The organism is Janthinobacterium sp. BHSEK, assembly GCF_056174685.1.
Map to the genome: position 1 here is coordinate 1 of NZ_JBWBYV010000044.1, position 55,661 is coordinate 55,661.

At 62.1% G+C, this 55,661-nt stretch carries 50 protein-coding genes, 1 tRNA gene and 1 pseudogene; 17 read left to right on the forward strand and 35 right to left on the reverse strand.

Annotated elements, in window-relative coordinates:
- Window positions 1-95: 95 nt before the first annotated feature.
- A complete protein-coding gene (locus tag AC0V2Y_RS15735; protein ID WP_475414704.1) occupies window positions 96-3,407 on the reverse strand; it encodes a S41 family peptidase in 3,312 nt (1,103 codons plus the stop codon).
- Window positions 3,408-3,610: 203 nt separating this feature from the next.
- Here AC0V2Y_RS15735 and AC0V2Y_RS15740 point away from each other — a divergent pair, with 203 nt between their 5' ends.
- From AC0V2Y_RS15740 to AC0V2Y_RS15750, 3 genes are all read left to right on the forward strand, one after another.
- Complete coding sequence (locus AC0V2Y_RS15740) at window positions 3,611-4,660, forward strand: quinone-dependent dihydroorotate dehydrogenase (RefSeq protein ID WP_475414705.1); 1,050 nt, start codon at window positions 3,611-3,613, stop codon at window positions 4,658-4,660.
- Entirely contained in the window at window positions 4,660-5,706 is a 1,047-nt protein-coding gene (locus tag AC0V2Y_RS15745) for an aldo/keto reductase (protein WP_475414817.1), read from the forward strand. The genes AC0V2Y_RS15740 and AC0V2Y_RS15745 overlap by 1 nt, the downstream gene beginning before the upstream one ends.
- Window positions 5,707-6,000: 294 nt before the next feature.
- Window positions 6,001-8,421, forward strand: a complete 2,421-nt coding sequence (locus AC0V2Y_RS15750; RefSeq protein WP_475414706.1) for a TonB-dependent receptor plug domain-containing protein — start codon at window positions 6,001-6,003, stop codon at window positions 8,419-8,421.
- A 91-nt stretch (window positions 8,422-8,512) separates the two neighbouring features.
- Here the strand turns inward: AC0V2Y_RS15750 and AC0V2Y_RS15755 are convergent.
- Window positions 8,513-8,608 (reverse strand): annotated as a pseudogene (locus AC0V2Y_RS15755) (FxDxF family PEP-CTERM protein); the annotation flags it as partial.
- A gap of 812 nt (window positions 8,609-9,420) precedes the next feature.
- On the opposite strand from AC0V2Y_RS15755, the gene AC0V2Y_RS15760 reads away from it, so the two are divergent.
- Both AC0V2Y_RS15760 and AC0V2Y_RS15765 read left to right on the forward strand, forming a co-directional pair.
- Window positions 9,421-9,543 (forward strand): hypothetical protein, encoded by a 123-nt coding sequence (locus AC0V2Y_RS15760; RefSeq protein ID WP_475414707.1) that lies wholly within the window; start codon window positions 9,421-9,423, stop codon window positions 9,541-9,543.
- Window positions 9,540-9,893 (forward strand): MmcQ/YjbR family DNA-binding protein, encoded by a 354-nt coding sequence (locus tag AC0V2Y_RS15765; protein WP_475414708.1) that lies wholly within the window; start codon window positions 9,540-9,542, stop codon window positions 9,891-9,893. Before AC0V2Y_RS15760 ends, AC0V2Y_RS15765 begins: the two co-directional genes overlap by 4 nt.
- On the opposite strand, the gene AC0V2Y_RS15770 is transcribed toward AC0V2Y_RS15765, so the two are convergent.
- The 8 genes from AC0V2Y_RS15770 to AC0V2Y_RS15805 all read right to left on the reverse strand — a co-directional run bounded on the left by AC0V2Y_RS15770 (window position 9,890) and on the right by AC0V2Y_RS15805 (window position 16,776).
- On the reverse strand, window positions 9,890-10,822 hold the full coding sequence (locus AC0V2Y_RS15770; protein ID WP_475414709.1) for a CysB family HTH-type transcriptional regulator: 933 nt from the start codon (window positions 10,820-10,822) through the stop codon (window positions 9,890-9,892). The two genes, AC0V2Y_RS15765 and AC0V2Y_RS15770, sit on opposite strands and share 4 nt — an antisense overlap.
- Window positions 10,823-10,837: 15 nt before the next feature.
- Window positions 10,838-11,908, reverse strand: coding sequence for a sulfate/molybdate ABC transporter ATP-binding protein (locus AC0V2Y_RS15775; RefSeq protein ID WP_034747519.1), 1,071 nt, complete (start codon window positions 11,906-11,908; stop codon window positions 10,838-10,840).
- A 1-nt stretch (window position 11,909) separates the two neighbouring features.
- Window positions 11,910-12,836 carry a sulfate ABC transporter permease subunit CysW gene (gene cysW / locus AC0V2Y_RS15780; protein WP_475414710.1) on the reverse strand — a complete coding sequence of 309 codons (927 nt, stop codon included), beginning with the start codon at window positions 12,834-12,836 and terminating at the stop codon, window positions 11,910-11,912.
- Window positions 12,833-13,642, reverse strand: coding sequence for a sulfate ABC transporter permease subunit CysT (gene cysT, locus AC0V2Y_RS15785; RefSeq protein ID WP_475414711.1), 810 nt, complete (start codon window positions 13,640-13,642; stop codon window positions 12,833-12,835). The genes cysW and cysT overlap by 4 nt, the downstream gene beginning before the upstream one ends.
- A gap of 323 nt (window positions 13,643-13,965) precedes the next feature.
- Window positions 13,966-14,604, reverse strand: coding sequence for a peroxiredoxin (locus AC0V2Y_RS15790; RefSeq protein WP_475414712.1), 639 nt, complete (start codon window positions 14,602-14,604; stop codon window positions 13,966-13,968).
- 42 nt (window positions 14,605-14,646) lie between these two features.
- Entirely contained in the window at window positions 14,647-15,213 is a 567-nt protein-coding gene (locus AC0V2Y_RS15795; RefSeq protein ID WP_475414713.1) for an RBBP9/YdeN family alpha/beta hydrolase, read from the reverse strand.
- A gap of 44 nt (window positions 15,214-15,257) precedes the next feature.
- Window positions 15,258-16,262 (reverse strand): sulfate ABC transporter substrate-binding protein, encoded by a 1,005-nt coding sequence (locus tag AC0V2Y_RS15800; RefSeq protein ID WP_475414714.1) that lies wholly within the window; start codon window positions 16,260-16,262, stop codon window positions 15,258-15,260.
- A 130-nt stretch (window positions 16,263-16,392) separates the two neighbouring features.
- Complete coding sequence (locus AC0V2Y_RS15805) at window positions 16,393-16,776, reverse strand: diacylglycerol kinase (protein ID WP_070224509.1); 384 nt, start codon at window positions 16,774-16,776, stop codon at window positions 16,393-16,395.
- 153 nt (window positions 16,777-16,929) lie between these two features.
- On the opposite strand from AC0V2Y_RS15805, the gene AC0V2Y_RS15810 reads away from it, so the two are divergent.
- Entirely contained in the window at window positions 16,930-17,709 is a 780-nt protein-coding gene (locus tag AC0V2Y_RS15810) for an IclR family transcriptional regulator (protein ID WP_034785179.1), read from the forward strand.
- A gap of 89 nt (window positions 17,710-17,798) precedes the next feature.
- Here the strand turns inward: AC0V2Y_RS15810 and pbpG are convergent, their stop codons facing one another.
- The 3 genes from pbpG to AC0V2Y_RS15825 form a co-directional block, all read right to left on the reverse strand.
- The gene (gene pbpG / locus AC0V2Y_RS15815) at window positions 17,799-18,872 is read right to left on the reverse strand and encodes a D-alanyl-D-alanine endopeptidase (protein ID WP_475414715.1); all 1,074 of its coding nucleotides are present in this window, start codon (window positions 18,870-18,872) and stop codon (window positions 17,799-17,801) included.
- A gap of 177 nt (window positions 18,873-19,049) precedes the next feature.
- Entirely contained in the window at window positions 19,050-19,769 is a 720-nt protein-coding gene (locus tag AC0V2Y_RS15820) for a nitroreductase (RefSeq protein ID WP_475414716.1), read from the reverse strand.
- A gap of 14 nt (window positions 19,770-19,783) precedes the next feature.
- Complete coding sequence (locus AC0V2Y_RS15825) at window positions 19,784-20,701, reverse strand: DMT family transporter (RefSeq protein WP_475414717.1); 918 nt, start codon at window positions 20,699-20,701, stop codon at window positions 19,784-19,786.
- 351 nt (window positions 20,702-21,052) lie between these two features.
- Between AC0V2Y_RS15825 and AC0V2Y_RS15830 the strand changes: the two genes are divergently transcribed.
- On the forward strand, window positions 21,053-21,619 hold the full coding sequence (locus AC0V2Y_RS15830; RefSeq protein ID WP_034747490.1) for a phasin family protein: 567 nt from the start codon (window positions 21,053-21,055) through the stop codon (window positions 21,617-21,619).
- Between the two features lie 130 nt (window positions 21,620-21,749).
- Here the strand turns inward: AC0V2Y_RS15830 and AC0V2Y_RS15835 are convergent, their stop codons facing one another.
- From AC0V2Y_RS15835 to AC0V2Y_RS15865, 7 genes are all read right to left on the reverse strand, one after another.
- Window positions 21,750-22,469 (reverse strand): ABC transporter ATP-binding protein, encoded by a 720-nt coding sequence (locus AC0V2Y_RS15835; protein ID WP_475414718.1) that lies wholly within the window; start codon window positions 22,467-22,469, stop codon window positions 21,750-21,752.
- Complete coding sequence (locus AC0V2Y_RS15840; protein WP_475414719.1) at window positions 22,466-23,239, reverse strand: ABC transporter ATP-binding protein; 774 nt, start codon at window positions 23,237-23,239, stop codon at window positions 22,466-22,468. Before AC0V2Y_RS15840 ends, AC0V2Y_RS15835 begins: the two co-directional genes overlap by 4 nt.
- A gap of 15 nt (window positions 23,240-23,254) precedes the next feature.
- On the reverse strand, window positions 23,255-24,472 hold the full coding sequence (locus tag AC0V2Y_RS15845; RefSeq protein WP_475414720.1) for an ABC transporter permease subunit: 1,218 nt from the start codon (window positions 24,470-24,472) through the stop codon (window positions 23,255-23,257).
- A 22-nt stretch (window positions 24,473-24,494) separates the two neighbouring features.
- Window positions 24,495-25,424, reverse strand: a complete 930-nt coding sequence (locus AC0V2Y_RS15850; RefSeq protein WP_215406552.1) for a branched-chain amino acid ABC transporter permease — start codon at window positions 25,422-25,424, stop codon at window positions 24,495-24,497.
- Window positions 25,425-25,718: 294 nt separating this feature from the next.
- Window positions 25,719-26,666 (reverse strand): 4-hydroxy-3-methylbut-2-enyl diphosphate reductase, encoded by a 948-nt coding sequence (gene ispH, locus AC0V2Y_RS15855; RefSeq protein ID WP_475414721.1) that lies wholly within the window; start codon window positions 26,664-26,666, stop codon window positions 25,719-25,721.
- Window positions 26,667-26,675: 9 nt separating this feature from the next.
- Window positions 26,676-27,131, reverse strand: a complete 456-nt coding sequence (locus AC0V2Y_RS15860; protein ID WP_070224501.1) for an FKBP-type peptidyl-prolyl cis-trans isomerase — start codon at window positions 27,129-27,131, stop codon at window positions 26,676-26,678.
- A gap of 134 nt (window positions 27,132-27,265) precedes the next feature.
- On the reverse strand, window positions 27,266-29,131 hold the full coding sequence (locus AC0V2Y_RS15865) for a LamG-like jellyroll fold domain-containing protein (protein WP_475414722.1): 1,866 nt from the start codon (window positions 29,129-29,131) through the stop codon (window positions 27,266-27,268).
- Between the two features lie 245 nt (window positions 29,132-29,376).
- On the opposite strand from AC0V2Y_RS15865, the gene radC reads away from it, so the two are divergent.
- The 3 genes from radC to rpmG all read left to right on the forward strand — a co-directional run bounded on the left by radC (window position 29,377) and on the right by rpmG (window position 30,725).
- The gene (gene radC, locus AC0V2Y_RS15870; protein WP_475414723.1) at window positions 29,377-30,051 is read left to right on the forward strand and encodes a RadC family protein; all 675 of its coding nucleotides are present in this window, start codon (window positions 29,377-29,379) and stop codon (window positions 30,049-30,051) included.
- Between the two features lie 247 nt (window positions 30,052-30,298).
- A complete protein-coding gene (gene rpmB, locus AC0V2Y_RS15875) occupies window positions 30,299-30,535 on the forward strand; it encodes a 50S ribosomal protein L28 (RefSeq protein ID WP_010400928.1) in 237 nt (78 codons plus the stop codon).
- Between the two features lie 22 nt (window positions 30,536-30,557).
- Window positions 30,558-30,725, forward strand: a complete 168-nt coding sequence (rpmG, locus tag AC0V2Y_RS15880) for a 50S ribosomal protein L33 (protein ID WP_010400929.1) — start codon at window positions 30,558-30,560, stop codon at window positions 30,723-30,725.
- Window positions 30,726-30,865: 140 nt separating this feature from the next.
- On the opposite strand, the gene AC0V2Y_RS15885 is transcribed toward rpmG, so the two are convergent.
- The 5 genes from AC0V2Y_RS15885 to AC0V2Y_RS15905 form a co-directional block, all read right to left on the reverse strand.
- Window positions 30,866-32,074: a DesA family fatty acid desaturase gene (locus AC0V2Y_RS15885; protein WP_475418350.1), complete on the reverse strand. Its 1,209-nt coding sequence runs from the start codon at window positions 32,072-32,074 to the stop codon at window positions 30,866-30,868.
- 133 nt (window positions 32,075-32,207) lie between these two features.
- On the reverse strand, window positions 32,208-33,566 hold the full coding sequence (locus tag AC0V2Y_RS15890; RefSeq protein WP_475414725.1) for a mechanosensitive ion channel family protein: 1,359 nt from the start codon (window positions 33,564-33,566) through the stop codon (window positions 32,208-32,210).
- A gap of 122 nt (window positions 33,567-33,688) precedes the next feature.
- Window positions 33,689-35,008, reverse strand: coding sequence for an RsmB/NOP family class I SAM-dependent RNA methyltransferase (locus AC0V2Y_RS15895; RefSeq protein ID WP_475414726.1), 1,320 nt, complete (start codon window positions 35,006-35,008; stop codon window positions 33,689-33,691).
- Between the two features lie 21 nt (window positions 35,009-35,029).
- Window positions 35,030-35,638: a phosphoribosylglycinamide formyltransferase gene (purN, locus tag AC0V2Y_RS15900; RefSeq protein WP_475414727.1), complete on the reverse strand. Its 609-nt coding sequence runs from the start codon at window positions 35,636-35,638 to the stop codon at window positions 35,030-35,032.
- A 156-nt stretch (window positions 35,639-35,794) separates the two neighbouring features.
- Window positions 35,795-36,193 (reverse strand): barstar family protein, encoded by a 399-nt coding sequence (locus tag AC0V2Y_RS15905; RefSeq protein WP_034747450.1) that lies wholly within the window; start codon window positions 36,191-36,193, stop codon window positions 35,795-35,797.
- A 401-nt stretch (window positions 36,194-36,594) separates the two neighbouring features.
- Here AC0V2Y_RS15905 and AC0V2Y_RS15910 point away from each other — a divergent pair, with 401 nt between their 5' ends.
- The 5 genes from AC0V2Y_RS15910 (at window position 36,595) to AC0V2Y_RS15930 (ending at window position 40,582) form a co-directional block, all read left to right on the forward strand.
- A complete protein-coding gene (locus AC0V2Y_RS15910; protein ID WP_034785134.1) occupies window positions 36,595-37,107 on the forward strand; it encodes a glycine zipper 2TM domain-containing protein in 513 nt (170 codons plus the stop codon).
- A gap of 235 nt (window positions 37,108-37,342) precedes the next feature.
- Window positions 37,343-38,131, forward strand: coding sequence for a class I SAM-dependent methyltransferase (locus tag AC0V2Y_RS15915; RefSeq protein WP_475414728.1), 789 nt, complete (start codon window positions 37,343-37,345; stop codon window positions 38,129-38,131).
- Window positions 38,132-38,178: 47 nt separating this feature from the next.
- Window positions 38,179-39,936, forward strand: a complete 1,758-nt coding sequence (locus AC0V2Y_RS15920; protein WP_475414729.1) for a GspE/PulE family protein — start codon at window positions 38,179-38,181, stop codon at window positions 39,934-39,936.
- Window positions 39,937-40,004: 68 nt separating this feature from the next.
- A tRNA-Lys gene (locus AC0V2Y_RS15925) sits at window positions 40,005-40,080 on the forward strand.
- A gap of 103 nt (window positions 40,081-40,183) precedes the next feature.
- Window positions 40,184-40,582: a hypothetical protein gene (locus tag AC0V2Y_RS15930; protein WP_475414730.1), complete on the forward strand. Its 399-nt coding sequence runs from the start codon at window positions 40,184-40,186 to the stop codon at window positions 40,580-40,582.
- A gap of 1 nt (window position 40,583) precedes the next feature.
- Here AC0V2Y_RS15930 and AC0V2Y_RS15935 read toward each other — a convergent pair whose 3' ends face one another.
- Both AC0V2Y_RS15935 and AC0V2Y_RS15940 read right to left on the reverse strand, forming a co-directional pair.
- Entirely contained in the window at window positions 40,584-41,087 is a 504-nt protein-coding gene (locus AC0V2Y_RS15935; protein WP_475414731.1) for a hypothetical protein, read from the reverse strand.
- 3 nt (window positions 41,088-41,090) lie between these two features.
- Window positions 41,091-42,137 (reverse strand): lysozyme inhibitor LprI family protein, encoded by a 1,047-nt coding sequence (locus AC0V2Y_RS15940; protein ID WP_475414732.1) that lies wholly within the window; start codon window positions 42,135-42,137, stop codon window positions 41,091-41,093.
- A 174-nt stretch (window positions 42,138-42,311) separates the two neighbouring features.
- On the opposite strand from AC0V2Y_RS15940, the gene AC0V2Y_RS15945 reads away from it, so the two are divergent.
- A complete protein-coding gene (locus tag AC0V2Y_RS15945; RefSeq protein ID WP_475414733.1) occupies window positions 42,312-44,459 on the forward strand; it encodes a prolyl oligopeptidase family serine peptidase in 2,148 nt (715 codons plus the stop codon).
- Window positions 44,460-44,517: 58 nt separating this feature from the next.
- On the opposite strand, the gene AC0V2Y_RS15950 is transcribed toward AC0V2Y_RS15945, so the two are convergent.
- The 5 genes from AC0V2Y_RS15950 to AC0V2Y_RS15970 all read right to left on the reverse strand — a co-directional run bounded on the left by AC0V2Y_RS15950 (window position 44,518) and on the right by AC0V2Y_RS15970 (window position 50,072).
- Entirely contained in the window at window positions 44,518-45,810 is a 1,293-nt protein-coding gene (locus AC0V2Y_RS15950; protein WP_475414734.1) for an MFS transporter, read from the reverse strand.
- Window positions 45,811-45,965: 155 nt separating this feature from the next.
- A complete protein-coding gene (locus AC0V2Y_RS15955; RefSeq protein WP_475414735.1) occupies window positions 45,966-46,697 on the reverse strand; it encodes a BON domain-containing protein in 732 nt (243 codons plus the stop codon).
- Between the two features lie 98 nt (window positions 46,698-46,795).
- Window positions 46,796-47,497 carry a hypothetical protein gene (locus tag AC0V2Y_RS15960; RefSeq protein ID WP_475414736.1) on the reverse strand — a complete coding sequence of 234 codons (702 nt, stop codon included), beginning with the start codon at window positions 47,495-47,497 and terminating at the stop codon, window positions 46,796-46,798.
- Between the two features lie 153 nt (window positions 47,498-47,650).
- Window positions 47,651-49,372, reverse strand: coding sequence for a dipeptidyl-peptidase 3 family protein (locus AC0V2Y_RS15965; protein WP_475414737.1), 1,722 nt, complete (start codon window positions 49,370-49,372; stop codon window positions 47,651-47,653).
- Window positions 49,373-49,472: 100 nt separating this feature from the next.
- Entirely contained in the window at window positions 49,473-50,072 is a 600-nt protein-coding gene (locus tag AC0V2Y_RS15970) for a short chain dehydrogenase (RefSeq protein WP_475414738.1), read from the reverse strand.
- A gap of 112 nt (window positions 50,073-50,184) precedes the next feature.
- On the opposite strand from AC0V2Y_RS15970, the gene AC0V2Y_RS15975 reads away from it, so the two are divergent.
- Window positions 50,185-51,102 (forward strand): LysR family transcriptional regulator, encoded by a 918-nt coding sequence (locus tag AC0V2Y_RS15975; RefSeq protein ID WP_475414739.1) that lies wholly within the window; start codon window positions 50,185-50,187, stop codon window positions 51,100-51,102.
- 166 nt (window positions 51,103-51,268) lie between these two features.
- On the opposite strand, the gene AC0V2Y_RS15980 is transcribed toward AC0V2Y_RS15975, so the two are convergent.
- The 3 genes from AC0V2Y_RS15980 to AC0V2Y_RS15990 are packed head-to-tail and all read right to left on the reverse strand — an operon-like array spanning window position 51,269 to window position 55,542.
- On the reverse strand, window positions 51,269-52,693 hold the full coding sequence (locus AC0V2Y_RS15980; protein WP_475414740.1) for an efflux transporter outer membrane subunit: 1,425 nt from the start codon (window positions 52,691-52,693) through the stop codon (window positions 51,269-51,271).
- A 50-nt stretch (window positions 52,694-52,743) separates the two neighbouring features.
- Window positions 52,744-54,342: a DHA2 family efflux MFS transporter permease subunit gene (locus tag AC0V2Y_RS15985; protein WP_121670304.1), complete on the reverse strand. Its 1,599-nt coding sequence runs from the start codon at window positions 54,340-54,342 to the stop codon at window positions 52,744-52,746.
- Between the two features lie 6 nt (window positions 54,343-54,348).
- Window positions 54,349-55,542 (reverse strand): HlyD family secretion protein, encoded by a 1,194-nt coding sequence (locus tag AC0V2Y_RS15990; RefSeq protein ID WP_475414741.1) that lies wholly within the window; start codon window positions 55,540-55,542, stop codon window positions 54,349-54,351.
- Between the last annotated feature and the right edge of the window lie 119 nt (window positions 55,543-55,661).

Here is a 55,661-nt window from a genome sequence, read left to right on the forward strand (position 1 = left end):
GCGGCGGTACACCGCGTAATCCGACACTGCAAAGCCAACAATGGTGTCGGATTACGCTGCGCCTCGGCGGCGCCGCTAATCCGACCTACGCCTTGTTACCTGCTCTTGTCCGGAAACACCGGACGTGCCGGCCGCACGGGCGGATTCTTCGCCAGTTCGGCCTGGATCACCTCGATCGCCTTTTCCAGCTGGGGATCGCGGCCGGCGATGACGTCGGCCGGCGTTTGCTCGACTTCGATATCGGGCGGCACGCCTTCGTTTTCCACGCCCCAGCCGTTTTCGCGCGTCCAGAACGCCAGGTTCGGCGCCGTGATCGTGCCGCCATCCATCAGCACGGGGAAGCCGAGGATGCCCACCAGGCCGCCCCACGTCGCCTTGCCGATCAGCGGGCCCATGTTGTTCTTGCGGAACATCCACGGCAGCAGGTCGCCGCCCGAGCCGGCCGTCTCGTCGATCAGCATGGCGCGCGGCCCCTGGATCGAAGCGGACGGGGTCTTCATGTCGGCGCCGTAGCGCATGGTCCACCAGGCGATTTCCTTCTTCTGCAGGATCTCGATGTAGTAATCGGCCACGCTGCCGCCGCCATTGAAACGCTCGTCGACGATGATGGCCTGCTTGTCCGCCTGCGGGAAGAAATAGCGCTTGAAGTAGGTGTGGCCCAGGCCCGCCGTATTCGGCACGTACACGTACGCCACCTTGCCATTGGTGGCCGCATTGACCTTGCGCATATTACCTTCGATCCAGTCGCGGTTGCGCAAGGCATCCTCGGTCGGCACGGGCACCACGGTGATCGTGCGCGCGCCCTTGCCGTCGGCCGATGGTCCCACGGTCAGGTCGATGGCCTTGCCGGCCGTGTTCTCGAAGGCGCTGTAGATATTCGTCGGCGGCGCCAGCGGGCGGCTGTCGACGGCCAGCAGGTATTCGCCCGCCTTCACGTTCAGGCCCGGCTCCGTCAGCGGCGCGCGCAGGGCCGGATTCCAGTTCAAGCCGCCATACACCTTCTTGAAGCGGTAATGGCCGTCGCTGACCTCGTAATCGGCGCCCAAGAGTCCCCCCGGCACCTTCTTCGCCTCGATGAAATCGTCGCCGCCACCGCCGCGGTGGTGGCCAACGGCCAGTTCGCTGCACATCCACTGGATCAGGCGGTTCAGGTCCGCGCGGCTGGACAACTCGGGCAGGAAGACGGCGTACTTGTCGCGCATGGCCTTCCAGTCCACGCCATGCATGCCAGGGTCATAGAAATAATCGCGATTGATGCGCCACACTTCATTGAAAATCTGCGCCCACTCGGCGCGCGGATCGGCTTTCACTTCGATGGCGTCGACCTTGATCTTGCCTTCGCCCGGCGCCAGCAGCTTGCCCGTGGCGCTCCCCATGGCCCAGTTGTCCTTCTGGCGGTACAGCAGCTTCTTGCCATCGGCCGATACTTCGAAATCATCGGCTTCCGCCACCACGGTTTCCGCCTTGCGCTCCTTCAGATCGAAGCGCTGCACGGCCTTCTTGCCGTCGCTTTCGCGCAGCAGGAAGATCTGCCCGGCGGCGCCGGCGGTCAGGCTGGAAAACTGCGCGGCCGGCAGCGGCAGGTCGACGATGCGCGTGGCGATGCCGTCGAAATCGATGTGGATCGGCGCCACGGGGACCACTGCCACTTTCGGGTCGTCGCGGCCCGTCTTCGGATCGATCTTCGGCTCGCTCTTCGGCTCCGCTTCCGCCTTCGCCGTGTCTTTCCTGCTCTCCGCGCTGGCGGCCTTTTCCTCGTCGCTTTCCTTGATCAGCGGCGACGGCAGGTCGCGCCGCAGCACGGCCATCCACACGGTGCGCGTCACCAGGTTGTCTTCGTTCTGCTGCGAGAACCAGTTGTTGCTGGGGCCCGCATTCGTCGACGCAAAGAAGTACAGGTATTTGCCGCTCTTGTCAAACACGGGCTGGGCCACGTCGGACAGGCCATCGGTCACGGGCATGGACTTGTTCTGCTCGACGGAATAGATGTAGGCGCTGCGCGTGTAGGTGGGCGAATTGAGCGTGTAGGCCAGCCAGCGCGAATCGGGCGCCCACGCGGCGCGCATGCTCTTGTCGACGCCATACATCGGCTCCGTGGCGATTTTTTGCACCTTGCCGTTGCCGATGTCGATCACGTACATGCTCCAGCCATTGTCGGCAAACGCGATCTTCCTGCTGTCGGGCGACCAGACGGCGTTGTCATAGAAGCCGCTGCCATTCAGCTTGAACTTGCGCACGGCGCCCTTGCCGTCCTGCGCGCGCACATGCAGCTCGTATTCGCCCGACTCGTCCGAGAAATACGCGACCGAGCGGCCATCGGGCGACCAGATCGGCGTGCGCTCGTGGGCGCCGGCCGTCTGCGTCAGGTTGCGCACGTCGCCCTTGTCGGCGGGGATGGTGACGATCTCGCCCCGGTATTCGAAGGCGATGCGCGCGCCAGACGGCGAAATCGAGGCGTCGCGGATGTATTTCGCATTCTTCACCCAGCGGGCGCGCGTCTGTCCCAGGTCGCTGGCCACGCCGATGGTCAGCTTGCGCGCCTGGCCGCTGGCGATGTCAAACGAGTGCAGATAGCCGGCCTGCTCGTAGACGATGGTGCCGTTCGCGGCCGACGCGTTCAGCACGGGGAAATCCTTGTGCCGCGTCAACTGGCGCACGGCTTTCGTCTTGACGTCGTAGGCAAACAGGTTGAATTCGCCGTTGCGGTCGGAGCGGAAGTACACGGTGTCCTTGATCCACATGGGGTCGACGTCGTTCGAGCGCGTGGTCGGCTGGGGGATTTTTTCGATCGACTTGTCGCTGGACGAAAACAGCCACAGCCAGGAATTGGTGCCGCCCCGGTAGCGCTTCCACTGCTTGAAGGCGGGCATCAGGGGGTTGTAGGCGATGCGCTTGCCATCGGGCGAATACGTGGCGCGCGACGCGTTGGGGATTTCCAGCTGCGTTTCCACGCCGCCCGCCACGGGCACCGTAAACAGCTTCTGGAAGCGGTTGTTGAAGGCGGCGCGGGGCGAAGTGAACATCACGGCCTGGCCATCGGGCGTGAACGCTTGCGCCAGATCAACACCAGGATGGAAAGTCAGACGGCGCGGCACGCCGCCCGCCGCCGCGATCACATACACGTCGACATTGCCGTCGATGTTCGCGCTGTACGCGATCAGGCTGCCGTCAGGCGAAAAGACGGGATTCGATTTGTCGCCCAGGTCGGACGTCAGGCGCCGCGCGCCGCCGCCATCGAGGTTCGACAGCCACAGGTCGCCCGCATAGATGAAGGCGATGTGGCGGCTGGAAACGGCCGGTTCACTCAGCATGCGAGTGTCCTGCGTATTGGGCAAGGCCAGGGCCGGGTGGCTCAGCAGCAGTGCGCTGACGGCCGCGATGGCGGTCAGGATGCGTGTCTTATTCAATCGATGTCTCGCTTATGAAGTGAAGGGAACAGGGAAGAAACAGGAAAGTCCGAGGCCGGATGCGAATGAGCAAGGACTTAATATTGCATCAGACCAACAAGAACTATACACCCGGCAGCCGCGCGGAACACGGTAAAATACGGCACTTATTTCGCGCGCCGCCAGCCCTTCCCGGCAGTCCGCATACCTACTCAAAGCGCCCCATGTCTGAAAAATTCCTGTATTCCCTTGCCCGCCCGCTGCTGTTTTCGATGGATGCCGAAGCGGCCCACCATTTCACCCTGCCCGCCCTGAAACGCGCCAGCGCGCTGGGCCTGACGAAGCTGGCCGGCAAGCCGGCTGCTGATCCGCGCACGGTGATGGGCATCACCTTCCCGAACCCGGTCGGCCTGGCCGCCGGCCTGGACAAGGATGGCGCCTACATCGACGCGCTGGCCGACCTGGGTTTCGGCTCGATCGAAGTGGGCACCGTCACGCCGCGCGCGCAGGCGGGCAATCCGCAACCGCGCATGTTCCGCCTGCCGCAGGCGCAGGGCATCATCAACCGCATGGGTTTCAACAATGGCGGCGTGGACGCGTTTGTTGCCAACGTGCAGGCGTCGAAGTTTTACCAGGAACGCGCCGGCGTGCTGGGCCTGAACATCGGCAAGAACGCCGACACGCCGATCGAGCGGGCGGCCGACGACTATCTGCTGTGCCTGGAAAAAGTCTACCCCTACGCCAGCTATGTGACGGTAAACATCTCGTCGCCGAACACGAAGAATTTGCGCCAGCTGCAGGGCGCGTCGGAACTCGACGCCCTGCTGTCGCAACTGAAGGACGCGCAGGCGCGCCTGGCGGACAAGCACAAGCGCTACGTGCCGCTGGCCCTGAAGATCGCCCCGGACATGGATGGCGAGCAGGTGAAAAGCATCGCCGAGTCGCTCACGCGCCACAAGATCGACGGCGTCATCGCCACCAACACGACTCTGTCGCGCAGCGCCGTCGAACGCATGCCGCACGGCGCGGAAGCGGGCGGCCTGTCGGGCGCGCCTGTGTTCGAGCTGTCGAACAATGTCATCCGTTTGCTGAAGGCGGAACTGGGCGACGCGCTGCCCATCATCGGCGTGGGCGGCATCATGCAGGGCAAGGATGCTTTGGCCAAGTTCGAGGCGGGCGCGCAACTGGTGCAGCTGTACAGCGGCCTGATTTACGCCGGTCCCGCGTTGATCAAGGATTGCGCGCGCGCGCTGCGCGGCAAACAGCCGGCATGATAGACAAGGTCAGACTCGGTTCCAGCAGCCTGGAAGTGAGCCGGATCTGCCTGGGCACGATGACCTTCGGCGAGCAGAATAGCGAAGCCGAAGCGCACAGCCAGCTCGATTACGCGCTCGAGCGGGGCATCAACTTCGTCGACACGGCGGAGATGTATCCGGTGATGGCCAGCGCGCAAACGCAGGGCAGCACGGAACGCTACATCGGCAGCTGGCTGAAGAAAAGCGGCAAGCGCAGTCAGATCGTCCTGGCCAGCAAGGTGGCCGGGCCGAACTCGCGCATGCACTGGATACGCAAGGGCAAGACGGACCACGACGCGGTCAACATCCGCGCCGCCGTCGAGGACAGCCTGCGCCGGCTGCAGACGGAGCACATCGACCTGTATCAATTGCACTGGCCCAGCCGCAATCTGCCCATCTTCGGCGCCAGCGTGTACAACCCGCGCAAGGAACACGCGTCGGTCGCCATCGAAGAGACGCTGGCCGTGCTGGGCAAGCTGGTCGAGGAAGGCAAGATCGGCCACATCGGCGTGTCGAATGAATCGTCGTGGGGCGTGTGCGAATACATCAAGCAGGCCGAGCTGAAAGGCTTGCCGCGCATCGTGTCGATCCAGAACCTGTACAACCTGACGGCGCGCCATTTCGAGACGAGCCTGCTCGACGAAACCTGCCACCGCGAAAACGTCGGCTTGCTGGCCTACAGCCCGCTGGCGTTCGGCCAGCTGACGGCGAAATACCTCGACGATCCGCAAGCCAAGGGCCGCCTGACGATCTTCCCGCCCGGCTGGAGTCCCCGCTACGTGCGCCCCGCCACCATCGCGGCAGCCGGCCAGTATGCGGCGCTGGCCCGCGCGCACGGCCTGACGCCGGCGCAGCTGGCACTCGCCTGGTGCTACTCGCGCTGGTTCGTCGCCTCGACCATCATCGGCGCCACCAGCGTGGCGCAGTTGCAGCAAAATATCGATGCGCATGACATCGAATTGTCGCCGGAACTGGTGGCGGCCGTCGACGCCATCCACGCCATCCTGCCCAATCCGGGACAGTAAGGCCCGCCGTCTGGCGGCGCATGCCGTCGCCAGGTTTCCCGCCCTCATCGCAGATAGTCGTATTTATACAACAGCCGGCAATTTACTGCTGTGCAGCATTGCGGCCTTGCCTTGCCCGGTCGTATGCTGGAAACGAGGCCATATGCGCTACGCGCACCATGTTGACGTCTTTCAGATATTTATTGCATATCGATAGACAGAACGATTCGTAAGCACGCCGCGTGCCCACTGTTAATCTGATTGCGTCACCGGACCGCCATGGTCCGCGCAACCACAACCGAAGAGATATCGTCGATGAGTTCAAGCAACGCCCGCTCCCAGCTTCCCGCCCTCCCCGTAAAAACCGTCATCGCCGCCAGCCTGGTCGCCTGCTTCAGCCTGCCGATGCAGGCGCAAGCGCAGCAAGAGCTGCCGGCCGAAGGCGAATTGCAATCGGTGGTGGTCACCGGCACCTTCGCCAAGAACCGCCGCACCATCGATTCCGAATCGCCGATCGACATCCTCACTTCGCGCGACCTGCAAAGCACGGGATCGGGCGAACTGGCCACCGTGCTGGCGCGCCTGCTGCCGTCGCTGAACTTCGCCCGCGCCACGGGCGCCGACGCCAGCGACGCCGTGCGTCCGGCCCAGTTGCGCGGCCTGTCGCCCGACCAGACCCTGGTACTGGTGAACGGCAAGCGCCGCTATACCTCGGCCGTCGTCAACGTCAATGGTTCGCTGGGCCGCGGCTCGGCGCCCGTCGATCTGAACGCCATCCCCTTGGCCGCCATCGACCACGTGGAAGTGCTGCGCGATGGCGCCGCGGCCCAGTACGGCTCCGACGCGATCGCCGGCGTGATCAACATCATCCTGAAAAAAGGCGCGGCCGGCGGCGATGTCGAAGTGGGCTATGGCCAGACGCAGGAACGCGACGGCAAGCAAAAATCCATCAAGGGTTCGGCCGGCTTCGCCCTGGGCGAGGACGGCTGGGTGCGCGTCTCGGCCGAAGTGGCGGAACGCGACCCGACCAACCGCGCCGGCGCCGACTTCCGCAATCCGCTGGAGCCGCGCTACGGCAAGGTCAACCAGCGCTATGGCGACCCGGAAAGCAAGCCGGCAACGATTTTCCTCAACAGCGAATACCGCATCAACGACAATATTGACTGGTATGCCTTCGGCAACTACGGCAAGCGCGACACGTCGGCCGCCGCCACCTGGCGCACGGCGCTGATCCAGGATTCCAACACCAAGGTGTATTCGCAGCGCACGCCGATCTTCCCGGAAGGCTTTTTGCCGCTGCAAAACAGCACCCTGACGGACCAGTCCTTGGTGACGGGCTTGCGCGGCGAAGCGGCAGGCTGGCGCTGGGATGCCAGCCTCAATTACGGCAGCAACAAGTTCGAACTGGACCTGGACAATACGGTCAACCAGTCGCTGGGCGCCAACAGCCCCACGCATTTCTATGCCGGCTCACTGAAGAACGAGCAGACCGTGTTCAACCTCGATGCGGCACGCGAATTCCCCGTCGCGTTCTTTTCCGGTCCGCTGACGGTGGCCGTGGGCGCCGAGGCGCGCCATGAAAAGTACACGATCGGCGCCGGCGATGAAGCGTCGTACACGGGCGGCGGTTCGCAAGGCTTTGCCGGCTTCCGTCCCGTCAACGCGGGCAGCCACTCGCGCCACAACGAGTCGATCTATGTGAACCTGGAAGCGGAAGCGACGAAGAAACTGTCGGGCGGCGTGGCGTTGCGCCATGAGCGCTACAGCGATTTCGGCAGCACCACCTCGGCCAAGGGCTCGGCCCGCTATGCGTTCACCGATGCGCTGTCCCTGCGCGGCACCGTGTCGAGCGGCTTCCGCGCGCCATCCTTGGCGCAGCAGTACTACACCATCACCACCACCAACTTCCAGGTCATCAACGGCAACAATACGGCCATCGAGACGGGCACCTTCGCCGTGAATACGCCGCAGGCGCGCGCCCTCGGAGCGCAAGACCTGAAGCCGGAAAAGGCCCGCAACTACAGCCTGGGCCTGCAGTTCCAGCCCAGCCGCAACTTCACCACGACGGTCGACGCCTACCGCATCGACATCGACAACCGCATCCTGTTCTCGGCCAACCTGGCGCTGAACGACAAGCTCAAGGCCCAGCTGGCGACGCAAGGCTCGACCGTGGGCGCGGCGCGCTACTTCACCAACGCCGTCGATACGCGCACGCAAGGCGTGGACATCGTCAGCACCTACCGCATCGACCTGCAGGACAAGGACCGCCTGGACCTCACCGTGGCGTACAACCACAACAAGAGCACGGTACGGAAAATCGCCGACAATCCGGCCATCCTGACGGCCAACAACCTGAAACTGATCGACCGCCAAAGCATCGACCGCATCACGGTGGCGTCGCCGAAGGACAAGTTCAGCCTGGCCGCCGACTACGGCTTCGGCATCTGGAATGCGCACGGCGTCGTGACGCGCTACGGCAGCTTCACCGTGCCGCAAAACGACGTCAAGCTGGACCAGACGTATGACCCGCAATGGGTGCTGGACGTCTCCGGTTCCGTGAAACTGGGCAAGAACTGGCGTCTGGTGGCCGGCATCGACAACGTCACCAACCGCTATCCGGCGCAAGTGACGAGCGCGGGCAACCTGAACGTCAACGGTACCCAGCCGTACAGCATCTTCGCGCCGAACGGCTTCAACGGCCGCTATTACTACGCCAAGGCTGGCTATAGCTGGTAAATCCCCCCCTGCCATGCAAAAAGCCCGGAACGCATCGCGTTTCCGGGCTTTTTTTCATGCTTTAGCACAAGCGCCCGCAGGCGCCTCAGGCTCAGGCGCGGCGGCGGCGCGCGACAAAACCGACCAGGCCCAGGCCCAGCATCAGCATGCCGTAGGTCGCTGGCTCAGGCACGGCCGATACCGAACTGTAGGCGCGGAAATTGCTCAGGCCGCGCGGCAGGTTGGCAATGCTGAAAACCGTATTCGCGGCCAGCGGCGTGTCCCAGTGGAACAGCAGTTCGCCACGGCCATAATGCACGGCCAGGTAGTCGAAGCTGGAGTTGACGGTGAACGAACCGGACTTGCCGCTTTCCAGGTCGCCCTGGGCGGCAAAGACCAGCGAGCCGGTACCGCTGGAAGGCAGACCAAACTTGCTGCTGACCAAGCTCTGGATGGCGGCCGCGCTTTGCGCGCCGGACGGGTTGGCGCCGTCATAGACCCAGACCGAGTCCGCTGCCACGCTGCCGTAGGTGACGGTCTTGCCGCCCACCGAGAAGCCGCTCATGGCGGGATCGGTGATTTCCACCCAGCTTGCGGCCTGGGCCAATGGCGCCAGGAAAGCCGAAACGCTCAGGCACAGACCCAGCAGCGCATGTTTAGTCGTATTCATAATTTCCCCTATTGATAAATTTCAAAAATTACAACGTTAATTATATTTTTGTTATATTTCTTTGCGATTGGACAAAAGATATCATTCAAGAAACCAAAGTGCAATAAAAGAAACAAATTTTACCATTGGCATTTTCAATCGGCCCCATCAGTTTCTTACCGAGAACGGCTATCACGGGGCGTGCTACCATCCTTGCCGCGACCGGACGCCGCTTCAGGAAGCAAGATTGTTGTAGATCGGCACATCCCAAGCGGTGGTGTAGCCCTGCGGCAACCAGCATGAAGGAAGGCGTGGTCATCCTGACACGCAATCGGCTACCATGGGTTCACTCTTCTTGATATCGGATAACCATGCCCAGCTGGCACCTGGCCGACGCAGCCGACCTGGCGGCGCGCGCCCCCTCCACCATCTATAAATCGCCGCCCGAGGCCATCGCCCACAACACGCAACCATGCATGGCGGTGGACGAATGACGACAGATGAACTGAAGGAATTTTGCGCGGCCCTGCCCGGCGCGCAAGCCGTACTGTACGGTGCGCCGTCGAACATCCTCGTGTATGAGGTAAGCGGCAAGAAGTTTGCCTATTTCAAGACCAGCGCGCCGGAACAATGGCGCTTCAGCCTGCGCGTCAGCGCCGGGCGCTTCATCGAACTGACGGACATGCCGGGCGTGAAACCGGCCCGCTACATGGGCCGCTTTCACTGGATCACCATCGTCGACGTGGCGCGCTTCCCGGCCGATTACCTGGCGGAACTGGTGCAGGATAGCCATGCGCGCGCCGTGGCCAGCCTGACCCGCGCACAGCGGGCCGCGCTGGCTTAAAGAGCGTCCTCGCCCGCCATGGCGCGGTCGATGTCTTCGCGCGTCAGGTCCGGCGCCAGCTGCAGGATGAACTCGTAGGCGTAGGCGCGCAGGTAGGCGCCGCGGCGCACGGCCAGGCGCGTCGTATTGGTGGCGAACAGGTGCGATGCTTCCACGGCCCGCAACCCCTTGTCGCGGCCATGGTCGAAGGCCATTGAGGCGACGATGCCCACGCCCAGCCCCAGCGCCACGTATTGCTTGATGACGTCGGAATCCATGGCCGTGAGGATGATGTCGGTCGTCACGCCCGCCTTGGCGAACGCATCGTCGATATGGCCGCGGCCCGTAAAACCCTTGTCGTAGGTAATCAAGGGATATTTCGCCAGGTCTTCCAGGCGGATCGGCGAGTGTTCGAGCAGCGGGTGGCCGTCCGGCACGACGATCAGATGGCTCCAGCGGTAGCACGGGAACGACACGAGGTCGGGGAACTGGCTCAGGCCTTCCGTGGCGATGCCGATATCGGTCTTGCCCGAGAGCACCCATTCCGCGATATGTTCCGGTGCGCTTTGCTGCAGCGCGATGCGCACCTCGGGGAAGGCGGCGCGAAAGCCCTGTACCACTTTCGGCAGCGCATAGCGCGCCTGCGTGTGCGTGGCCGCCACGGATAAGGTGCCGCTGGTCTGGCCGCTGTATTCGAGGCTGGCCTGCTGCAGGTTTTCCGCCTCGATCAGCAGGCGGTCGACGATTTTCAAAATGCCCTTGCCCGGTTCCGTCAAGCCCGTCAAGCGCTTGCCGTTGCGCTCGAAAATCACCACGCCCAGCTCGTCCTCGAGTTCGCGGATCTGCCGGCTTACGCCCGGCTGCGACGTGAACAGCGCGTTGGCCACTTCCGTCAGGTTATAGCCGCGGCGGGCCGCTTCGCGGATCGAACGCAGTTGTTGAAAGTTCATATTGGTTCCAGCCTTTTAGGTTCTTGTCGGTTCAACGAACACGTGGAGGCGTTTCGGGCGGACAACCAGCGTTTCGCCTTCCTTCAGCTGCAGATGGGTAAAACGCTCGTTCGACATCACCGCTTCGATCAGCTCGCTGTTATCGACGCGCTGCAAATCCAGCTGGGCCAGCGGGCCGATCGCATGGGCGCGGCTCAGCTTGACCACGATGCCTTCCGCGCCCTGCGTGTAGCGGTCGATTTCCAGGTCGTGCGGACGCACATAGGCCGTGCCCTTGCTGTCGCTCACGCCCGCGTAATCGGGCACTTCGAAGCTGGCGTCGCCGGTCGCCATCACGCCGTCATGCACGCGGCCGTGGAACAGGTTGACGTTGCCCAGGAAGCCATACACGAACGGCGAGGCCGGGTGGTTGTAGACTTGCTCAGGCGAACCCAATTGCTCGACCGTGCCTTTGTTCATCAACACGACCTGGTCGGCCACTTCCAGCGCCTCTTCCTGGTCATGCGTCACAAAAATGCTGGTGACGTGCAGATCGTCATGCAGGCGGCGCAGCCAGCGGCGCAATTCCTTGCGCACCTTGGCGTCGAGCGCGCCGAACGGCTCGTCGAGCAGCAGCACGCGCGGTTCGACCGCCAGGGCTCGCGCCAGGGCGATGCGCTGGCGTTGTCCGCCCGACAGTTGCGGCGGATAGCGGTCGGCCAGCCAGTCCAGCTGCACCAGCTCCAGCAAATCTTTCACTTTACGGCGGATCTGGTCTTCCGACGGGCGCTCGCTGCGCGACTTCACGCGCAAGCCAAAGGCCACGTTCTCGAACACGGTCATGTGCTTGAACAGGGCGTAATGCTGGAAGACGAAACCGACTTGCCGCTCGCGCACGTGACGGTTCGACGCGTCTTCCGCATCGAGCAGCACCTGGCCGCTGTCCGGATGTTCCAGACCGGCTATGATGCGCAGCAAAGTCGTCTTGCCGCAACCCGACGGGCCCAGCAGGGCCGTCAGTTCGCCGGCGGGAAAGTCCAGCGAGATATTGTCGAGGGCGACGAAATCGCCGAAACGCTTGTGGATGTTTTTAACTGCGATGGTCATATCAGTGCTCCGTGGAACGTAAGGCGGAATCGTCGGCGTCGCTCTCGTTCAAACGCCACTCAATAAAGGCTTTCAGGGCCAGAGTCACCAGCGCCAGCAGGGCCAGCAGGGAGGCGACGGCAAACGCGGCGGCGAAGTTGTACTCGTTGTACAGAATCTCCACCTGCAGCGGCATGGTGTTGGTTTCGCCGCGGATGTGGCCGGACACGACGGACACGGCGCCGAACTCGCCCATGGCGCGGGCGTTGCACAGGATCACGCCATACAGCAGACCCCATTTGATATTTGGCAAAGTCACGCGGCGGAATGTGTTCCAGCCCGAGGCGCCCAGCACGATGGCGGCCTCTTCCTCTTCGCTGCCCTGCGACTGCATCAGCGGGATCAGTTCGCGCGCCACGAACGGGAAGGTAATGAAGATCGTCGCCAGCACGATGCCGGGCACGGCAAACAGGATCTTGATGTCGTGCGCCTGCAGCCACGGGCCGAACCAGCCCTGGGCGCCGAACATCAGCACATAGATCAGGCCGGAAATCACGGGCGAGACGGAAAACGGCAGGTCGATCAGGGTCAGCAGGATGCTCTTGCCGCGGAAGTCGAACTTGGCGATGCACCAGGATGCCGCCACGCCGAAGACCAGGTTCAGCGGCACGGCGATGGCCGCCGTGATCAGGGTCAACTTGATGGCGGAAATCGCGTCCGGATCGATGATGGCGGCGATATACGCTTCCCAGCCCTTCTTGAACGCTTCGGCAAACACGGCCACCAGGGGCACGATGAGGAACGCCGTCAGGAACAGCAAGGCGATGGTGATCAATACCGTGCGCACCCACAGCGGTTCCAGCACGACGGGGCCGACATTCGGCTCGAAGCGGCGCGCTGTCGGCAGTGCATTGTCCACGCCAGCGGCGGCAGTCGTATTCGTACTCATGATTTCTTCGCCTTTCCGCGCGCCCATGCTTGCAGCAGGTTAATCGTCAACAACAGCAGGAAGGACACCACCAGCATCACCACGGCGATGGCCGTGGCGCCTGCGTAATCGTATTGCTCCAGCTTGGTAATAATGAACAGCGGCGTGATTTCCGACACCATCGGCATGTTGCCGGCGATAAAGATCACGGAACCGTACTCGCCCGTGGCGCGGGCGAAGGCCAGCGCAAATCCCGTCAGTAACGATGGCAAGATCGTGGGGAAGATGACGCGGATAAACGTTTGCAAGGAATTGGCGCCCAGGCTGGCGGCCGCTTCTTCGAGTTCCTTTTCCGCGTCTTCCAGCACCGGCTGCACGGTGCGCACGACAAACGGCAAGCCGATGAAGGTCAGCGCCACCACCACGCCCAGCGGCGTGAACGCCACCTTGATGCCCAGCACGCCTTCGATGAACTGGCCGAACCAGCCGTTCGACGAATACAGGGCCGTCAGGGTGATGCCGGCCACGGCCGTCGGCAAGGCGAACGGCAAGTCGACGAGCGCGTCGATGATGCGCTTGCCGGGAAACTTGTAGCGCACCAGCACCCAGGCCAGGATGCCGCCAAACACCACGTTCAGCAGGGCGGCGATCAGCGAGGCGCCGAACGTCAATCGGTATGACGCCATCACGCGCTCGGACGTGACGGCGCTGAAGAAGGCGTCCCATGTCATGGTGAAGGTTTTCAGGAATACCGACGACAAGGGAATGAGGACGATCAAGGCCAGGTAAAAGAGCGTGAAGCCCAGTGACAGCTTAAACCCCGGCATGACCCGAAACGGCGCTCCGCGCGCCTTGGGCGGCGCTAGTGTTGCTTCAGACATGGAAACCCCTTCTTATTACATTTTTGAGTTATAGGGCGCAATAATCACATGCAATCGTTATAAAAAGAACTAACCATTTCTCATTTGCTTAGATGGATTTTGCATACTTGCCAGCAGAATCTGCAGGCGAAAAAAAACGCACCGGCGAGGTGCGTTTTTGTGGAAACAAGAGTGCCGAATAAAACGTTCAGGGCTAGGCGCGTTGCCGAAGACAGTACGAATGTACGGCGAGGCAATGCAACAACGCCATGGACGTTTTTTCGGTGCTCTTACTTGTTCGGCTGCGGCGTCAAGCGCAAGTATGGCTTGGCGGCCGTAAAGCCCTTCGGATATTTCTGCTTGATCACCTCCGGGTCTTGCACGGTCAAGGGAATGATGACGTCGTCGCCATCCTTCCAGTTGCCGGGCGTGGCCACCGTGTAACCGTCCGTCAGCTGCAGGGCGTCGATGACGCGCAGGATTTCATTGAAGTTGCGGCCCGTGCTGAGCGGATACGTGAGGATCAGCCGCACTTTCTTGTTCGGGTCGATGATAAAGACGGAGCGCACGGTGGCCGTGACGGACTGTTCAGGGTGGATCATGTCGTACAGCACCGACACTTTCTTGTCGACGTCAGCGATGATGGGGAAGCCCACCACCGTGTTTTGCGTCTCTTCGATATCCTTGATCCAGCTCTTGTGCGACTCGGCCGCGTCCACGGACAGGGCGATGGCCTTCACGTTGCGCTTGTCGAATTCCGGCTTGAGCTTGGCCGTCAGGCCCAGCTCCGTCGTGCACACGGGCGTAAAGTCGGCCGGGTGGGAAAACAGCACCACCCAGGAATTGCCCGCCCATTCGTGGAACTTGAGCGGGCCGATCGAGCTGTCTTGTTCAAAATCAGGGGCGACATCGCCCAGGCGTAAAGTCATCGTGATCTCCTTGAGAGGTTGTGTGGCAGGATGTTCGTCGTATCAGGCTGCCTGACGGTGGCGCTTGTCGCTTTGCGCCAGATCAAACAGCGTTTGCAGTTGCGCCTGGCCGTAGACCCAATCGCCAAGGCGCGACTCCGCGTTGATATGGCCCAACGCACCGCCATCAATATACTTGCAATTCCAGCGCCGCGCCCACTGCGCCGCGTGTTCGGCCGTCATCCACGGGTCCGTCTGGCTGGCGATCAGGATGCCGGGGCAAGGCAGCCGCTTTTGCGGCAATGCCTTCGCCACGCCAAACTTGTCGGGGTCGGCCGGCCCCACCAGCAGCACGCCGGCCACGCCCTGCGGGTCGCGCGCCAGGCTGTGCGCCGCCGTCAGGCAGCCGAAGCTGTGGGCGACGATCAGGGTAGGACGCGCATCCTGCCGCCGCACCTGGTCCAGGCGCGCCGACCAGGCGGCCAGGTCAGGCGCGTTCCAGTCATCCTGCTCGACCCGCTCGAATTGCGGATACAGGCGCTGCCAGCGGCTCTGCCAATGCTCGGGACCGCTGTTATGCAAGCCCGGCACGATCAGTACCCGGTAGTCGGAAAAGCTGCGCAGCGCCATGATGGTTCCTTTTAGTAACGGTCTGGCAATCGTGCCATCCGGTATTACTTAGGCTGGTAGATCTGGTCGAAGATGCCGCCGTCGGCAAAGTGCGCCTTCTGTGCCGCCGTCCAACCGCCGGCCACTTGCTCGATGGTGAACAGGTTGACCTTGGCGAACTGAGACGCGTATTTCTTCGCCGCCTTGTCCGTTGCCGGACGGTAGTAATTCTTGGCGATGATGTCTTGCGCTTCGTCCGTGTACAGGTAGTTCAGGTAAGCCTCGGCCACCTTGCGCGTACCATGCTTGTCGGCAAACTTGTCGACGACGGCGACGGGCGGCTCGGCCAGGATGCTGACGGACGGCGTGACGATGTCGAACTTGGTCGGGCCCAGTTCCTTGACGGCGAGATACGCCTCGTTTTCCCAGGCGATCAGCACGTCGCCGATACCGCGTTCGACGAAGGTAGTGGTGGCGCCGCGCGCGCCGGAATCGAGCACGGGCACGTTTTTATACAGTTTGCCGAGGAAATCCTTGGCCTTCGCTTCGTTGCCGCCCGGCTGGCGCAAGGCGTAGCCCCAGGCTGCCAAATGGTTCCAGCGGGCGCCGCCCGAGGTTTTCGGATTCGGCGTGATGACGGACACGCCCGACTTGATCAGGTCGTTCCAATCCTTGATGCCTTTCGGGTTGCCCTTGCGCACCAGGAAGACGATGGTCGAGGTGTAAGGCGAGCTGTTGTGCGTCAAGCGTTTTTGCCAGTCGGCGGCCAGCAGCTTGTGCTCGGCCAGGGCGTCGATGTCGTAGGCCAGGGCCAGCGTGACGACGTCCGCTTCCAGGCCGTCGATGACGGCGCGCGCCTGCTTGCCGGAGCCGCCGTGCGATTGCTTGATCTTGACGTTGTCGCCCGTCTTGCCTTTCCATTCCTTGGCAAACGCCGTATTCACATCCTGGTACAGCTCGCGCGTCGGGTCGTACGACACATTGAGCAGGGTGATATCGGCAGCCTGCGCCGTTTGCAGAATGGCAAACGCGCTGAGGGCGGCGGCAATGATGATTTTTTTCGACAGCATCTAAGATCCCCGTATGGTTGAACTTTCAGAGCCACCAGATTACGGCGCAACGGCCGCAAAGAGAACGAAGCGTTTCGCCGTTCGATATGCGATTTTCGCATATCGAGGCCGCGCAACGGGGATTTAGTGCTTAATAAAAACGGTTGAACAGCACCACAGACCACGTGGCGAAAGCCAGGATACACGTGAGCAGCACGGCGGCGCTGCCGAAGTCCTTGGCGTTTTTCGACAGCGGATGGCGCTCGAGCGAAATGCGGTCGACCACGGCTTCGATTGCCGAATTGATCAGTTCGACGATCAGCACCAGCAGCAGCACGCCGATCAGCACCAGTTTTTCAAAGGCGGAAATGCGCAACAGCAAAGCGATCACGGTGCCGACGACGAATAAACCGAGTTCCTGGCGGAACGCGTGTTCGTGGCGCCAGGCCGCTTTCAAGCCGTCGAGCGAATAGAAAAAGGCGGAAAAAATCCGTTTCAAGCCGCTTTTGCTCTTGAATTCATTTACAGGTTGCATAGTTTTCCATGATTCAAAGTCCATCCAGCCGCCAATTATGACGGCCAACATGAGAATTGTGACAATTTATTCGCTGAATATCTCGGAACATTTCACTATTTTTTCACATCATGGTATAAAGATGCATGAATACTGCATTGCACCAAATCCATCATGAAAATTGAACCGGTCGCAGCCCCGAAGACGACGATCCAGGTGATCGAACGCATGGTCGCCCTGCTCGATGCCCTGGCCAAATATTCCGACCCGGTCAGCCTGAAGGAATTGTCGAAAGTATCCGGCCTGCATCCCTCGACGGCGCACCGCATCCTCAACGACATGGTGCTGACGCGCTTCGTCGACCGCATCGAACCGGGCACCTACCGCCTGGGCATGCGCCTGCTGGAACTGGGCAATGTGGTGAAAAGCCGCCTCAGCGTGCGCGAAGCGGCGCTCGATTTCATGCGCCAGCTGCACAAGAAAACCCAGCAGACCATCAACCTGTCCGTGCGCCAGGGCGACGAAATCGTCTACATCGACCGCGCCTTTTCCGAGCGCTCAGGCATGCAGGTGGTGCGCGCCATCGGCGGCCGCGGCCCGCTGCACCTGACCTCGACGGGCAAGCTGTTCCTCTCCGTCGACGAACCGAAAGCCATCCGCGCGTATGCCACGCGCACGGGCTTGGCCGGGCACAACAAGAATTCCATCACGGATCTGCAAAAGCTCGAGCGCGAGCTGAGCCTGGTGCGCGAGCGCGGCTATGCGCGCGACAATGAAGAGCTGGAACTGGGCGTGCGTTGCATGGCCGCCGGCATCCGCGACGACTCGGGCAAGCTGATCGCCGGCCTGTCCATTTCCGCCCCCGCCGACCGCCTGCAGGATGAGTGGCTGGTGGACCTGGTGGAAACGGCGAACCAGATTTCTGTCACATTAGGTTATATCCCGCAAGACTGACTTCCGCATAAAAATGTTCAGGGCAAGGCGCACTAACGAAGACAGTACGACGAGTACGGCGAGTTAGTGCAACGCCGCCATGGACATTTTTAGCCGCCGGGCAAGCTCATGTTGGCAGGTTTTAAAGCTTCCAGCCACTTGCGCATGCGCCCCGCATCGGCCGTACGCGACTGTTTCCCCTTGGAATCGAGGAAGACCATGATCACGGCCCGTCCTTCGATGACGGCCTGCATCATCAGACAACGTCCCGCCTCATTGATGAAGCCCGTCTTTTGCAAGCCGATTTCCCAGCCCGGATTGGCCACCAGGTGATTCGTATTGCCAAATTGCATGGGTTGGCCGCTGGCTTCGACGATGGCTTTCGGGTCCGTCGAGTATTCGCGCAGCAGCGGATGGCGGAAGGCGGCCATGGCCAGCTTGCCCAGGTCGCGCGCGCTGGCCACATTCATTTTCGACAAGCCGCTGGAATCGACGTAATGCGTATCCATCATGCCCAGCTGGCGCGCCTTGCTGTTCATGGCGTCGACAAACGCCGGCAAGCCGCCCGGATAATTGCGGCCCAGCGCCGAGGCGGCGCGGTTTTCCGAGCTCATCAGGGCGATGTGCAGCATATTTGCGCGCGTCAATTGCGAACCCACTTTCAGGCGTGAGCTGCTGAACTTGGCGCGGTCGACGTCCTCGTCCGTAATCGTCAGCACTTCATCCATGTCCTGGCGCGCTTCGACCACGACCAGGCCCGTCATCATCTTGGTGATGGAGGCGATGGGCAGGGCGACATTGGAATTCTTTTCAAACAGCACTTCCGAATTGGCCTGGTCCAGCACCAGCGCCACGCTGGACTTGAGGTCGAGCGGATCGCGCGTCAGGTTCAGGCCGGCCAGGTCGCCCATGGTGGGCATCGGTGCGGCCATGGGCACGGCCACGCTGCTGACTTTTTGATAGATGACCTTGCGTTTGCCGCGCACCATGACGACCCGGCGCACGCTCTTTTCGCGCGGCGCGGCCGTCGCGCCCTTGCGCAGCACGACCTTGACTTTCTTGGTGTTGTGTTTCTTCGCGGCTGAGGATTTGCCGTTCGCATCCCTGGCGTGCACGGCCGCAGCCGGCGCCAGTGCAAACAGCAGGGAAGCCAGGACACCCAGCGCCAGTTTAAACTTAGCCATTCGATAATTCCCCGTGAAGCTGTTGCCTTATTGCAGTGTAGCGAAATGCAGAGTAATCGCAAGCCCATTTAACAGTTGGGACAGTATTTATTGCAGCAATGAAATACAAAACGTTAGCGATCCGCAAACAAGCTCATCCTTAAGCGGCTGTTTGCCGGTGCCCATCGCTGGTAATGTCTATTTGTCCATGAATTTAACAAAGCCGGCCAGCGGCTCGCGTTCCGTGCTCAGGCGGTTCTCGATCTTGTCCGGGTCGGCATAGCCGAGGGCCATGCCGCACACCAGCATTTCGCTGGCCGGTATGTCCAGCTCGTCGCGGATGATGTCATGGTAGTGGATGAAGGCCGCTTGCGGGCAGGTATCGAGGCCCCGCGCGCGCGCCGCCAGCATGATATTTTGCAAGAACATGCCGTAATCGAGCCAGGAACCCTGTTCCAGCACCCGCTCGATGGTAAAGATCAGGCCCACGGGCGCATCGAAGAACTGGAAGTTGCGTCCATGCTGGGCCGCCATGCCGGCCGTGTCGCCCCGCTCCAAACCCAGCAGCTGATACAGGTCCAGGCCGATCTTGCGGCGGCGTTCGATGAACGGCGCCGTCCACTGGCGCGGGTAATAGGTATACGACGCCGTGCGCGCGGGCGCATCGGGCGCCTTCGGCGCATCATAGGCGGCCAGGATGCGGCGCGACAGGCGCTGGCGCGCCTCGCCCGACAGCACATACACTTTCCACGGCTGCATGTTGGCGCCCGACGGCGCGCGCGCCGCCACTTCCAGGATGCGCGCGATATCGTCCTGCGCCACCGGCGTGGGTAAAAAGGCGCGGATCGAACGGCGCGACAGGATGACGGCGTCCACGGCTTGCTGCGCCGACGGTGTTTCCAATGCTTGCTTGCTCACTGCCCTGCTCCCTGCTATTTCTTGACGACGAATACCACGCCGACCACGGCCACCAGCATGCCGGCGATGCCCAGCATATTAAACGCTTCGCCAAACATCAGCCAGGCCATCACGGCCGTCGTGGGCGGCGTCAGGTACAGCAAGCCCGTCACTTTCGTCGCGTCGCTGCGGCGGATCAGGGCGAACAGCAGGAAGATGGCGCCGATGGACAGCACGAGTACCGACCACAGCAAGGCGCCGATGAAATTCGCCGTCCATTGCACGTTGCTGAAATGCAGGTCCAAGCCTTCGTAATACAAGGCGAATGGCAACACCACGATGATGGAAGCGGCAAACTGCACCACCGTGCCGGTGCGCAAGTCGAACTGGGGACAGTGGCGTTTTTGGTACATGGTGCCGGCCGTCATCGACAGCAGGGCAAATACGCACAGCAGCACGCTTTCCACCGTCAGGCCCACGAGGTTGATCTTCGCATACACGACGAGGGCCACGCCCAGCAAGCCGAAGAACAGGCCCAGCCACTGGCGCGGACGCACGGATTCGCCGATCAGGGGGGCGGCGCAGGCCGTCAGCACGGGCTGCATGCCGACGATCAGGGCCGACAGACCGGCCGGCATGCCCAGCTTGATGGCGCACCAGACGCCGGCCAGGTAGCCGGCCTGCATCAGGATACCGGCCACGGCAATCTGGCGGAACTGCCCCACGGGCCATGGCGCGCGCAACAGCAGCACCAGGGGCAGCAGGATCACCAGCACGCCCAGGAAGCGCAGCAGCAAAAAGGTCAGCGGCGGCGCGTACGGCAGGCCGAACTTGGCGACGATAAAACCTGTGCTCCATAACAACACGAAGAAGGCGGGCAAGGCCATCGGTGTCGCAGTGGTCAGGAAAGTGGCTTTGCCGCTGGCGCCAGCCGCGGCGGGAAGATTGGACATGGTATCAACTCGGGAAACGGGATCGGCACCGGGGCGCTGCGCCAGTGCGGGAGGCAAAGTCTAGCATGCTGCGCCGCGATCGTCCCCGCCCCCCCTGGAAACGCTAGTTTAGGTTCAAACCATTGACACCTAGAAATCAAATATTTCTCTTTAGAAACAACGGCTTTTGATGCAAATCTATTCAATTGTTGCATCGCACAAGAATCGCTTGACTTCGTTTTTTTTCGCCGTAGAATAGGGTTTGTTGCGTTGCACAATTCTTGTTCAGCTTGAAAAATTTAGATTCACCTGCTTTCCCAAACGGTACACGCAGCATCAAATTAACCAGATTTCGATTTTTTGGAGATTTATATGTTTTCAATTCCTGAGCAATTTTCGTCCGCTACCAAAGCCAACCTGGAAGCCCAATTCGCCCTGTTCTCGTCGCTGACGGGCAAAGCCTTCGAAGGCATCGAAAAGATCGTCGAACTGAACCTGACCGCCGCCAAGGCAACGCTGGAAGAATCGACCGCCGCCGCCAAGCAATTGCTGTCGGCAAAAGATCCACAAGAATTCTTCTCGCTGAGCGCTGCTCAAGCGCAACCTAGCGCCGAAAAAGCCATCGCTTACGGCCGTCACCTGGCTGCCATCACGTCGGGCACCCAAGCCGAGTTCAGCAAAGCAGCTGAATCGCAGATCGCTGAAACCAACCGCAAAGTCCTGTCCCTGGTGGAAGAAGTCACCAAGAACGCGCCAGCCGGTTCGGAAAACGCCGTCGCCATCCTGAAAAGCGCCATCGGCAACGCCAATGCAGGCTACGAGCAGTTCTCGAAAACCAGCAAGCAAGCCGTCGAAGCCATCGAAGCGAACCTGACCTCGGCCGTGAACCAGTTCACGCAAGCGGCTGAAAAAGTCGTGCCGCGCGCTGCCGCCAAGTAATTCCTGCGCGACCGCCACGGCGGTCCGTTGTTACCAGCTCCTCCAGGCATCCATCCCGCACTTCCCCGACGGATGCCATTATGCCCCAGCCCAGCTGGGGCATTTTTTATGCGCTTTTACTTTCCCGCCCTTACTCCCCCAGATACGCCGCCTTCACGCGCGGGTCGTCGAGCATGGCCGCCGCGTTGCCGCCCATGGTGACCAGGCCGGAATCCATCACATAGCCGCGGTGCGCCGCCTGCAGGGCCAAACGGGCATTCTGTTCGACCAGCAAGATCGTGATGCCTTCGGACGACACCTTGCGGATCACCTCGAAGATTTTCTCGACCATGATGGGCGACAAGCCCATCGACGGCTCGTCGAGCAGCAGCAGCTTCGGATGGCTCATCAGGGCGCGCGCCATGGCCAGCATCTGCTGCTCGCCGCCCGACAGGGTGCCGGCCATCTGCACCGCCCGCTCCTTCAGGCGGGGAAAGACGTCGAACCACTTGGCAATGTCATCCTCGACACCGGCCTTGTCCGTGCGCGTGTAGGCGCCCATCATGAGGTTTTCACGGATCGACATGCGCGTAAACACGCCCCGCCCTTCCGGCACCATGGCCAGCTTCCGCTCCACCAGGTGAAACGACTTGCTCCCCTTGAGCGATTCGCCCAGGTAACTGATCGTGCCTTCGACTTTGCATGCAGGCAAGGTGCCCGTGATGGCTTTCAGGGTCGTGGTCTTGCCGGCGCCGTTCGCGCCGATCAGGGCGATCAGCTCGCCCTGGTTGACTTCCAGGTCGATGCCTTTCACCGCCTTGATGCCGCCGTAGGCCACGTGCAGGCCCGCCACCTTCAATATATTGCTCATGCGTGCGATCCCCCCAGATAAGCCTCGATGACGGCCGGGTTTTGTTGTATTTCGGCCGGCAAGCCTTCGGCGATGCGCTTGCCATACTCGAGCACCGTGATGCGGTCGCACAGTCCCATCATCAGTTTCACGTCGTGCTCGATCAACAGCACGGTCTTGCCTTCGGCCTTGATTTTCACCAGCAATTCGCGCAAGGCCAGCTTTTCCGTCGCATTCATGCCGGCCGCCGGCTCATCCAGGGCCAGCAGTTGCGGATCGGTGGCTAGCGCGCGGGCGATTTCCAGGCGCCGCTGGTCGCCATACGACAAGAAGCGCGCCGTGCGGCTGGCGAACTGGGCGATGCCGACGAAGTCGAGCAATTCCATCGCCCGCCGGCGGATGGACGCCTCTTCCTCGCGCGCCGCCTTGTGGCGGAAGATGGCGCCGAACACGCCCTGGTGCGAGCGCACGTGGCGTCCCACCATGACGTTTTCCAGCGCCGTCATGTCGCCAAACAGGCGGATGTTCTGGAAGGTCCGCGCAATGCCCGCCTTGGCCACCTTGTGCGGCGCGGACGGCGAATACGGCTTGCCGGCCAGCTCGAAAGTGCCCGTGTCGGGCTGGTACAGGCCCGTGATCACGTTGAAGAAGGTGGTCTTGCCGGCGCCGTTCGGGCCGATCAAGCCGTAGATCTGGCCTTGCCGGATGGTAATGCCCACGTCCGTCAACGCCTGCAAGCCGCCGAAACGCTTGTTCACGCCGGCGATGTTGAGAATGATCTGTTCGCTCATGGTGCGTTCCCTCCCTTAAGCGGACACGACGCCGGTGGATTTATTCGGCTGGTCGACGTCGTGGTCGGGCCGGTCTTCGTGCTTCGGCGAGGGCCACAGGCCGGCGGGACGGTTGAGCATGATCAAGACCATGGCCAGCCCGTACAGCAGCTGGCGCAGCACTTCCGCCTCGATCACCACGTGGCCGAACAGCGCCTGCTGGGCCGGTTCCACCACGTGGCGCAGCACTTCGGGAATGGATGCCAGGATCACGCCGCCCAGGATGACGCCGGGGATGTGGCCGATGCCGCCCAGCACCACCATGGCCAGCACGGCGATCGATTCCGTCAAGGAAAACGATTCCGGCGAGACAAAGCCCTGGAACGAGGCAAACATGGCGCCGGCCACGCCGCCGAACGAGGCGCCCATGGAAAAGGCCAGCAATTTCACGTTGCGCGTATTGATGCCCATGGCCTTGGCGGCGATCTCGTCTTCGCGGATGGCGACCCAGGCGCGGCCCAGGCGCGAATGCTGGAGGCGCTTGGTGACGAACACGACAGCGATGCACAGGAAGAGGAACAAGAAGTAATAAGCGTTCACGGACGGCATGGAAAAACCGGCCACCGTCACCGTGCTGTTGCTGCCCGCCTCGCCCGCCAGGTTGACGCCGAAGATGCGGATCGGGTCGATCAGATTGATGCCTTGCGGCCCGTTCGTGAAATTGATCGGGTCGTTCAAATTGTTCATGAAGATGCGGATGATCTCGCCAAAGCCCAGGGTCACGATGGCCAGATAGTCGCCGCGCAACTTGAGCGTCGGCGCGCCCAGCAGGGCGCCGAACAGGCCCGCCACCGCGGCGGCCAGGGGCACGATGAGCCAGATCGACAAATGGATGCCGTTCTCGCGGATTTCCGGCCCCATCAGCTGCACCAGCGTTTCGCCCAGCACGGGATACTGGTTCACCACCGATTCGAGCAGGATGGCGAACTGGGGCGAGGCCAGCAAGGCCGTCAGGTAGGCGCCCACGGCGTAGAAGGCGATGTAGCCCAGATCGAGCAGGCCGGCGAAGCCGACGACGATGTTCAGGCCCAGGGCCAGCATGATGTACAGCAAGGCCATGTCGATGATGCGCACCCACGAGTTGCCGAACTGGGCGGCAAAAAACGGGAACACCATCAGCAGCGCGGCCAGGCCCAGCATGCCGGCGTAGGCTTTGGTCGGATTTTTCTTAGCGTCGAAATCGAGTAGTGCCATGATTTAATCTCCCAGTGTCACATCAGGCACGGTCGGCCACGCGTTCGCCCATGATGCCGGACGGGCGCAGGGTCAGCACGATGATCAGCACGACGAAGGCAAAGATATCCTGGTAGTGACTGCCCAGGAAGCCGCCCGTGATGTCGCCGATATAGCCGGCGCCCAGGCTCTCGATAATGCCCAGCAAGATACCGCCCAGCATGGCGCCGTAGATATTGCCGATGCCGCCCAACACGGCCGCGCAAAAGGCCTTCAGGCCGGGGATGGCGCCCATGGAAAATTGAATCGAGGCATAGTTGGCGCCCCACATCACGCCCGCCACGGCCGCCAGCGCGGCGCCGATGGCAAAGGTGGCAACGATGACCTTGTCGGAATCGACGCCCATGAGGCCCGCCACGCGGGGGTTTTCCGCCGTGGCGCGCATGGCGCGGCCCATGCGCGTTTTTTCCACCAACAACACCAATCCGCCCATCGACAAGGCGGCCAGGGCCAGCAACAGCACTTGCGTCTGCGAAATCACGGCGCCGCCTATGTTGATGGGGTCGGTCGACAGCAATTGCGGGAAGGGCAAGGGATTGCGCGTCCAGATCATCATGGCGAAGGTTTGCAAGAGGATGGAGACGCCGATGGCGGTAATCAGGGGGGCGAGGCGGGGAGCGTTGCGCAGGCGGCGGTAGGCGACCCGCTCGATGATGATGTTGACCAGAATACAGATGGGAATGGCGCCGAGGATGGCGGTGGCCAGTTTCAGATAGCCGGGCCAGTCCGGCACATAAATGCCCAGCAGCTTGAGAATGCTCAAGCCCACCATGGCGCCGATCATGAGTACGTCGCCGTGGGCGAAGTTGATCAGGTTCAGCACGCCGTACACCATGGTGTAACCGAGGGCGACTAAGGCATACATGCTGCCCAACACCAAGCCGTTGATGATCTGCTGGATGAATGTATCCATGATTGCCCTATCAAATATGCATTTTTCGGGAACAACTTCCACCGGAATATGTCGCTGATACAAAAACGGCACCGGAGGAAGAATTCCTGCAGTGCCATCCCTGGACCGTTCTCACCAGCATGGTGCACGCACTCAAAATGGGCGTGACCTTGCTTAGTCATAACGACAACATATTCAAGCTTGAGGCAATCATAACGATCTTTTGCAAAAACTAAGCTTGGAATAAATCGATCATTTCCGAATTAAATTCGGTTTTGAGGTAACTCCTCATCGATACTCAATCGTCCCGCAGGCTCAGGCGACGTCGCGCTTGATGCCATCGAGGCCTTTCGGCATCGGGAAGGTGACGGCTTCCTGCACGCCGTCGAGGGGCCGCACGCTCTTCACGCCGCACGCTTTCAGGCGGTCGATGACGGCTTGCACCAGCACCTCGGGCGCCGAGGCGCCAGCCGTCACACCCACGCGCAGCTTGCCTTCCAGCCAGGCGGGGTCGATCTGCGAGGCATTGTCGACCATGTAGGCAGGCGTGCCCATCTTCTCGGCCACTTCGCGCAGGCGGTTCGAATTCGAGCTGTTCGGGCTGCCCACGACGATCACCACTTCCACTTGCGGCGCCATGAATTTCACGGCTTCCTGGCGGTTGGTGGTGGCGTAGCAGATGTCGCCTTTTTTCGGCTCGGCGATATTCGGATATTTCGCTTTCAAGGCCGCAATAATGTCGCTGGTGTCGTCAACTGACAACGTTGTTTGCGAAACATAGGCCAGGCGATCCGGATTGGCGACCTGCAATTTCGCCACATCTTCGAGCGTTTCCACCAGATGCATGCCCATATCGGCCTGGCCCATCGTGCCTTCCACCTCGGGATGGCCGTCGTGGCCGATCATGATGATCTCGCGGCCTTCACGGCGCATCTTGCCCACTTCCATGTGCACCTTGGTGACCAGCGGGCAAGTCGCGTCAAAAATGCTCAGGCCGCGCGATTCCGCCTCGGCGCGCACGGCTTTCGACACGCCATGGGCGGAAAACACGAGCGTATTGCCAGCAGGCACGTCATCGAGGTCGTCGATGAAGATGGCGCCCTTGTTGCGCAGATCGGCCACCACATAGGCGTTGTGGACGATTTCATGGCGCACGTAGATCGGTGCGCCAAATTGCTGCAAGGCGCGTTCGACGATTTCGATCGCCCGGTCGACGCCAGCGCAGAAACCGCGGGGCTGGGCCAGTAACAGTTCTTTATCCATCGCTATTCCTTACAGGACCGAAATGAGCTTGACTTCAAAACGCAGCGGCTGGCCCGCCAGCGGATGATTGAAGTCGAACAGGGCGGAGTCCTCGCGCATTTCGCGCAGCACGCCGGCAAAGCGGCCGCCGCCCGGCGCGGCGAAGTCGACCAGGTCGCCGATCTTGTAGTCGGCACCGGGCACGGAGTTTTCGTCCAGGGTCGCGCGCGAGACGGATTGCACCAGCTCGGGATTGCGCTCGCCGAAGCCTTCGCCGGCCGCCAGCTCGAACGTCTGGTGCGTGCCTTCAGGCAAGCCCAGCAAGCGCTGCTCGAGGAACGGCGCCAGCTGGCCCTGTCCCAGCATCAAGGTCGCAGGATTGCCGCTGAAGGTCGTGACAATATCAGTACCGTCAACAGTGGCAAGACGATAATGCAGGGTGAGGTAAGCCGCTTCGGTGACGACTGCTGGTTGCTCGTTGGACATAGTAGTTTTCAAGTAACTGGTGCAAAACGATATTGTAAGCCACACTGAGCCAGCGCGCCCCATGCCATCTCGGCGCGGCCATGCTTTTGTCAAAAAACATGGCCGCGCAACGCATCCGACGTCTGATCAGCGAATCAGACGTTGACGTAGGTCAACCCGCCAGGCGTGCTGGCATGATTGCCGAAGCCCGAACTGTCTTCCAGGTTGCCATCGAGCTTCCAGCGTCCCACGGGCCGGTTCACGATGCCATATTGGCCATAGTCATACACTTCCTTCGGCGTCAGCACGCGGTCGTACAGGATGACGTCCGACAACTGCCAGGCGGGCGCGCCCTGCTCCAGCGCATGCACGTTACGGCCGATCACCAGGGGTGTACCCGTGGCGTTCACGAATGGCTGCGACATCTTATTCCCTTGGTACATGAGAAAATCGTCGACGTACAGGCTGATCGAGCCATCATGCTTGACGGTGTAAGTGCAGCGCAGCCAGCGGTTGGCGATATCCACTTCCACACCGTGGCCATTGTTGTTCGAGCTCACGGCATTTCCCCCCCATAACTGGAGGTAGGTGCTCAGATAGTTCTGCGTAGTAATAAACTTTTGCAGCAGCGCCCAGCCTTTGCTATTCGATTGACGCTTGATGAAAGCATGGTCGATATCCTTGGTCGAGGTTAAAGCCTGCTGCCGGATGCAATACGACAGCGAGAAATCCGCACTCTCGTAGCGCAAGGACGACGGCACGGTGAGCAACAGGCCAGGCTGGAACTGCAAGGTCTTCGTCACGCCGAAGCAGGGCGTGGGCGGCGCCGGCCGCATGGCGTCTTCGCCCCGCAAGGCGTCCCAGACCGCCTTGCGTCCGTTGCTGTAGGCCGGTGTCTCCACCAGGTTCAGACCTTCGTCTTCCATCGGCTTGCCCCCATTCCAGTCCCAATAGCACGCCAGTTGCACGCCCGTACGGCGTATGGCGCTCAGCAACGCGTGCAAGTTGTCTTGCCGCTCGGAATCTTGCAACGCCAGCTCTTGCTTTTTCGACAGGCAAAAGCTGCCAAGGTAATACGGTTTGCCCAAGTTCTTGGCCGCGCGCTGCATCACTTGCAGATAAGCGAGCGAAGACGAAACGAAATCGGATGGCAAATCCGCGCCGGCAGTCAGGCCGCTGCTGACATATTCGTTACCCGGGAACAGGTTTTCGCAAAGACAGTCGACCGGATCCGGATTCAGGAATGGCAGGGTTTCCGAGACGTATTGCTGCAAGGAGCCTTGACGGGGCGAAGTATGGGCAATGCCCGCATTGCCGGACGAAATCATGCGGGCCAGGGCATCGTTGTCGCGCAGCAATTGCGCCGTCTCCTGGATGATTTCGCGGGTGACATTCAGGTCAATCTCGGTCACGGCCATCAGTTCCTGCGCAGCCATCCAGGCGGCGATGCCGGCGTGGTTGCTGTAGCGTTGCGCAAAAGCCTGGGCAAAGGCACGCATGTAGCGGCGTGTTTTCGACTGTGGATTGATCAGTGCGAGCCGCGCGGCTGCGGCCTGCTCGTCTTTGGTAGCGCCCTCAGGGCCCGCTTCCCCCACCAACTGCGGCACGGCGTAGGGATTCCAGAATGGGCAGGCGATGATGCCGATGCCATTGGCCAGCGCGCAATCGAGCAGCGTCTGTACCGCAGCCCAGTATCCGGGCTTGATATTGAGCGCGGTTAGCGTATTGTCGGTTGCGAACTTTGGCTCGCCCACAACATAGCCCCAGTTCCAAGTGCCAGCCTTGCCATTGAAAGGCGCCAGCATCACCTGGATGTACTTGAAGCCATTGGCGGCAAGATACGGCAAATCGGTGCTGTAATCGGGATACATCGGGTCCGGAACGAGCGGTGCGGTGTCACTCCAGTTACGGTGTTCCAGATACGCGTGCGAATTGAGGCCGATGCCGCTGACCTTGCCCGTATTGACGCCGGCGGCGTTGAACTCTTGCATGACTCCATTGATAACTTTGATGTACGGCATGACTACTCCTGTCAAACAAGTGGAAGACATCGAGTTCAGGGCCCTGACTCCCCGCCGCTGCAACTTGCATGGAATGCAACGGCAGGCAAATGATAGCGCTTGAAAATGGCCGGGCCGGGCATCTTGGCTTTTGTTTTTTTACCATGATCTGACAGGAAGACGAGCTAGCGCAGCATGGCCGCCCGGGGAAGGCGCGACAATCGTCGGCAGGCGCCACGACGAGCTGGGCGCGACGGGGAGGCAGCATGGGCATCAAGGATTGGCCGGCCGGCGAACGGCCGCGCGAACGCCTGATCGAGGATGGCGCGCAGTCGCTGTCGGACGCGGAATTGCTGGCTGTGTTCCTGCGCACGGGCGTGCGCGGCAAGAGCGCCGTGGAGCTGGCGCGCGACACGGTCGAGCACTTCGGCTCCTTGCGGGGCCTGTTTGGCGCCAGCCTCGTGAGTTTTTCCGCCGTGCACGGCATGGGCAGCGCCAAGTTCGCCCAGCTGCAAGCCGTGCTGGAGCTGGCGCGGCGCGCCATCATCGAGGACTTGCAGGCCGGGCAAGCCCTCAATTCGCCGCAGGCCGTCAAAGATTATCTGCGCCTGACCCTGGGCCACCTGGCGCATGAAGCATTCCACGTGTTGTTTTTGGACGTCAAGAACCGCCTGATCGCGACCCAGGAAATGTTTCGCGGCACCCTCACCCACACCAGCGTGTATCCGCGCGAAGTGGTGAAACAGGCGCTGCTGCACAACGCGGCCAGCGTCATGCTGGCCCACAATCACCCGTCCGGCACGCCGGAACCGAGCGAATCGGATCTATTGCTGACGCGCGCGCTGGTGCAGGCCCTGTCGCTGGTGGACGTGCGCATCCTCGACCATTTCGTCGTGGCCGGACGGCACGTGCATTCGTTCGCGGAACACGGCCAGATCTAGGCCAATACCGCCCTGGCCGCAGTTAACCATGTGTAAACAAGGACATACGTGACAGCAGCGGGACGCTTATCTAACAGTAAACAGCGCTGTTTACCAGTGCTTTCCCCTAGGGAGAAGGGTAAAAGTCAGATTGTTAAATAAATCCAATACAACATGACACAATTGTTTTTCGCAAGTCATTGATAAATCTGCTTATTTTGGATATACTCTCGTTTTTCCAATTTGGAATATCTTTAAGGAGTGCGCCATGGCACGTGTTTGCCAAGTCACTGGGAAGAAGCCGATGGTCGGCAACAATGTTTCCCATGCAAACAACAAAACCAAACGTCGTTTTTTGCCTAACTTGCAGAATCGTCGTATTTTTGTTGAATCTGAAAACCGCTGGGTCTCCCTGCGTTTGTCCAACGCCGGTCTGCGCGTCATCGATAAAGTCGGCATCGACGCCGTATTGGTCGATATGCGCGCTCGTGGCGAAAAAGTCTAATTAGCAGAATAAGGGAGCTATCATGGCAAAATCAGGCCGCGACAAAATCAAGTTAGAATCGACCGCCGGTACGGGTCACTTCTACACGACTACCAAAAACAAGCGTACGACGCCTGCGAAAATGGAGATCATGAAATTCGATCCTAAAGCACGCAAGCACGTCACGTACAAAGAAACCAAGATCAAGTAATTGATATTGTGTTCTGTAAAAAGAGCCGCTCCGATGAGCGGTTTTTTTTCGCCCTGATTTTTACACCGCCTCCCCGCCCCTTGTGCCGGGACGAAAAAAGGCCCTGGAAATCAGGGCCTAGATATGGCGCAACAATTTACTCAGGCATAGCTGCGCAGGCGCAAGGAGAAATCCTGCAGCGACTTGATGCCCGACGCTTCGGCGCGCGTGCACCAGTCTTGCAGCTTCTGCAGCAACTGTTCCCGCGTAAAGTGCGAGCGCTCCCAGATGGCGCCCAGTTCCACGCGCATGTGGTGCATGGTTTCCAGTGCCTTGCTGTGCTGGAACAGTTCCGACAGCTGCTCATGGTGCGCATCGGCCAGTTTGCCCGGTTCGCGCTGCATCAGCTTGCGCGACGATTTCAGGAAACGCTTTTCCAGCTCCGCCTTGTGCTTCAGGTGTTCCAGTTCTTCCTTCCAGGCATGCTTGATCGATTTCGCGTACTTGGCCATCACGTCGTAGCGGTTGGCGATGACCGATTGCAAGGTGTCGAAGTCCGCTTCCAGCTTACCGTGAGAGAACTTCGGCGCCGGCGCCAGTTTTTTGACCTTGGCCAGGCCCAGCATTTCCAGCGCGCGGATATACGCCCAGCCGATATCGATCTCATACCATTTCGACGACAGCTTGGCCGACGTCGCATACGTATGGTGGTTGTTATGCAACTCTTCGCCACCGATCAGGATGCCGAAGGGAATGATGTTGGTGGCCGCGTCGGCGCAGTCGTAGTTGCGGTAGCCCCAGTAGTGGCCGATGCCGTTGATGATGCCAGCCGCCGTGATGGGGATCCACATCATTTGCACGGCCCACACGGAAATGCCGATCACGCCGAACAACACGAAATTGATGACGAACAGCGACACCACGCCCAGCCAGCTGTATTTGGTGTACAGGTTGCGCTCGATCCAGTCCGTCGGCGTACCGTGGCCATATTTCGCCATGGTTTCCATGTTCTTCGATTCAGCGCGGTACAGCTCGGCGCCTTCCCAGAACACTTTCTTGATGCCGCGCGTCACGGGGCTATGCGGATCTTCTTCCGTATCGCACTTGGCATGGTGCTTGCGGTGGATGGCCGCCCATTCCTTGGTGACCTGGCCCGTCGTCAGCCACAGCCAGAAACGGAAGAAATGGCTGGGAATGGCGTGCAATTCCAGCGCCCGGTGGGCCTGGTGGCGGTGCAGGTAGATTGTGACGCTGGCGATCGTGATGTGGGTGACCACCATGGTGTACAGGAACACTTGCCATGCGGACAGATCGGTAATGCCAGTGGCCATGAACTGCAAAACGTCGTGTAAAACGGAACTCAATGTCATTACTGCTACTCCAAGTGGACAGGGCGTGCGCACGGTCGCTCCAGTGACTCTGGAGGTCCGGCAGAGTTAATTTTAGGCGTGATTGTACGCCCTAATGGGTGCTATCAGGCAAAATCGGAGGCAGGCAGCGAGGTTAAGGCTGGGTGCCGGATGGCGGGGACTCACCGTCTGCCGCGCTGGCGAGCGGGGCAGGAGGCGTACCAACAATACGCAATTCGCGTTGCGGAAACGGTACAGTGACCTTATGTTCCTGCAAGGTGCGCCAGATGGCGCGGTTCACATTCGACTTCACGCCGCCCGTGCCGTTTTCCGGATCCGCGATCCAGAAGCCGATCTGCACATCAAGGCCGTCGGCGCCGAAACGCACGAGCGTCGCCGAGGGCGGATTGCTTTGCGACACACGCGGCACCTTGGCCGTCGCCGCTTCCAGCAAGGGGAAGATGACATCGAGATCCGTTTCATAGCCCACCGACACGGCCGTCGACAGCCACACCATGCGGTTGCTCAGCGACATGTTCTGCACGCCGCCGGAAATCAGCATTTCATTCGGCACGATGGATTCCACGCCATCGCCACCCAATAACACAGTATAGCGCGTATTGATCTGCGTGACCTTGCCCGTGAATTGACCCACCGTGATCATGTCGCCAATGGTGAGGCTGCGGTCGAGCAGGATGATGAAACCGGACACAAAGTTCGCGGCGATCTTTTGCAAGCCGAAGCCCAGCGCCACGCCGAAGGCGCCGCCGAACACGGACAGCACCGTCAAGTCGATGCCCACCAGCGACAGGCTGACCAGCACGGAGACAAGGATCAGCACGGCGCGGCCCATGCGCGACAGCACCACGCGCAGGGAGGTGTGCAAGCCCTGCATTTTCATCAGGCGCTCGTCGAGCGAGGTGCCGGCCCACATGGCCAGCACCAGCAGCACGGCGACGGAAATAGCGGCTTGCAAGATGGCAGCCACGGACACCTTGTTGCGCCCCAGCGGCACGACGATGCTTTCCAGGAAAGCATGCAGTTCCGGCCACAGGCCCGTGATGTACAGGGCCATGCCGGCCCACACCACCACCGTGAAGATTTTTTCCAGCAACAACATGGTGGGGCTGACGTTGCCATGGTGGGCAAAAATGCGGCGCAGCACATAAAAACCGAAGCGCACCAGCGCCATCGAGGTGCACAGGGGGATGGCAATGCTGAGCAGGTTCACCGACTGGAACTTGGCCAGGAAATGCTGCGCAATGCCCAGCAGCATGGCCGCCAGCACGGGCGTCAGGATGCGGATGAAACTGTCCGTGCGCTGCAGGGTTTCCGGCGTGGCGGGCGTGGCCGCCGCTTCCGCCCGTTTGTGCAGGAACACGCGCAACTGCCGCACCAGCAGCCAGCTCAGCGCCAGGCAGGCGACGATGACCAGCGCCTGCCACAGGATGGCCGGTTGGCGGAAATCATCGACAAAATCAGTGATCAGGTTGAGCAGCGGGGTTTCATTCATGGCGGATGCGGTCCGGAAGGTGGGGCGAAGGTGGTACGGATGGGGAGTGCTCCCATGCCGCCAGGCGGGCTGGCGGCATTGAAGGCCGCCGCTGCAGGGTGCAGCGGCGGCCCGTGACAGGCTTACTCGGCTGGTTCAGCGTCAACGTCGTCGGCCGGTTTTTCATCGGCGTAGACTTTTTTCGGCATGACCTTGCGCTCGAACACGGCGGCGAAGAAACCGTCGGTCTGGTGCAGGTGCGGCAGCAGTTTCAGGTAGTCGCCCATTTCCAACTCGATCTTCTGTTCGGCCAGCACCTTGCTCATCGGCACCAGCGTGAAATCGGGGTTGGCAGCCAGGAACTGTTCGGCGATCTGATCGTTTTCTTCGTTCAGGAAGCTGCAGGTGGCGTACACGAGGCGGCCGCCGCCCTTCACCAGGCGCGCCGCGCCGGCCAGGATGGCCGCCTGCTTGGCTTGCAGCTCAACGATGGAATTCGGTTGCTGGCGCCATTTCACGTCCGGATTGCGGCGCAGGGTGCCCAGGCCGCTGCATGGCGCATCGACCAGCACGCGGTCGATCTTGCCGGCCAGGCGCTTGATCTTGGCATCGCGCTCATGCGCGATCTGCACCGGATGCACGTTCGACAGGCCGCTGCGGGCCATGCGGGGTTTCAGCTTGGCCAGACGCTTTTCCGACACGTCGAAGGCGTACAGACGGCCCGTGTTGCGCATCAGCGCACCCAATGCGAGGGTCTTGCCGCCCGCGCCGGCACAGAAATCGACCACCATCTCGCCGCGCTTGGCGCCGACGATCTGCGACAGGATCTGGCTGCCCTCATCCTGCACTTCGATGGCGCCGCTCTGGAACAAAGGCAGGTTTTGCAGCGAAGGCTTCTTGATGACGCGCAAACCCAGCGGCGCATAGGGCGTCGGCGTGCTGAGGATAGGCGCTTCGGCCAGGGCCAGCATGACGTCGTCGCGCGTGGCCTTGAGCGAGTTGACGCGCAAGTCCAGCGGCGCCGGCGCGTTCAGCGCATCGGCCAGCTTCATGGTTTCCGCTTCGCCGAACTGGGCGATCAGCTTGTCGAACAGCCAGGTCGGCATATTGGCGCGCATGTTCGCCGGCATCAGGCTGCGGTCGATCTGCGTGATGCGTTCCAGCCATTCCACTTCCTCTTCCGTCAAGCCGCCCAGCGAGTCGGCGCCGACGGCTTCGGCCAGGCCGAGGATGGTCAGACGGCGCATGGTCGGGCCGCTGCCCGCTTCGGCGAAGTCCGTGAAGAACGATTTGTTGCGCAGCACGGCATAAATGCCTTCGGCGATGGCGCCGCGTTCGCGCGAACCGAGGCGCGGATGGTCGCGGAAATAGCGCGACAGGGTGGTGTCGGCCGGGGCCGTGAAACGTAAAATTTCGCGCAATACTTCTTCAGCATTGGCAAGTATCGCTGGTGGCAATCTCATTGTTATTCTTCCTGTAATATTTTATTGAGGGTCCACGCGGACCTGGCCATGCTCGACTGACAGTTTATCGTCAATGAACAGGCGGATGGCGCGCGGGTAAAGCAGATGTTCCTGTACCAGCACGCGCGCCGATAAGCTGTCTTCTGTGTCGCCCGGCAAGACGGGGACTGTTACGCTCGCCACGGCCGGGCCATGATCGAGCTCGGCAGTCACGAAATGCACGGTCGCGCCGTGTTCCGTCACGCCCGCCTCGAGCGCCTGGCGGTGCGTCGCCATGCCCGGGAACAGCGGCAGCAGCGACGGGTGGATATTGAGCATGCGCCCCGCGTAATGCTCGACGAAGGGCGGCGTCAGGATGCGCATGAAACCGGCCAGCACGACCAGGTCGGGGGCGAAGCCGTCAATCACGGCTTGCAGCGCCGCATCGAACTGTTCGCGGCTGGCATAATCCTTGTTGGCAACGACTGCCGTCGCTATCCCATGTTGCGCGGCAAAAACCAGTCCCTGGGCATCGGCCCGGTTACTGATGACGGCGGCAATACGGGCTGGCCATTGCTCGGCTTGCGCCGCGCGCACGACCGCTTCCATGTTGCTGCCGCGTCCGGAAATGAGGATAACGATATTTTTCATAGCGCGCATTGTACCCGCTATGGCGATGCGAACCAAGAAAGGCCGCTATTATTGTTGCGGCGCAACATACCTGCCGGGCCGCCGCCGCAGCCGGATTGCGCCGCCCGACGAGGGCATAAAAGGCTGACTTGACGATGCCTCGACGTGAGTAGGCGCTTACTCGAACGAATAGAAGACGCGGAACGGGACTTTCTTCTCGGCCCAGTAGTCGGCCGCGTCGCGGAACACGTCGAGCAGGATCTCGCGCGCTTCCTTGTCAAATTTTTGCGTATTTGGCAATTGCTCGAGCACCACCAGGAAGCCCGTCTGCGTGCCCGCCTTGAACATGGTGTCCGTCAGGCACAGGCGCAGGGCATCGAAATTCTTCGCCAGGTTCTTCGGAAACAGGAAGGCTTCCGCAATAATGCCGATGACTTGTTGTTTGGTCTGTCCAGCGTTGCAATGCGCATATAAAAAGTGCTGCCCGAGACGGATCGCCTCGTCTTGTAATTCGGTCACGCGAAAGGCACGGATGGACTGGACAAGGTTGGGCGGCACGGTTAGTAACAAACTCATTTTTCCCTCAAATCGACCTGTTATGTATGGATTTTTTCTAGCTGCTCTTCTTATTGCATCCCCGCACGCGGGTCAATGCGCACGCGGTGATTCGATCTGTATCAACTTTTATGCGATTCAGTGCGATTTTATATAAGCCATACGCGTATTAGGGTAACGTGTTGTCCTGCATGAATCAACCCGAATATGATGTCAAACGCAAGATTTGTTACAAACCGCTGGTTTCAAGTCACTTCAACATCTTGTATCGATTGAAAGTGCATGTTACAGACTGTGGGGCAAGGGGCTTGGGCTGTTACATTTTGTTGCCATGCGAAACACTTGCCCGGGCCTGGCGGGATTACTATAGTCCCAAGTTGTAAAAAATACCCTGAAAGATTCTCTAGATAACGAGGTTACAAATGAACTTGCAAGCCAAATTGATGATGTCAGCCCTTTGTATCGGTGCATTGCCACTCGCCCAGGCCGCCGACTTTGAAGATTTCGGCAAGGTCGTGCGCGTCGTGCCGCAAGTGGAACAAATCAACCGTCCACGCCAGGAATGCCGTACGGAATACGTGCAAGTGCAGGCACCGCCGCAACAGCGCAGCGCTGGCGGCTCCATCGTCGGCGGTATCGCCGGCGCCTTGCTCGGTAGCCAGGTCGGTGGCGGCAATGGCCGCACGGCCGCCGCCGCCGCCGGCGCGATTGCCGGCGCGGTCGTCGGCGACCGTGTCGACAATCAGAACAATTACCAGGGCGGCATGCAGGAACAAGCCGTCAAGCAATGCCGCCAGGTCGACCACTGGGAATCGCGCAACAATGGCTACCAGGTCACCTACGACTACCGCGGCCGTAACTATACGAGCATCATGTCCTACGATCCGGGCGAGCGCATCCGTCTGCGCGTCTCGATTGAACCAGCACAGCAGTAACGCTTGACATAAGCTGCTGCGCGTCGGCATAGGCGGCCTGCGATGCTCACCGGCTCGGCGCCCCCGTACTAAACACGGTTGCGCTTCTCGGCCACCTTTGCCTTCCGCTCGCGACGCTTCTGTCAGGCGTTCTTACTCAGTATGAAAATGCCGGCCCCATGTCGTTCTCATGGGGCCGGCATTTTTTATGGCGCTCCGGCACGGGCTATAATGCGGCACACTTTCAGGCCGCCTTATGCTTATCAAACGAAAATCCATCGAACAAGTCGAATCCTCGCGCCCTGCGCGCAAGCCCCGCTACGCCCCTGTCACCCTGTCGGAAATGGATGGCGTGCGCTATCTGCATTTCGGCACGGAATGGGTGCAGGGCGCCATGCGCATCCGCAAGCCGGACTGGCCGGAGCTCGAATACGCGCAGCAGATGATGGCGTGGATGTTGTGGATCGAGCAACCGCAGCGCCTCGCCCAGCTGGGCCTGGGCACGGCCGCGCTGACCAAGTTCTGCTGCCGCCAGTTCCCGCAGGCACAGGTCGAGGCCATCGAACTGAACCCGTCCGTCATCACCATCTGCGCCTCGATGTTCAAGCTGCCTCCCAACGACGAGCGCCTGCACGTGCGCGAGATGGACGCGCTCGACTACGTCAACGATGAAGCCAACCACGGCACCCTGGACGCCCTGCAGGTGGACCTGTACGACGCCACGGCGCGCGGTCCCGTGCTCGACAGCGCCGATTTCTATGCCGCCTGCTGCGCCTGCCTGGCGCCGCACGGCATCATGACGGTCAACCTGTTTGGCGACCATCCCAGCTACGCAAAGAACATCAAGGCGATGAAGTTTGCGTTTGCGCAGGTGATCTGCCTGCCGGAAGTCCATGATGGGAACGTGGTGGCTATCGCGTTCAAGACGAAAGTGGCGCTCGATGCCGACGCGCAAGCCGCCCTGCTGGAACGGGCCAAGCAGATCGTCGCCGAGACCAAGCTGCCCGCCAAGACCTGGGTCAAAGGCATCGCCAGCACCCTGTAAGCGCCGGCATTCCCAGGCAAGGCCGGCAGCCATGAAAGGCGCCGGCCATGCCCGCTTCACCGCCATCTTCTCCCGACACGCCGCTGCAACTGCCGCAACTGCTGGCCTGGCTGCAGGAAGACGGCTTGCTCGACGCGGCGCAAGCGGCCGCCATCGCCACCCAGGCCGCCCTGCTGCCCGCGCCCGCCTTGCATCCGCTGTGCGGCATCGCCCACGGCGCACTCACGCTCGACACCCTGTGCGCCTGGCTGGCGCAACGCGCAAGCCTGCCGTATCTGCGCATCGATCCCCTGCACATCGATTTCAGCCAGGTGGCCGACGTCATGACGGCCGGCTATGCGGCCCGCTTCAACATCCTGCCCGTGGAAAGCACCGTGGAGCGCATCGTCATCGCCACGGCCCAGCCGTATGCGCTCGCTTGGCAGGCGCAGCTGGGCAACCTGGCGCCGCGCAAGCTGAGTCTGGTCATCGCCAACCCGCTGCACATCGCCGACGCCATCGCGCAATTTTTCAGCCTGGCCACTTCCGTCAAGGTGGCCCGGCAAGCATCCACGCAAGACCTGGCGCTGCGCCACAATTTCGAGCAGCTGGTGGAGCTGGGACGCAACAAGACCAGCCTCGACGCCAACGACCAGCACGTGGTGCGCATCGTCGACTGGCTGTGGCAATACGCATTCGCCCAGCGCGCGTCCGACATCCACCTGGAACCGAAGCGCGACGCGGGCCTCGTGCGCCTGCGCATCGACGGCCGCCTGCACCAGGCCTACCAGCTGCCGCCCGTGGTATTGCTGGCCATGACGGCGCGCATCAAGTTGCTAGGGCGCATGGACGTGGTGGAAAAGCGCCGCCCGCAGGATGGCCGCATCAAGACGCGCAATGCGCAGGGCCAGGAAGTCGAGCTGCGCCTGTCGACCTTGCCCACGGCCTTCGGCGAAAAGCTCGTCATGCGCATCTTCGACCCGGAAGTGGCCGTCAAGAGCCTGGCGGAGCTGGGCTTCCCGCCAGCGGACGCCGAACGCTGGCGCCAATTAACGGCGCGCACGCACGGCATCGTGCTGGTCACGGGCCCCACGGGCTCGGGCAAGACCAGCACCCTGTACAGCACCCTGAAGGCGCTGGCCGGCAGCGAAGTCAATGTGTGCACGGTGGAAGACCCCATCGAAATGGTCGAGCCGGCCTTCAACCAGATGCAGGTGCAAACCCAGGCCGGCATCGAACTGTCGTTTGCCGATGGCGTGCGGGCGCTGATGCGGCAAGATCCCGACATCATCATGGTCGGCGAGATCCGCGACCTGGCCACGGCCGAGATGGCCATCCAGGCGGCGCTGACGGGCCACCTGGTGCTGTCGACCCTGCACACCAATGACGCGCCCTCGGCCGTCATGCGCCTGCTGGAACTGGGCTTGCCCGCCTATCTGCTGGAAGCCTGCCTGATCGGCGTGCTGGCGCAGCGCCTGCTGCGCTGCCTGTGTCCGGCCTGCAAACAACCGGGCGCCGCCCCGGATGCCGCCGCATGGCAGCGCCTGACGGGCGGCCAGCTGGAACGGCCGCAGGCCATGTACCACCCCGTCGGCTGCGCCCTGTGCCGGCACAGCGGCTACCTGGGGCGCGCCGGCATTTATGAACTGCTGGGCGTGACGGAAACGTTCGGCCAGCTCATCAAGGCGGGCGCCGACCTGCACGCCTTGCGCCGCCAGAGCATCCTCGACGGCATGACGCCGCTGCGCATCGCCGGCGCCCGCAAGATCATCGATGGCACGACCAGCATCGACGAAGTACTGAAGCTCACGGCAGCCCTGCATTAGCGGGCCAGCACTTTCTCACAGGAATGCTTTGCATTCTTTTTCAACTGATATATAATGCGGCCTCTTTCGGGTCGTTAGCTCAGCTGGTAGAGCAGCGGACTTTTAATCCGTTGGTCGCAGGTTCGAATCCCGCACGGCCTACCACGAATGCGCAGTACTAAAAAGCCTATCCTCACGGATGGGCTTTTTGCGTTTCCGGCCCCGCGGTTATACTGGCGCTTCGTCTTGCCAGCCCAGAAAGAAACGCATGAAACTTGCCGCCGCCCTCCTCCTGGCCACCGCCTGCCTGTCCGCCCAGGCGCAGACGCCCATCGTGCTCGACGGCCAGTACAGCCTGCGCACGGACGAGATGAGCCTGGAAATCATCGGCAACCGCGTCTGTTTCGCGCCCGACAAGGCGCAGTGGGGGCGCTTGCCCCGCCCTGCCGCCACGCACGATGCGTGGTTTTGTTTCAGCAACGATGCCCAGGCGCGCCGGCTGCTGCGCGTGCCCGCGCGCCAGGCCGACAATTGCGGCTGGCAGGCGCGTGCGCGCATCATAATCGATACCTATCAACCCTACGTCGAGCAAGGCGACGGCAACGACATGGCGCGCCTGGCGTCGGTGGTCAAAGTGGCGCAGCCGAACGCCATCGCCTGCGAATGAATCAACCGAGTTCGTATTCCTGCAGATAGCGGGCGAACAAGTCACCATCGGCCAGCGGACACGCAAACCCGGCGCCCCAGTCGGCCAGCAACAGCTGCTCCTTCAAGGGCAACAGCAACAGTTGCGGCATGCCGTCGCTGCACCACAGGTCGCACACGATGCCCTGCTCGTCCAGGCCCGCAAACAATGTTTCCGTCTTGTCGCCGCCAAAGGCCAGCACGTTCCTGCATTCCACGCGGTAACTGCTGTAGCCCGTGTAGACGGCGTCATACGGCGGCAAGGCATGGTCCAGCGCCAGGCGCAGCTGCTCGGCCGTCAGGCCCAGCGCGCGCAATGGCGACGGCGGCGCCTCGGGCACGTACATGTCCGTCCAGCCGGCGCCGCTGCGGTGCGCATCGGCGAACGCCTGCTGCTCGCCCATCTGCGTCAGACAGTGCTGTAAATTATCCAGCGGCAGCAGTTCGATCATGCAGAAATCGTCTTCGTGATAATAGGCTTCCCGCATGCGTCAATTCTCCAGCAAGTCTTGCAGCTGCGCATTGCGTCGCGCCGTCAGCCAGCCGGCCCAGGTCTCGCTCGTCACGGACGGATAGCGCACGGCACCAAAATTCATCCAGGCATCGCGGTACGCGAGCCACAGGCGCTGGGTGGCGCGGATGCCATCCTTGCCCACGGCACCCGCATGGCTTTCCGCCGGCTTTTTCATCAGCTTGCCGTAGATGGCGTTGAGTTCCTTGTCGAGCGCCGCCACCTGTTCCTTGGACATGCTGGCCGGCAGCTTGCCCCCTTCGTATTCGCGCAAATCGTGCGCCAGCAGATCGAGCTCGGCCGTGCGGGCCGCGATGCTCTGGGCGGCCCGTGCCGTGCCGCTCAAGTCCGTTTCGTTAGCCGCGCGCGCATCGGCAAACTTGCTTGCCGCCGCCTGCAGTTTTTGCAGCGATGCTTGCGCCACGGCCGGCATGCTTGCGCTGACCTTGCCTGTCGCCTGTGCACGCACTCTTTGTTTCTGCCGCGCATCGATGGCGCTGCACACGCCCATCATGTAGCCGCTGGTGATGTCGTCGCACAAGTCGATCATGCCGCGCCCGCTGGCGTTAATCTGCTGCAAGTGTTCGATGCGGCCCTGCATCTCGGCAGGCGCCGCGTCGATGCTGCACGCATACTTGAGCGCCAGCAACGGGTCTTTCTGCACGCCCTGTCCATTCTGGTACAGCATCATCAGCACGGCGCTGTTCTGCGTGGCCATCGCGCAATGGCGCGCGGGACGCCAGTCGGCGGGCTTGGGCGAGGACATACTCTTGGTATCGTAATACAGGTCCGTCGCCTGGCATTGCTGCAGGGACGCCACTGCCGACGGCGCCGGCAGGTCGGCCGGCGGCGGCGCCGCATCCTTGACCTTCAGACAGCCCGCATACCAGGCCGTGCTTTCCGCCTGGCCCACGCCCATGGCGCTGGTGTTCGGGTACGGTGCGGTTGCAGCGGCAAAAACCGGGGCCGCCAGCAGGCAGCTCGCGCCCAGCAATGCCGTTTTCAATAAGGGTAGACAAATTTTCATGTTCTATCAGCGCCAGCGTGAATAAAGCGGCAAGTTTAACTGATCAGCCAGGCGGCACCCGCCCGATACGCGGCCATCGGGCCTGGTAAGTAACGGTTCATGGCCTTGGCAGCGGCCGAATCGATGGGCAATAATGTTGCCCGCTGTACTTTTTTCACTACCCGGACCACGCCCATGACCTCACCCCGTCTTCGCCGTTCCCTCGGCTCCCTGCTGATCGCAGCGGCCTGCGCCTCGCTGGCCCACGCCGCCGATACCAAGGCCACCACCTCAGTTGCCGCCACGCAAACGCAAGCCAGACACGCCATCACGCATGAAGACGTGTGGCTGATGAAACGGGTGGGCGCGCCCGTCGCCAGCCCGGACGGGCGCTGGGCCGTGTTTTCCGTGGTCGACAGCGCCTACGATAGCAAGGAGCAATGGTCGGATCTGTGGATCAAGTCGCTGCTTGATGACAGCCCCGCGCGCCGCCTGACGTATTCCAAGGGCGGCGAAAGCGCCGTGGCCTGGTCGCCGGACAGCCGCCAGCTGGTGTTTGTCGCCAAGCGCGACGGCGATGAAGCGGGACAGATTTACCGCCTCGACGTGGCCGCCGGCGGCGAAGCGCAACGCCTGACCTCGCTCACCCTGGGCGCGCGCATGCCGAAGTGGAGTCCGGACGGCAAGCAATTGCTGTTCATCAGCGACATCTATCCAGGCAACAAGACGGAAGCCGACGTCAAGCAAAGCGCGAAAGAGCGCAAGGAGCGCAAAGTCAGCGCCCGCTCGTATGAAACGACGGCACCGCGCTACTTCGACAAATGGCTGACGGACAAGCAGGTGCGCCTGTTCATCGTCGACGCGCAGCCGGAGTCGATGCCGCGCGACATCCTGTCGGGCACGCAACTGGTGGCGCTGCCGGGCTTTGGCGGCGGCCAGGGCGACGAGGGGCAATCCTTGGACGCCGTCTGGACGCCGGACGGCAAGGCCGTCGTCTTCAACGCGGCCAGCAACCGCGACGCGGCCCAGCGCGAAGCCGTCTATTCGCAGCTGTACTTGCTGCCCGTGGCCGGCGGCGAAGCGCAGCGTTTGACGCAGGACAAGCACAGCTACGGTTCCCTGAAATTTGCGGCCGATGGCAAGACCCTGTTTGCCTTGAGCGACGCGCAAACGCCCGGTAAAGTGTATGACGTGAAACGCCTGGCCAGCTTCGCCTGGCCGATGAGCACCCCTGCGCCGACCATCCTCACGGCCAAGCTGGACCGTTCGATTGCGCGCTTCGTCTTGCCAGACGGCGGCAAGCGCGTCATCTTCAGCTATGAACATGCGGGCCTGGAAAAGCTGTACTCGATCGACGCCAAAGGCGGCGAGGTGCGCGAAGAGCCGTCCTTGCCGACCGGCACCATCAATTCGCTGAACAGCGGCGGCAAGTCGCTCGTCGGCGTGTGGGAGTCGTCCATCAACCCGCCGGAAATCTATGCGTTCAACGGCAAGCAGCCGAAGCGGCTGACGGCCTTCAACACGGACAAAGCGGATAAAATCGACTGGCAGGCGCCCGAGCACTTCTGGTTCACGACGGCCGACGGCCGACGGATCCACAATATGCTCGTCAAGCCCGCCAACTTTGACCCGAACAAGAAATATCCGCTGTTTACCGTCATCCACGGCGGCGCCGCCAGCATGTGGCGCGACCAGTTCGTGCTGCGCTGGAACTATCACTTGCTGGCCAAGCCAGGCTATGTCGTGCTGCTGACCGACTACAAGGGTTCCACCGGCTATGGCGAGGAATTCTCGCGTTCGATCCAGTTCGACCCCTTGAAAGGTCCGGGCGATGAAGTCAACCAGGGCGTCGATGAAGCCATCAAGAAATATCCGTTTATCGACAGCACGAAACTGGCCGCCGGCGGCGCCAGCTATGGCGGCCACCTGGCCAACTGGCTGCAGGCAACCACCACGCGCTACAAGGCCATCGTCTCGCACGCGGGCGAAATGGACCTGATCATGCAGTGGGGCACCAGCGATGGCGGTTTCGGCCGTGAGACGAATGCGGGCGGCCCCGTCTGGTCGAACCTGCCCGTGTGGCGCGATCAAAGCCCCGTCATGCAAGCGGGCAACCACGAAAAAGGCACGGGGTTTACCACCCCCATCCTGATCACCGTCGGCGAGCTCGACTACCGCGTGCCGGCCAACAATGCGCTGATGAACTTTGCTGTCCAGCAACGCCTGAACGTGCCGGCGAAATTGCTGGTCTTCCCGGACGAAAACCACTGGATCTTGAAGGGCGAGAACAGCCGTTTCTTCTACAGCGAAGTCGAGGGCTGGCTCGCCAAATACCTCAAATAAATCCTGAAACGTTCTTGAAATGAAAAGCCAGGCTCCGCACATGCGGGCCTGGCTTTTTTCATGCAGGCTGGACGGCGGCCACGGCCGCCTTCTGCCGCTGGATCGCCAGCACCATTAACGCGGCGACGAGGCAGGCGGCGCCGGCCGCGAACAGGGCCGGATTGTAGGTCAGCATCAGGGTGCGGATGCGGCCCGCGCCGTACGCGGCCACGGCGGCGCCCAGCTGATGGCCCGCGAAGATCCAGCCGAACACCATGCCCGCCCGCTCCCGGCCGAATGTGGCGCCCACCAGTTTCACGGTCGGCGGCACGGTGGCGATCCAGTCCAGGCCGTAGAACATGGCGAACAGCGACAGGCCGTACAAGGTGAATTCCGAATACGGCAGCCAGAACAGGGACAGCCCGCGCAAACCGTAGTACCAGAACAGCAGTTTGCGGTTGTCATAGCGGTCCGACAGCCAGCCGGACAAGATCGTGCCGAACAGGTCGAAGGCGCCCATCATGGCCAGCACGGAGGCGGCCGGCACGGCGGACAGGCCCGAGTCGCCGCACAGCGAGATGAAGTGCGTCTGGATCAGTCCGTTGGTGCTGAGGCCGCAGATGAAGAAGGTGCCAAACAGTATCCAGAAGGTACGATTGGAAGCCACGCTGCGCAGGATCAGAAAAGGCGTGGCGAACGTCATGCTTGCCGCCGGCGCCGCCGCCAGGGGCGCGGCAGGGTCGGCGCCGTAAGGCCGCAAGGCCACGTCCTGCGGCCGGTTGCGCATGCACAGGAAGGCCAGCACGGCGACGAGCGCGCAGCTGGCAAACACGGGCATGACGGCCGTGCGCCAGCCGAAGTGCTCGATCAGCCAGGCGCCCACGGGCAGGAACAGCAACTGGCCCGTGGCCGAGCTGGCCGTCAGCACGCCCACCACCAGGCCACGGTGCGTCTCGAACCAGCGGTTGGCCACCACGGCGCTCAAGACCAGCGCCGTCATGCCCGAACCCAGCCCCAGCAGGATGCCCCACAGGGCCACCAGCTGCCAGAACTGCGTCATGCGCGTGGCCAGCAGCATGCCGGCCGCGATCAAGCCCAGGGCCACGCAGATGACATTGCGCAAGCCGAAGCGCTCCATCAGGATGGCGGCAAACGGCCCCATCAAACCGAACAGCACGAAACGCACGGCCAGGGCCGAGGAAATCTGCTCGGCATCCCAGCCGAACTCGCGGCTCAGCGGCTGCATCAGCGCGCCTGGCAAGCCCAGCGCGGCAGACGACGTCAGGGCCGTGAGGAAGGTGATGGCGACGATGACCCAGGCGAAGTGGATGCCGCGCCGCTCCAGCCAGCGCGAAAAGGGAAGAGAAAGCATGCTGTCCTCGTGAGAAAAAGTGGATGCCGATCACCACTCGCCGGCCAGATTTCCCATGTTATATTACGATCATAATTTATACAAGCAAAAAAATGGAGCCGCCCGCCCTCCGCATGCGGCTCCATTCCCTGTGTCGACGCTGGCACAAAGTGCGTTTACTTCACCTTCAAGCCATTCTTCACATCCGTCACGCCTTCCACGCTGCGGGCCAGGTCGGCGGCTTTCTTTACTTGCGCCTGGGAAGGCACGAAGCCGCTGAGCATGACGACGCCATTCACCGTTTCCACGTGCACGTCAAGCGCTTTCAAGTCGTTGTCCTTGACGAGGTCCGCCTTGATCTTGGTGGTGATGACGGAGTCGGACATGGCCGTCTTGGTGCTGCCGGCCGCATTGCGCGCCACGCAGGCGGCCTTGGCCGTCGCATCCATGGCGTCGCAATTTTCCTTCGTGGTCGCGGGCGGATTCTGCGCCACGTTGGTGCCGGCCTTGGCGCCCGTATTGGCGTCGGCCAGCGCGGCCGTCTTCGCCGCCTTGGCATCGTTCATGCACGTGGTTTTATCGGCGCCCGTGCGGTCGCCGCACTTGGCCTTGGCCAGGTCATACTCGGCATTGGCGACGTCCTTGCGGGCCTTGCTCAGCTCGCGCGGCGTGTTGCGGTATTGCGCCACGGCATCCGATTCGGCCTTGGCGCGCGCCACCTTGGCTTCTTCCACGCAGACTTTTTTCGCGTTGCCGCTGTGGCTGTCGCAGGCGGCCTTGGCCTGCTTATAGTCGGCCGTTGCCTTGTCCGTCAAGCTCTTGTACGAGCCATCCTGCGCATACGCGGGCGCGGCGGCAAGCAGGGCGCTGGCACTGGCGGCCAGCATGAGTGCGATCATTTTGTTCATGATGGTTCCTCTCTGGTTAGTTGATGCCCAGATTAGACCCCTGCCGCGCGCAAAGCTCCGTGCGACAGCACACGCTGACACGCCATTCAGGCAAAAACTCACTGTCCTTTGTCGCCGCTCAAGCCCTTCCGCCACAATACTTGCGCCTGTTCAAATGGTGAAGCGGCCCCATCAAATGCGCCTGCGCCATCGGCCAGCGCCAGCCAGCCTTGCGTGGCGTGGGAACTGCCTACACCGCCGCCCGCGGCTTCGCCAGCCGCGCGCACGCCGCGCATCCAGGCCAGCACGTCCTGGTACTGGCCGGGGTGGCGTCCATGCATCCAGGCCAGGGCGACCAGGTCCGCATAGGCCTCTTCGCGGCGCGTCTCGCGCAGCTCCTGCGCCAGCGCGGTCAACTTGCCCTGTTGCATGCTGCGCGGCTCGACAAAGCCGCGTGGCAAGGCGTGCCAGTCGCCCTGCGCATAGCGCCGGCAATGGCCGATTTCATGCGCCGTCATCGCTTCCAGCATCAGGCTGTGGCGCGTGGATGGCACGCCCTGCAAGACACTGTCCGCCTGCGCATTGCCGCGCAAGGACAGCACCAGCTTGCAGCGCCCCCCTTCGTAGCCCAGCGCCAGCGGCACGGCGCCGGGCGCATCCTGGGGCTGCACGATGATATCGACGGGCAAACCTTGCGCGCGCGCAAACGCGATGACGGGCTGGCCCGCCTGCAGCCAGCGGGTTTCCAGATCGGTCAGCACGGGACCAGCCACGGCGGGCAAAACGATGAGCAAGCTCATCAGCAAGAGCGGATTCAACATGGGATAGGCGGGAAGAAAAGAGGATTTACCACTGCAGAGTAAGCGGTGGATATATTTCCACAAGGAAAAACTGGCAACTTTTCGCAAATAAAGACGAAAAAAAACCGATGCGCAAGGCACCGGCTTTTCCGACTGATAATAATCAAGGTCAGCTTACTTCTTCGCCGCCTTGTCCAGCGCGCGGGCCGTGACGAATTCCGGACGGATATCGTTGGGCACGGCCTTCATCTTGTCGAGCGCCACCTGCACCTCAGGGCGGATGACCACGTACTTGCTCATCATCGCTTGCGCGCGCGCATAGTCGCCCGTCGCCTCGATGGTCAGGAATTCGCGGTCCAGGTCGATCACTGCCTGCTTGATCTTGCCGAAATCGACGCCGAACTTGCCGTCGCCCAGCGAGACGAAACCGCCCTTGTCGAGGATGTAATTCATCTGGATGGCCATGCCGCGCGCGTGCGAATCCGTCAGGCCGAAATGCAGCGTGCGGAAACCGGAGGCGAGGAAGGTGTTGTACAGCTTGCGCTCGGCCGCCTCGCCCTGGCCCAGGGTGTCGTTGAGCTGCCCCTTGTCCATCATGTAGCGCAGCGCGAACAGGCCCGTGATGTCCGCCTTGGCTTCTTCGATGGTGGAATAGGCTTCCTTCAAGTCCTGGCGCGGCGTCGATGGCTTGCCGTCGACCACGGTGGCGTGCGGGCCCAGGCCGTGCATGATTTCATGCGCGAGGATGTGCGTGAAGAAAGAATTGAAATCGACGTCCTGCTGCGCCTCGGGCGTGAGCACCAGTTTCGAGATCGGCGTCAGGGTAGCCTTGAACTTGGCTTCCTGCACGTTCTTCAGCATCACGCGCTTCGAGCCGCGCGTGCTGATGATGCGCTCGTCATTGGGCAGATTGTAGGCGGCCGTCTGCACGGCCATGTTGCCGTCGCCGGCGCCATACACCTGGTTGACCACCACCATAGGTGCCAGCGCGCCCACTTTCGGGTTGCGGTACTGGGCGTCGAGCGGCAGGTTGTCTTCCAGCTCCTGCATGTGTTTGGCGAAGAAATTGAGCTTTTGCGTCTCGGCCTGGTCGCGGATGTTCACGTAGGCTTCGAACGCGGCCTTGTAGCCGAACAGTTCATCGTTGTACGTTTCATACGGGCCGATGGTGATGTCGACGGGCGAATCGAGGTCCATCCAGGCGAAGTCGGACGGTAAATAGTCGTTGTCGAGGAAAGCCTTGGCGCGCAGGGTCAGAAATTTCTTCAGGGAAGCATTGTCCGTGGCGGCCGCCGCTTCATCGAGCAATTTGGCCAGCTGTTTCAACTCCACCTTGTACTCGTCCGAATACTTGACGGTCTGGTATTTGCCGTCCTTGCCCGCGCGGATGGTCGTGAAAAACCATTGCGCCTGCTGCTTGTCGTCCGCCGGCAAGCCGTTCATCCACGTTTCCAGGCTGGCCTTGGTGGCGCCCTGCGGATAGAAATTGCCCGCTTCCGGCTTGTGCGCGGGAATGGCGATGCCCGCATAGCTGGCCGGCATGAACGAGGCGTGCGCGTCGAGCACCGACCATGGCCCCTTGTTGATCCAGAAATAATTCAGGCGGGCCTGGCCCAGGGCCGACTTGTCCTTCTTCAAAGCCGCCCACAGCGCTTCATTGCCGGACCAGCGCTGGCGCAGCTGCAGCACGTCGACCAGCTTGGCCGCTTCGACCAGCTTGGCGATGGCCTGGCGGTCGCCCGCGGACAGGTGGGTGACGTCGGCCGTCAGCGCGACGGGTGCGTAGCGGGCGCTCATGGCCGTCAGTTGTTGCGCGGTGGCCGGGGTCGCTGGCGTTGCGGCGCAGGCGCTGCCGACGGCGGCAGCCATCAGCAGGGGAATCAGGAGTTTTTTCATGGAGGTCTCGGTTGGATTTTTCTCAGGCGCGGATGGCGCGCTACCGCTTTCTTGCTCAGCCTGCGATTGTCCCACCTGCCCCCATGGCATGGCAAGCGGCTTACCAGACCTTGTACACCTGCCCAGTCTGCGCCCCTTCCACGCTGCGGCTGTAGGCCAGGGCCACGCGGCTGGCGGCGGCCGGCTCGAAGCCGTAGAAGAAGGGACCGTACGACTCCAGCGATTCGGCCAGCACCGTGGGGCTGACGACATTGATGCGCACGCCCCGCTGCAACTCGATGGCGGCGCCCCTTACAAAACCTTCCACGGCCGCGTTGGTCATGCTGGCGGCCGTGCCGAAGCGGATCGGCTGCTCGGCCACGATGCCGCTGGTCAAGGTAATCGAACCGCCGTCGTTCAGGTATTCCTGCGCCACCAGCGCCACATTGACCTGACCCATCAGCTTGCTTTCCAGACCCACCTGAAATTGCTCTGGAGTAAATTCAGCCAGGGGACCGAAATGCAGCTTGCCGGCCGTCACGACGACGGCATCGACCTTGCCGATGCGCTTGAACAGGGCGCGCACTTGCGCGATGTCGCCCATGTCGGCCTGGTGCGTGCCGCTGCGGCTGCCCACTTCGATGATTTCATGGCGTGGCGCCAGTTGGGCGGCGACGGCCGTGCCGATGGTGCCGCTGGCGCCGATGATGACGATTTTCATGCTGCTTCCTTGTGTGGGTTGAACGATGGAGCCAGTATGCGCCGCTTATAAAAAGGAATAAATACGCTAGAATTTACAAGATTACTAATCTATAGTTTGCAATCGGGATGCCATGGATAAATTGCGCAGCATGGAGATTTTTGTCGCCGTCGTCGATGCGGGCAGTTTCACGGCTGCCGCCGAGACGTTCCAGATTTCGCCCGTGATGGTGGGCAAGCACATCAAATACCTGGAAGAGCGGCTGGGCGCGCGGCTGCTGGCGCGCACCACGCGGCGGCAAAGCCTGACGGAAATCGGCCAGCAGTATGCGGAACAGTGCCGCCAGATCCTGGCCAGCATCCATGCGGCCGAACGGGGCGCGGAAGCCATGCGCGCAGCGCCGCGCGGCAAGCTGAAAATCACGGCGCCCGTGTCCTTCGGCAGCGAGTGCATCGCGCCGCTGATGGCCGACTACCTCGATGCGTATCCGGAAGTGAGCCTGGAACTGAACCTGAACGACAGGACGGTGGACCTGGTGGAAGAAGGGTTCGATGCGGCCATCCGCATCGGCAAGCTGGAAGATTCCGCCATGGTGGCGCGCGTGCTGCGGCCGTATGCGATGGTGATCTGCGCCGCGCCCGCATATCTGGCAAAGCACGGCACGCCGCGCACGCCGGCCGACCTGGCGCGCCACGAATGCCTGGACTTCATGCAATGGACGCGCCACGTGCGCTGGCGCCTGGCCAGGAGCGGCGACGACGATGGCAGCCCCGTGCGCGAGAGCCGCTTCCGCTCGAACAATGGTCAGGCGCTGCGCGTGGCGGCCCTGCACGGCTTCGGCATCGTCATGCAGGCGGAGATCCTGATGGCCGGCGATATCGCCGCCGGCAGGCTGGTGCCGCTGCTGGCCGGCTACGTGCCGGCGCCCCGCCCCATGCACCTCGTGTATGCGCGCGACCGCCAGCCCACGCCGAAGCTGACGACCTTCATCGATTTTCTGCTGGAACGCTACGGGCCGGCGGCGACACCGCCACCGGCCACGCTCACGTAACTAGTTGGATAGCCTTGTCATTTGTTGCTCATGGTTGACCTTGCGACACCGGAAAAAACCGTAGCGAGCGGCAGTGATTTGTGGCCGAGAAGCGCAACCGTACTTTTGCACGGTGAGCATCGCCGGCCGCAAAGCGCGACGCGCAGTAGGTTTTATCTGGTGTCCGTCAATGCTGCCAGCCGGCACCGAGCGAACGGGCCACGGCGACCGTCGCCAGCAGGCGCTGGGTCTTGATCTGCGCGGCGGCGCGGTCCGCTGCCAGCGAGCTGCGCTGGGCATCTGTGACGTCGAGGTAGGTCGAGATGCCGCGCTCGTAGCGCGTGCGCGCCACCAGGTAGGCGCGCGCCGCCGCTGCCTGCGACAGGGCCTGGGCGTCGCCCTGCAACTGGCGCTGCTCCACGTCGGACAACGCGTCTTCCACTTCGCGCAAGGCCGTCAGCAGCTTCGTTTCATGGTTCGCCACGGCTTCCGCATAGCGCGCCTTGGACAGATCCAGATTGGCCTGGTTGCGGCCGCCGTCGAAGATCGGCAGGGACAGGGCCAGCGGACCAAAGCTGAACTGGCGCGAACCGCCCTGCGCCAGGTCGCGCAGCTTTTCCGAGGCGTAGCCGAAATTGCCCGTCAATTGCAGCGACGGGTAAAACGCGCCTTCGGCCACGCCCACTTGCGCGTTTGCCGCGCGCAGGCCCGCTACGCTGGAGACCAGGTCCGGACGGTGCGCCAGCAGGCTGGCGGGCAAGCCGACGGGAATGGCGGGCGGCAGCGGCAAGATGGACGGATCGGCCGCCACCGGCAATTGCAGCGCCGACGGCGGCTTGCCCGTCAGGGTAGCCAGGCTGTTTTCCAGCTGGTTGCGCTGGCGCTTGACCTCATGCAGGTCGGCCTGCGCGTTCGACAGTTCGACTTTCGCGCGCGCCAGGTCCAGCTCATTCGTCAGCCCTGCATTGAAGCGCGCCTCAACCAGCTGCGCCGACTCGCGGCGGGTGTCCAGCGCGCCATTCAGGATCGCCATTTCCGCGTCGAGTCCACGCAGCTGCCAGTAATTGCTGGCCACTTGCGACGACAGCATCAGCAGCACGCCGTCGCGGTCGGCCTGCGCCGCCAGCGCCTGCGCATCCGCCGCTTCGACCAGGCGTTTCACGCGGCCCAGCAGGTCGACTTCATACGACAGCGAGCCGCCCACGGAGAAGTTATTGCCGCTGATCGAGCGGTTGCCCAGGGCCAGGCCCTGCGAGGTGTTGGCCGAGGTGCGCGAGTTCGAGATGCCCGTGCTGACATTCACGCTCGGGCCCTGGTTGGCGCGCGCCGTGCCGCTTTGCGCCAGCGCCTGCAGCAGGCGCTCGCCGGCCGCTTTTACACTGGGATTGTCCTGCAGCGCGCTCTGTTCGAGGCGGTTCAGGGTGGCGTCGCCATAGATGCTCCACCACTCCTTGGGCAGCTGCGCGGCATCCGCGGCGGCCGCGCCGTGGCGGAAGGTGCCGGTGCCGGCCAGGTTTGCCGGGGCGGTGAAATCCTGGCCCACGGTGCCGCAGGCGGACAGCGCCACGGCAAGGGAAGCGGCCAGCGCGATTTTCGTCAATACTGTTTGCATGATGATTACCTTCTTGTTCTTGAGGTGCTGCACGTGCGGACTGTGCGCGGTCAATGACCGCCACCACCGCCACCGGGAGCTTTAAGTTTGTCGGCCAGCCACAGGGGCACGATACAGGCCAGCAGGATGGCGCCGATCAGGAAGAAGCCATCGTTGTAGGCCATCACATACGCCTCGCGGCGCACGATGCCGTCGATCGCCTGCAAGGCCTGGTTGCCGGCCGTGACGGCGTCATAGCCCTTGGCCATGAACGACGACGTCAGCTGGTCGATGCGCAGCTGCGTGGCGCTGGAATACGCGTTGATCGCTTCGCCCAGGCGCTGCGAGTGGAAGTGTTCGCGGGTGCTCAGGGCCGTGGCCAGCAGGGCGATGCCGATCGAGCCGCCCAGGTTGCGCGTCATATTGAACAGGCTCGATGCGGACGGCATGTCCTTCGGCGCGATGCCCTTCATGGCGAAGTTCGACAGGGTCAGCATGACGAAGGGCTGGCCCAGCGCGCGCACGACCTGCGACCACAGCAGCTGGTCGTAGCCGGTAGACGCGTCCATGTAGGCATTCATCATGCACGAGCCGCCAAACAGCAAGAGACCGAACGAGCACAGGATGCGGTTGTCCACCACGGACGACAGCTTGGCCACAAACGGCATGATGAACAGCTGCGGCAAGCCCACCCACATGATGACTTCACCGATCTGCATCGGCGAATAGCCGGCGATCTGGCCCAGGAACAAGGGCAGCAAAAAGGCCGAGCCGTACAGGCCCATGCCCGTCACGGCCGACAGCACGGTGGCGACCAGGAAATTGCGCTGGCCGTACAGGCCAAGATTGACGAACGGTTCGGCGCGCGTGGCGCTGGTGACGACCCAGCCCAGGATGCCCACCAGGGCCAGCGCGGCGAAGGTGATGATGAAACCGGAGTCGAACCAGTCCTTGGAATTGCCCTCTTCCAGGAAGATGGTCAGGCAGCCCAGGCCCAGGGCCATGAAGAAGATGCCCAGCCAGTCGGCCTTCCAGAACATCTCGAGCTTCATCGGCTCCTTGTCCAGGCCATAGATCATGCCGGCGATCAGCAGCACGCCCGGCACCCAGTTGATGTAGAAGATCGAGGGCCAGCCATACAGTTCGGAGAGGTAGCCGCCCAGGGTCGGGCCCATGGCCGGCGCCAGGGTGGCCGTCAGGCCGAAGATGGCCATGCCGACGGCGCGCTTCGACGGCGGCAGCTTGAGCATCACCAGGGTGAACGCCATCGGTATCAGGGCGCCGCCCGTGAACCCCTGCAGCATACGGAAGACGATCATGCTTTCCAGGTTCCAGGCCGTGCCGCACAGGGTGGAGAACAGCAGGAAGAAGGCGGTGGTGCCGATCATGTAGGTACGCAGTCCGAACACGCGCGCCAGCAGCGCGGTGAGGGGAATGACGATGATTTCCGCCACCAGGTAGGCCGTGGAAATCCACGAGCCCTCTTCCTGGGTGGCCGACAGCGAGCCAAGGATATCCTTGAGCGAGGAATTGGTGATCTGGATGTCGAGCACCGCCATGAAGGCGCCCAGCATGCCGGCGGCGACCGCCAGCCAGGTGCGCCCGGAGACTTTCTCGTCGATCACGGGAAACGCCGGCGGCTTCGCCAGCGTGGTGGAGGGGCTGCTCATGGAAGCTTAGCGCGTGGTGGACTGGGCGGCGGGAGCGGCGGCGTGGCGCGCAGCCGGCTGCGTTTCAGGCTGGTTCACTTCCACTTCGGCGATCACCGACATGCCCGGCACCAGGCGGCCATTCATGGCCTTGATGTCTTCCGGCTGGAAGACGATTTTCACGGGCACGCGCTGGACGATCTTGGTGAAGTTGCCGGTGGCGTTATCGGCCGGCAGCAGGGCGAATTGCGCGCCCGAGGCAGGCGCGAAGCTGTCCACGGTACCCACCAGTTTCTTGCCCGGCATGGCGTCGATGGTCACGTGCACGCTCTGGCCGCGGTGCAGGTCGGCCAGTTGGGTTTCCTTGAAGTTGGCGGTGACCCAGACGTTGTCCTGCACGATGGCCGTCAATTGCTGGCCAGGTTGCACACGCATACCCGTTTCCACGTTGCGCTTGCCGATGCGGCCGGCGACGGGGGCCAGGATGCGGTTATATTGCAGCTGCTGTTCCGCGTCCTTCAATTGCACGCGCAGCACGGCCACCTGCGCCTTGGCCACGTCGCGCGCAGCTTGCGCCGCACCGATCTGCGATTTGGCGGCCGAGGCGCTGTCGCGGCGGGCGGCCAGGTCGGCCACGGCGCTCGAACGGGCCGCGTTGGCCGCATCGAGTTCCGCTTTCGAGACGGCTTTCATCTGGCTCGTGTACAGCTGGCCATAACGCTCCGCATCCTGTTTCGCGCGCAGCAATTGCGCATCGGCCTGCGCCACCTGCGCCTGGGCGGCGCTCGCTTGCGCCTGCACTTGCGCAATCTGCGCATCCGCCTGCAGCACCTGCTGCTCGGCGCTGGCGATCTGCGCGGCGATCTGCTCGGTCTTCACGCGCTGGTCGAAGGGATCGAGTTCGGCGATCACGTCGCCCTCTTTCACCATTTGATTGTCATCGATGAAGACCTTGGTGACGACGCCGGAAATGCGTGCCGACACGGGATGCACGTGGCCGGCCACGTAGGCGTTTTCCGTTTCCACGAAATAGTGGCTGCGGTACCACATGCGCGCGCCGGCGCCCAGCGCGACGAGGACGATCAGGCCGGCAATGATTTTCACGCGGTTGTTCGGTGGTGCGGAGCTGGCGGCAGCGGCGGGCGTGGAAGGTGCGGCGGGGGCCGCGGGTGGGACGGCGCTCAGCACCTTGTGCTCTGCGTGGCCTGGCTGGTTGGACATACTCGCTCCGGAAATGAAATGATATAGGTTCATTATTGGGCAAAGAAAAGCCAAAGTCAAGAAATGAAACGATTGCATTTCATTTTAATTTGCACTACAGTGTGAGCCATCACTTACCT

What these genes read in the sequence shown, in the direction of transcription:
- AC0V2Y_RS15740 (WP_475414705.1), top strand. Translation starts at nt 3,611, where the DNA reads ATGTCTGAAAAATTCCTGTATTCCCTTGCCCGCCCGCTGCTGTTTTCG.
- AC0V2Y_RS15750 (WP_475414706.1), top strand. Translation starts at nt 6,001, where the DNA reads ATGAGTTCAAGCAACGCCCGCTCCCAGCTTCCCGCCCTCCCCGTAAAA.
- AC0V2Y_RS15760 (WP_475414707.1), top strand. Translation starts at nt 9,421, where the DNA reads ATGCCCAGCTGGCACCTGGCCGACGCAGCCGACCTGGCGGCGCGCGCC.
- AC0V2Y_RS15765 (WP_475414708.1), top strand. Translation starts at nt 9,540, where the DNA reads ATGACGACAGATGAACTGAAGGAATTTTGCGCGGCCCTGCCCGGCGCG.
- AC0V2Y_RS15770 (WP_475414709.1), bottom strand. Translation starts at nt 10,822, where the DNA reads ATGAACTTTCAACAACTGCGTTCGATCCGCGAAGCGGCCCGCCGCGGC.
- AC0V2Y_RS15775 (WP_034747519.1), bottom strand. Translation starts at nt 11,908, where the DNA reads ATGACCATCGCAGTTAAAAACATCCACAAGCGTTTCGGCGATTTCGTC.
- cysW (WP_475414710.1), bottom strand. Translation starts at nt 12,836, where the DNA reads ATGAGTACGAATACGACTGCCGCCGCTGGCGTGGACAATGCACTGCCG.
- cysT (WP_475414711.1), bottom strand. Translation starts at nt 13,642, where the DNA reads ATGCCGGGGTTTAAGCTGTCACTGGGCTTCACGCTCTTTTACCTGGCC.
- AC0V2Y_RS15790 (WP_475414712.1), bottom strand. Translation starts at nt 14,604, where the DNA reads ATGACTTTACGCCTGGGCGATGTCGCCCCTGATTTTGAACAAGACAGC.
- AC0V2Y_RS15795 (WP_475414713.1), bottom strand. Translation starts at nt 15,213, where the DNA reads ATGGCGCTGCGCAGCTTTTCCGACTACCGGGTACTGATCGTGCCGGGC.
- AC0V2Y_RS15800 (WP_475414714.1), bottom strand. Translation starts at nt 16,262, where the DNA reads ATGCTGTCGAAAAAAATCATCATTGCCGCCGCCCTCAGCGCGTTTGCC.
- AC0V2Y_RS15805 (WP_070224509.1), bottom strand. Translation starts at nt 16,776, where the DNA reads ATGCAACCTGTAAATGAATTCAAGAGCAAAAGCGGCTTGAAACGGATT.
- AC0V2Y_RS15810 (WP_034785179.1), top strand. Translation starts at nt 16,930, where the DNA reads ATGAAAATTGAACCGGTCGCAGCCCCGAAGACGACGATCCAGGTGATC.
- pbpG (WP_475414715.1), bottom strand. Translation starts at nt 18,872, where the DNA reads ATGGCTAAGTTTAAACTGGCGCTGGGTGTCCTGGCTTCCCTGCTGTTT.
- AC0V2Y_RS15825 (WP_475414717.1), bottom strand. Translation starts at nt 20,701, where the DNA reads ATGTCCAATCTTCCCGCCGCGGCTGGCGCCAGCGGCAAAGCCACTTTC.
- AC0V2Y_RS15830 (WP_034747490.1), top strand. Translation starts at nt 21,053, where the DNA reads ATGTTTTCAATTCCTGAGCAATTTTCGTCCGCTACCAAAGCCAACCTG.
- AC0V2Y_RS15835 (WP_475414718.1), bottom strand. Translation starts at nt 22,469, where the DNA reads ATGAGCAATATATTGAAGGTGGCGGGCCTGCACGTGGCCTACGGCGGC.
- AC0V2Y_RS15840 (WP_475414719.1), bottom strand. Translation starts at nt 23,239, where the DNA reads ATGAGCGAACAGATCATTCTCAACATCGCCGGCGTGAACAAGCGTTTC.
- AC0V2Y_RS15845 (WP_475414720.1), bottom strand. Translation starts at nt 24,472, where the DNA reads ATGGCACTACTCGATTTCGACGCTAAGAAAAATCCGACCAAAGCCTAC.
- AC0V2Y_RS15850 (WP_215406552.1), bottom strand. Translation starts at nt 25,424, where the DNA reads ATGGATACATTCATCCAGCAGATCATCAACGGCTTGGTGTTGGGCAGC.
- ispH (WP_475414721.1), bottom strand. Translation starts at nt 26,666, where the DNA reads ATGGATAAAGAACTGTTACTGGCCCAGCCCCGCGGTTTCTGCGCTGGC.
- AC0V2Y_RS15860 (WP_070224501.1), bottom strand. Translation starts at nt 27,131, where the DNA reads ATGTCCAACGAGCAACCAGCAGTCGTCACCGAAGCGGCTTACCTCACC.
- AC0V2Y_RS15865 (WP_475414722.1), bottom strand. Translation starts at nt 29,131, where the DNA reads ATGCCGTACATCAAAGTTATCAATGGAGTCATGCAAGAGTTCAACGCC.
- radC (WP_475414723.1), top strand. Translation starts at nt 29,377, where the DNA reads ATGGGCATCAAGGATTGGCCGGCCGGCGAACGGCCGCGCGAACGCCTG.
- rpmB (WP_010400928.1), top strand. Translation starts at nt 30,299, where the DNA reads ATGGCACGTGTTTGCCAAGTCACTGGGAAGAAGCCGATGGTCGGCAAC.
- rpmG (WP_010400929.1), top strand. Translation starts at nt 30,558, where the DNA reads ATGGCAAAATCAGGCCGCGACAAAATCAAGTTAGAATCGACCGCCGGT.
- AC0V2Y_RS15885 (WP_475418350.1), bottom strand. Translation starts at nt 32,074, where the DNA reads ATGACATTGAGTTCCGTTTTACACGACGTTTTGCAGTTCATGGCCACT.
- AC0V2Y_RS15890 (WP_475414725.1), bottom strand. Translation starts at nt 33,566, where the DNA reads ATGAATGAAACCCCGCTGCTCAACCTGATCACTGATTTTGTCGATGAT.
- AC0V2Y_RS15895 (WP_475414726.1), bottom strand. Translation starts at nt 35,008, where the DNA reads ATGAGATTGCCACCAGCGATACTTGCCAATGCTGAAGAAGTATTGCGC.
- purN (WP_475414727.1), bottom strand. Translation starts at nt 35,638, where the DNA reads ATGAAAAATATCGTTATCCTCATTTCCGGACGCGGCAGCAACATGGAA.
- AC0V2Y_RS15905 (WP_034747450.1), bottom strand. Translation starts at nt 36,193, where the DNA reads ATGAGTTTGTTACTAACCGTGCCGCCCAACCTTGTCCAGTCCATCCGT.
- AC0V2Y_RS15910 (WP_034785134.1), top strand. Translation starts at nt 36,595, where the DNA reads ATGAACTTGCAAGCCAAATTGATGATGTCAGCCCTTTGTATCGGTGCA.
- AC0V2Y_RS15915 (WP_475414728.1), top strand. Translation starts at nt 37,343, where the DNA reads ATGCTTATCAAACGAAAATCCATCGAACAAGTCGAATCCTCGCGCCCT.
- AC0V2Y_RS15920 (WP_475414729.1), top strand. Translation starts at nt 38,179, where the DNA reads ATGCCCGCTTCACCGCCATCTTCTCCCGACACGCCGCTGCAACTGCCG.
- AC0V2Y_RS15930 (WP_475414730.1), top strand. Translation starts at nt 40,184, where the DNA reads ATGAAACTTGCCGCCGCCCTCCTCCTGGCCACCGCCTGCCTGTCCGCC.
- AC0V2Y_RS15935 (WP_475414731.1), bottom strand. Translation starts at nt 41,087, where the DNA reads ATGCGGGAAGCCTATTATCACGAAGACGATTTCTGCATGATCGAACTG.
- AC0V2Y_RS15940 (WP_475414732.1), bottom strand. Translation starts at nt 42,137, where the DNA reads ATGAAAATTTGTCTACCCTTATTGAAAACGGCATTGCTGGGCGCGAGC.
- AC0V2Y_RS15945 (WP_475414733.1), top strand. Translation starts at nt 42,312, where the DNA reads ATGACCTCACCCCGTCTTCGCCGTTCCCTCGGCTCCCTGCTGATCGCA.
- AC0V2Y_RS15950 (WP_475414734.1), bottom strand. Translation starts at nt 45,810, where the DNA reads ATGCTTTCTCTTCCCTTTTCGCGCTGGCTGGAGCGGCGCGGCATCCAC.
- AC0V2Y_RS15955 (WP_475414735.1), bottom strand. Translation starts at nt 46,697, where the DNA reads ATGAACAAAATGATCGCACTCATGCTGGCCGCCAGTGCCAGCGCCCTG.
- AC0V2Y_RS15960 (WP_475414736.1), bottom strand. Translation starts at nt 47,497, where the DNA reads ATGTTGAATCCGCTCTTGCTGATGAGCTTGCTCATCGTTTTGCCCGCC.
- AC0V2Y_RS15965 (WP_475414737.1), bottom strand. Translation starts at nt 49,372, where the DNA reads ATGAAAAAACTCCTGATTCCCCTGCTGATGGCTGCCGCCGTCGGCAGC.
- AC0V2Y_RS15970 (WP_475414738.1), bottom strand. Translation starts at nt 50,072, where the DNA reads ATGAAAATCGTCATCATCGGCGCCAGCGGCACCATCGGCACGGCCGTC.
- AC0V2Y_RS15975 (WP_475414739.1), top strand. Translation starts at nt 50,185, where the DNA reads ATGGATAAATTGCGCAGCATGGAGATTTTTGTCGCCGTCGTCGATGCG.
- AC0V2Y_RS15980 (WP_475414740.1), bottom strand. Translation starts at nt 52,693, where the DNA reads ATGCAAACAGTATTGACGAAAATCGCGCTGGCCGCTTCCCTTGCCGTG.
- AC0V2Y_RS15985 (WP_121670304.1), bottom strand. Translation starts at nt 54,342, where the DNA reads ATGAGCAGCCCCTCCACCACGCTGGCGAAGCCGCCGGCGTTTCCCGTG.
- AC0V2Y_RS15990 (WP_475414741.1), bottom strand. Translation starts at nt 55,542, where the DNA reads ATGTCCAACCAGCCAGGCCACGCAGAGCACAAGGTGCTGAGCGCCGTC.